General features: G+C 69.8%; 44 protein-coding genes, 4 tRNA genes and 1 pseudogene. 21 read left to right on the top strand and 28 right to left on the bottom strand.

The annotated features are described in order from the left end of the window. Positions 1-229 precede the first annotated feature (229 nt). Positions 230-829 (top strand): vitamin K epoxide reductase family protein, encoded by a 600-nt coding sequence (locus ACK5KK_RS03560; protein WP_416888709.1) that lies wholly within the window; start codon positions 230-232, stop codon positions 827-829. A 4-nt stretch (positions 830-833) separates the two neighbouring features. Here the strand turns inward: ACK5KK_RS03560 and ndk are convergent, their stop codons facing one another. The 6 genes from ndk to ACK5KK_RS03530 all read right to left on the bottom strand — a co-directional run bounded on the left by ndk (position 834) and on the right by ACK5KK_RS03530 (position 8189). Continuing rightward, complete coding sequence (ndk, locus tag ACK5KK_RS03555; protein ID WP_416888713.1) at positions 834-1247, bottom strand: nucleoside-diphosphate kinase; 414 nt, start codon at positions 1245-1247, stop codon at positions 834-836. A gap of 1 nt (position 1248) precedes the next feature. Further along, a complete protein-coding gene (locus ACK5KK_RS03550; RefSeq protein ID WP_416888708.1) occupies positions 1249-1638 on the bottom strand; it encodes a DUF4233 domain-containing protein in 390 nt (129 codons plus the stop codon). Then, complete coding sequence (locus ACK5KK_RS03545) at positions 1635-2987, bottom strand: bifunctional folylpolyglutamate synthase/dihydrofolate synthase (protein WP_416888707.1); 1353 nt, start codon at positions 2985-2987, stop codon at positions 1635-1637. The genes ACK5KK_RS03550 and ACK5KK_RS03545 overlap by 4 nt, the downstream gene beginning before the upstream one ends. Positions 2988-3114: 127 nt before the next feature. Continuing rightward, the gene (gene ileS / locus ACK5KK_RS03540; protein WP_416888706.1) at positions 3115-6468 is read right to left on the bottom strand and encodes an isoleucine--tRNA ligase; all 3354 of its coding nucleotides are present in this window, start codon (positions 6466-6468) and stop codon (positions 3115-3117) included. A 363-nt stretch (positions 6469-6831) separates the two neighbouring features. Beyond that, positions 6832-7284, bottom strand: coding sequence for a SufE family protein (locus tag ACK5KK_RS03535; protein WP_416888712.1), 453 nt, complete (start codon positions 7282-7284; stop codon positions 6832-6834). A gap of 5 nt (positions 7285-7289) precedes the next feature. Further along, positions 7290-8189, bottom strand: coding sequence for a sulfurtransferase (locus ACK5KK_RS03530; RefSeq protein WP_416888705.1), 900 nt, complete (start codon positions 8187-8189; stop codon positions 7290-7292). A gap of 158 nt (positions 8190-8347) precedes the next feature. On the opposite strand from ACK5KK_RS03530, the gene valS reads away from it, so the two are divergent. The 3 genes from valS (at position 8348) to ACK5KK_RS03515 (ending at position 13372) form a co-directional block, all read left to right on the top strand. Then, positions 8348-10924 (top strand): valine--tRNA ligase, encoded by a 2577-nt coding sequence (gene valS / locus ACK5KK_RS03525; protein WP_416888704.1) that lies wholly within the window; start codon positions 8348-8350, stop codon positions 10922-10924. Then, a complete protein-coding gene (locus ACK5KK_RS03520) occupies positions 10924-11148 on the top strand; it encodes a hypothetical protein (protein WP_416888703.1) in 225 nt (74 codons plus the stop codon). The genes valS and ACK5KK_RS03520 overlap by 1 nt, the downstream gene beginning before the upstream one ends. A gap of 169 nt (positions 11149-11317) precedes the next feature. Next, entirely contained in the window at positions 11318-13372 is a 2055-nt protein-coding gene (locus ACK5KK_RS03515; RefSeq protein WP_416888702.1) for a M3 family metallopeptidase, read from the top strand. A gap of 21 nt (positions 13373-13393) precedes the next feature. Here ACK5KK_RS03515 and ACK5KK_RS03510 read toward each other — a convergent pair whose 3' ends face one another. The 6 genes from ACK5KK_RS03510 to ACK5KK_RS03485 all read right to left on the bottom strand — a co-directional run bounded on the left by ACK5KK_RS03510 (position 13394) and on the right by ACK5KK_RS03485 (position 18227). Continuing rightward, positions 13394-13663, bottom strand: coding sequence for a hypothetical protein (locus ACK5KK_RS03510; RefSeq protein ID WP_416888701.1), 270 nt, complete (start codon positions 13661-13663; stop codon positions 13394-13396). 38 nt (positions 13664-13701) lie between these two features. Then, a complete protein-coding gene (gene clpX, locus ACK5KK_RS03505; protein WP_416888700.1) occupies positions 13702-14970 on the bottom strand; it encodes an ATP-dependent Clp protease ATP-binding subunit ClpX in 1269 nt (422 codons plus the stop codon). Between the two features lie 140 nt (positions 14971-15110). Then, positions 15111-15779 (bottom strand): ATP-dependent Clp protease proteolytic subunit, encoded by a 669-nt coding sequence (locus ACK5KK_RS03500; RefSeq protein ID WP_416888699.1) that lies wholly within the window; start codon positions 15777-15779, stop codon positions 15111-15113. Next, complete coding sequence (locus ACK5KK_RS03495; protein ID WP_416888698.1) at positions 15776-16384, bottom strand: ATP-dependent Clp protease proteolytic subunit; 609 nt, start codon at positions 16382-16384, stop codon at positions 15776-15778. The genes ACK5KK_RS03500 and ACK5KK_RS03495 overlap by 4 nt, the downstream gene beginning before the upstream one ends. Before the next feature lie 135 nt (positions 16385-16519). Further along, positions 16520-17902 (bottom strand): trigger factor, encoded by a 1383-nt coding sequence (tig, locus tag ACK5KK_RS03490; RefSeq protein ID WP_416888697.1) that lies wholly within the window; start codon positions 17900-17902, stop codon positions 16520-16522. A 251-nt stretch (positions 17903-18153) separates the two neighbouring features. Next, positions 18154-18227, bottom strand: a tRNA-Pro gene (locus ACK5KK_RS03485). Between the two features lie 97 nt (positions 18228-18324). Between ACK5KK_RS03485 and ACK5KK_RS03480 the strand changes: the two genes are divergently transcribed. Next, a tRNA-Gly gene (locus tag ACK5KK_RS03480) sits at positions 18325-18398 on the top strand. Positions 18399-18443: 45 nt separating this feature from the next. On the opposite strand, the gene ACK5KK_RS03475 is transcribed toward ACK5KK_RS03480, so the two are convergent. Together ACK5KK_RS03475 and ACK5KK_RS03470 are read right to left on the bottom strand one after the other, a co-directional pair. Beyond that, the gene (locus ACK5KK_RS03475; protein ID WP_416888696.1) at positions 18444-19100 is read right to left on the bottom strand and encodes a hypothetical protein; all 657 of its coding nucleotides are present in this window, start codon (positions 19098-19100) and stop codon (positions 18444-18446) included. Between the two features lie 123 nt (positions 19101-19223). Further along, positions 19224-19766: a gamma carbonic anhydrase family protein gene (locus ACK5KK_RS03470; RefSeq protein ID WP_416888695.1), complete on the bottom strand. Its 543-nt coding sequence runs from the start codon at positions 19764-19766 to the stop codon at positions 19224-19226. A gap of 133 nt (positions 19767-19899) precedes the next feature. Here ACK5KK_RS03470 and ACK5KK_RS03465 point away from each other — a divergent pair, with 133 nt between their 5' ends. Then, the gene (locus ACK5KK_RS03465; RefSeq protein WP_416888694.1) at positions 19900-20385 is read left to right on the top strand and encodes a Dps family protein; all 486 of its coding nucleotides are present in this window, start codon (positions 19900-19902) and stop codon (positions 20383-20385) included. A gap of 42 nt (positions 20386-20427) precedes the next feature. Here the strand turns inward: ACK5KK_RS03465 and ACK5KK_RS03460 are convergent, their stop codons facing one another. From ACK5KK_RS03460 to ACK5KK_RS03440, 5 genes are all read right to left on the bottom strand, one after another. Further along, complete coding sequence (locus tag ACK5KK_RS03460; protein WP_416888693.1) at positions 20428-21933, bottom strand: amidohydrolase; 1506 nt, start codon at positions 21931-21933, stop codon at positions 20428-20430. 97 nt (positions 21934-22030) lie between these two features. Next, positions 22031-25732, bottom strand: coding sequence for a hypothetical protein (locus ACK5KK_RS03455; RefSeq protein ID WP_416888692.1), 3702 nt, complete (start codon positions 25730-25732; stop codon positions 22031-22033). 269 nt (positions 25733-26001) lie between these two features. Continuing rightward, the gene (locus ACK5KK_RS03450; RefSeq protein WP_416888691.1) at positions 26002-26997 is read right to left on the bottom strand and encodes an Fpg/Nei family DNA glycosylase; all 996 of its coding nucleotides are present in this window, start codon (positions 26995-26997) and stop codon (positions 26002-26004) included. Next, the gene (locus tag ACK5KK_RS03445; protein ID WP_416888690.1) at positions 26997-27539 is read right to left on the bottom strand and encodes a ribose-5-phosphate isomerase; all 543 of its coding nucleotides are present in this window, start codon (positions 27537-27539) and stop codon (positions 26997-26999) included. Before ACK5KK_RS03445 ends, ACK5KK_RS03450 begins: the two co-directional genes overlap by 1 nt. A gap of 41 nt (positions 27540-27580) precedes the next feature. Next, a complete protein-coding gene (locus ACK5KK_RS03440; protein WP_416888689.1) occupies positions 27581-28792 on the bottom strand; it encodes a ferrochelatase in 1212 nt (403 codons plus the stop codon). A gap of 102 nt (positions 28793-28894) precedes the next feature. On the opposite strand from ACK5KK_RS03440, the pseudogene pepN reads away from it, so the two are divergent. The 9 genes and pseudogenes from pepN to ACK5KK_RS03395 all read left to right on the top strand — a co-directional run bounded on the left by pepN (position 28895) and on the right by ACK5KK_RS03395 (position 39454). Next, positions 28895-31438: pseudogene (gene pepN / locus ACK5KK_RS03435) on the top strand (aminopeptidase N). A 114-nt stretch (positions 31439-31552) separates the two neighbouring features. Then, positions 31553-32464 (top strand): ABC transporter ATP-binding protein, encoded by a 912-nt coding sequence (locus ACK5KK_RS03430; RefSeq protein WP_416888688.1) that lies wholly within the window; start codon positions 31553-31555, stop codon positions 32462-32464. After that, entirely contained in the window at positions 32461-33285 is an 825-nt protein-coding gene (locus ACK5KK_RS03425; RefSeq protein ID WP_416888687.1) for an ABC transporter permease subunit, read from the top strand. Before ACK5KK_RS03430 ends, ACK5KK_RS03425 begins: the two co-directional genes overlap by 4 nt. 10 nt (positions 33286-33295) lie before the next feature. Further along, the gene (locus ACK5KK_RS03420; protein ID WP_416888686.1) at positions 33296-34522 is read left to right on the top strand and encodes a sensor histidine kinase; all 1227 of its coding nucleotides are present in this window, start codon (positions 33296-33298) and stop codon (positions 34520-34522) included. Beyond that, positions 34519-35199, top strand: coding sequence for a response regulator transcription factor (locus ACK5KK_RS03415; protein ID WP_416888685.1), 681 nt, complete (start codon positions 34519-34521; stop codon positions 35197-35199). Before ACK5KK_RS03420 ends, ACK5KK_RS03415 begins: the two co-directional genes overlap by 4 nt. Before the next feature lie 29 nt (positions 35200-35228). Next, positions 35229-36299, top strand: a complete 1071-nt coding sequence (locus ACK5KK_RS03410) for a mechanosensitive ion channel family protein (protein WP_416888684.1) — start codon at positions 35229-35231, stop codon at positions 36297-36299. Beyond that, positions 36296-36760 carry a globin gene (locus tag ACK5KK_RS03405; protein WP_416888683.1) on the top strand — a complete coding sequence of 155 codons (465 nt, stop codon included), beginning with the start codon at positions 36296-36298 and terminating at the stop codon, positions 36758-36760. Before ACK5KK_RS03410 ends, ACK5KK_RS03405 begins: the two co-directional genes overlap by 4 nt. 191 nt (positions 36761-36951) lie before the next feature. After that, entirely contained in the window at positions 36952-38184 is a 1233-nt protein-coding gene (locus ACK5KK_RS03400; protein WP_416888682.1) for a hypothetical protein, read from the top strand. 49 nt (positions 38185-38233) lie between these two features. Then, on the top strand, positions 38234-39454 hold the full coding sequence (locus ACK5KK_RS03395; protein WP_416888681.1) for a hypothetical protein: 1221 nt from the start codon (positions 38234-38236) through the stop codon (positions 39452-39454). Positions 39455-39478: 24 nt separating this feature from the next. Here ACK5KK_RS03395 and ACK5KK_RS03390 read toward each other — a convergent pair whose 3' ends face one another. Beyond that, the gene (locus ACK5KK_RS03390) at positions 39479-40144 is read right to left on the bottom strand and encodes a hypothetical protein (protein ID WP_416888680.1); all 666 of its coding nucleotides are present in this window, start codon (positions 40142-40144) and stop codon (positions 39479-39481) included. Between the two features lie 80 nt (positions 40145-40224). On the opposite strand from ACK5KK_RS03390, the gene ACK5KK_RS03385 reads away from it, so the two are divergent. After that, positions 40225-41067: an acyl-CoA thioesterase gene (locus ACK5KK_RS03385; RefSeq protein WP_416888711.1), complete on the top strand. Its 843-nt coding sequence runs from the start codon at positions 40225-40227 to the stop codon at positions 41065-41067. Positions 41068-41136: 69 nt separating this feature from the next. Beyond that, positions 41137-41673 carry a putative immunity protein gene (locus tag ACK5KK_RS03380; RefSeq protein WP_416888679.1) on the top strand — a complete coding sequence of 179 codons (537 nt, stop codon included), beginning with the start codon at positions 41137-41139 and terminating at the stop codon, positions 41671-41673. An 8-nt stretch (positions 41674-41681) separates the two neighbouring features. On the opposite strand, the gene ACK5KK_RS03375 is transcribed toward ACK5KK_RS03380, so the two are convergent. The 4 genes from ACK5KK_RS03375 to ssb are packed head-to-tail and all read right to left on the bottom strand — an operon-like array spanning position 41682 to position 44967. Then, positions 41682-42167, bottom strand: coding sequence for an acyl-CoA thioesterase (locus ACK5KK_RS03375; protein WP_416888678.1), 486 nt, complete (start codon positions 42165-42167; stop codon positions 41682-41684). Then, a complete protein-coding gene (gene ettA / locus ACK5KK_RS03370; protein ID WP_416888677.1) occupies positions 42160-43839 on the bottom strand; it encodes an energy-dependent translational throttle protein EttA in 1680 nt (559 codons plus the stop codon). Before ettA ends, ACK5KK_RS03375 begins: the two co-directional genes overlap by 8 nt. Before the next feature lie 58 nt (positions 43840-43897). Beyond that, positions 43898-44374, bottom strand: coding sequence for a DUF6993 domain-containing protein (locus ACK5KK_RS03365; protein ID WP_416888676.1), 477 nt, complete (start codon positions 44372-44374; stop codon positions 43898-43900). A gap of 44 nt (positions 44375-44418) precedes the next feature. Next, positions 44419-44967 (bottom strand): single-stranded DNA-binding protein, encoded by a 549-nt coding sequence (gene ssb, locus ACK5KK_RS03360; protein WP_416888675.1) that lies wholly within the window; start codon positions 44965-44967, stop codon positions 44419-44421. A 230-nt stretch (positions 44968-45197) separates the two neighbouring features. Here ssb and ACK5KK_RS03355 point away from each other — a divergent pair, with 230 nt between their 5' ends. Continuing rightward, positions 45198-45482: a hypothetical protein gene (locus ACK5KK_RS03355; protein ID WP_416888674.1), complete on the top strand. Its 285-nt coding sequence runs from the start codon at positions 45198-45200 to the stop codon at positions 45480-45482. A gap of 46 nt (positions 45483-45528) precedes the next feature. After that, positions 45529-46137 carry a YczE/YyaS/YitT family protein gene (locus ACK5KK_RS03350; RefSeq protein WP_416888673.1) on the top strand — a complete coding sequence of 203 codons (609 nt, stop codon included), beginning with the start codon at positions 45529-45531 and terminating at the stop codon, positions 46135-46137. 34 nt (positions 46138-46171) lie between these two features. Here ACK5KK_RS03350 and ACK5KK_RS03345 read toward each other — a convergent pair whose 3' ends face one another. Together ACK5KK_RS03345 and ACK5KK_RS03340 are read right to left on the bottom strand one after the other, a co-directional pair. Then, on the bottom strand, positions 46172-46387 hold the full coding sequence (locus ACK5KK_RS03345; RefSeq protein WP_416888672.1) for a methyltransferase: 216 nt from the start codon (positions 46385-46387) through the stop codon (positions 46172-46174). A 76-nt stretch (positions 46388-46463) separates the two neighbouring features. Beyond that, a tRNA-Arg gene (locus ACK5KK_RS03340) sits at positions 46464-46536 on the bottom strand. A 56-nt stretch (positions 46537-46592) separates the two neighbouring features. Between ACK5KK_RS03340 and orn the strand changes: the two genes are divergently transcribed. Together orn and ACK5KK_RS03330 are read left to right on the top strand one after the other, a co-directional pair. Beyond that, entirely contained in the window at positions 46593-47216 is a 624-nt protein-coding gene (gene orn, locus ACK5KK_RS03335) for an oligoribonuclease (protein WP_416888671.1), read from the top strand. A 35-nt stretch (positions 47217-47251) separates the two neighbouring features. Beyond that, positions 47252-47327 (top strand) — tRNA-His (locus tag ACK5KK_RS03330). On the opposite strand, the gene ACK5KK_RS03325 is transcribed toward ACK5KK_RS03330, so the two are convergent. Together ACK5KK_RS03325 and ACK5KK_RS03320 are read right to left on the bottom strand one after the other, a co-directional pair. Beyond that, entirely contained in the window at positions 47306-47857 is a 552-nt protein-coding gene (locus tag ACK5KK_RS03325) for a recombinase family protein (RefSeq protein WP_416888670.1), read from the bottom strand. The two genes, ACK5KK_RS03330 and ACK5KK_RS03325, sit on opposite strands and share 22 nt — an antisense overlap. Beyond that, the gene (locus ACK5KK_RS03320) at positions 47854-48033 is read right to left on the bottom strand and encodes a recombinase family protein (RefSeq protein ID WP_416888710.1); all 180 of its coding nucleotides are present in this window, start codon (positions 48031-48033) and stop codon (positions 47854-47856) included. Before ACK5KK_RS03320 ends, ACK5KK_RS03325 begins: the two co-directional genes overlap by 4 nt. Positions 48034-48755: the final 722 nt, after the last annotated feature.

The following is a 48755-nucleotide window of genomic DNA, read 5'->3' as shown; positions in this document are numbered from 1 at the left end:
CCCTCGGGAGAAGCCGCGAACTCGATCGGTCTGCAGTCGGCTCTCAGCTCGGACTGCTTGGGCGGTCATCGCCCGAAGTCTTCATCGGCGCCCGACGCGGGTGAGCATCGAGGTCGCCGTTGCCATTATCGCACTTTCGACGGCAAAGCGTGACGCGACCCCCCTTGGCATCGCTCCCACGTGGGCGCGCACCCCCCGCGTTCAGGGAGGCGATGGGATAATTGTCAGTATGGCGACTCCCCTCACCCATACCCGTCCCCGCGTGCTCGCCTTCTGGCTCATCTTCGCCGGCGTCGTCGGCTGGTATGCCGCGTTTCAGCTCACCGTCGAGAAGTTCCACGCCTACGAGAACCCCGGCTCTGCCGCGGGCTGCGACTTCAGCCTGCTGGTGCAGTGCACCGAGAACCTCAACTCGTGGCAGGGCGCCGTGTTCGGCTTCCCGAACCCGATCATCGGACTCACCGCGTGGATGGCACCGATCGTCGTCGGCTTCGCCATCCTCGCCGGCGCGCGCTTCGCCCGCTGGTTCTGGATCCTGTTCTGGGGCGGGATGCTGTTCGCCTTCTGCTTCGTGGCGTGGCTGATCAGTCAGAGCATCTATGACCTGCACACGCTGTGCCCGTGGTGCATGGTGACGTGGTCGGTGACGATCCCGAGCTTCTACGCCGTCACGGTGCATCTGCTGCGCTCGGGCATCGTGCCGGTGGGCAAGAAGACGCGGCGCGTGTTCGAGTCGCTCATGAGCTGGGTGCCGCTGATCGCGATCCTGAGCTACGCACTGGTCGCGCTGCTGGCCCAGCTCAAGCTGGACTGGCTCTCATACCTCTGACCGGTCAGAACCAGATCGCGAGTTCGCGCGCCGCGGACTCGGCGCTGTCGCTGCCGTGCACCAGGTTCTGCTGCACCGCGACGCCCCAGTCGCGCCCGAAGTCGCCGCGCACGGTCCCGGGCGCCGCCGTCGTGGGGTCGGTCGTCCCGGCGAGCGAACGGAACCCCTCGATCACGCGATTGCCCGCGAGGCGGATCGCCACCGACGGGCCGGAGAGCATGAACTCCACGAGCGGTTCGTAGAACGGCTTGCCCACGTGCTCGGCGTAGTGCTGCTCCAGCATCTGACGGTCGGGCTCCACCAGGCGGATGTCGACGAGCGCGTAGCCCTTCGCCTCGATCCGCGCGAGGATCACGCCGGTCAGGCCGCGGGCCACCCCGTCGGGCTTGACGAGGACGAGGGTCTCTTCCAGGGGCATGTCATTCTCCGTTCGCGTCATGGTGACTCCCCGCGGCGTTCCGCCGGTCGAGGGCACCGCCTTTGATCGTGGCATACCCGTACATCGCGCCGAAAATCAGCGCGACGACGCCCAGCGCCGGCACGATCACCGCACCCAGGGCGACGAGGAGTTGCCAGAACCAGCCCAGCCCGATCCCCCACGAGTGGCGCAACACACCGACGGTGGCCGCCATGAGGACCGCCAGCACCGTCCCGACGACGATCCCCCACCACGGGGCGATGCCCTCGGGGAGCGCGTCGAGCCCGTAGATCACGAGCCCGCCGAGAAAGACCACGATCGTCTCGAACCCCAGTACGACCGCCGCGAGCGACTCCGCAGCGCCCCGGCGACGCCGCGCGCGGGCCGTCACCGCGCTCCTCCGGGAAGCCATTCCTCTTCGGCCGCGAGCGCCAACGCCTCCCCCGCGAGCACGACGCTGCCGGCGACAACGACGGCACGGCGCGGTGTGTCCGCGGCCCATCCGCGCGCCGCGCCGACGGCATCGGCCAGCTCGGGATGCACCGTGGCGATACGACCGGCCGCCTCCGCCAGGTCGGCGAGGCGATCGGCGTCGGCAGCACGCTCCGAGTCCGGCGCGGTCACGAACACGCGCGCGGCAAGCGGCGCAAGCGCCGCGACGATGCCCGCGGCATCCTTGTCGCCGAGCACCCCCAGAACCACACCCCATTCGTCGACGTCGAACGAGTCTCGCAGCGCCTGGGCCAAAGCCCGCGCGCCGTGCGGGTTGTGCGCGCTGTCGACCACGACCGTCGGGGCGGCGCCGATCAGCTGCAACCGTCCGGGCACGGTGACACGGTCCAGGCCCTCCGTCACCGCGTCCGCCGCCAGCGGTTTCCCCTCACCGGCGATGAGCGACTCGACGGCCGCGATCGCCAGAGCCGCGTTCTCGGCCTGGTAGGCCCCGAACGCCGGGAGATACGCGTCGGGGTACTCCCCGGCGAGGCCGGCGACGGTGATCTGCTGCCCGCCGACGGCGAGCCGCTGATCGACGACGCCGAAATCGGCCGGAGCGAAAGCGATCGACGCGTGGCGGGCCGCCGCGGCGGCCCGCAGGACCCGCTCGGCATCCGGATGCTGCGCCGCCGACACCGCGATGGCGCCGTCCTTGATGATCCCCGCCTTGACCGACGCGACCTCGGCGATCGTGCCTCCGAGCCGGTCGGCGTGGTCGAGGTCGATGGGGGCGAACACCGCGACGTCCCCGTCGGCGGTGTTGGTCGAGTCCCACGCACCGCCCATCCCCACCTCCACGACGGCGACGTCGACCGGCGCGTCCGCGAACGCGACGAACGCCAGCACGGTGAGCAGTTCGAAGAAGGTCAGCGCCGCATCGCCGGCGGCGGCCAGCTCGAGGTCGACGAGGTCGACGATCGGCGCGATCTCCTCCCAGGCGTCTGCCACGGCGGCATCCGCGATCGGCTCGCCGTCGATCATGATCCGTTCGGTGAACCGCTCCAGGTGAGGACTGGTGAACAGGCCCGTCCGCAGCCCGTGGGCGCGCACCAGGCTCTCGGCCATGCGGCTGGTCGACGTCTTGCCGTTGGTCCCGGTCACGTGGATGACCCGGTAGGTGCGCTGCGGGTTGTCGAGCAGGTCCAACACGCGCTGGGTGCGCTCGACGCGCGGCTGCACCCATTGCTCGCCCTGCCGGGTGAGCAACGCGGCATAGACGGCATCCGCCCGGGCCTCATCCTTCATCGGCTCTCCTCCGTCCGCCGTCCATTATTCAGTCTCTGCATCCGGCGCGCGCCGTGTCGCGCGCTCCCCAGCAGGGGTCGGCGCCGCGGACGGAGGCGGCCGGAGGCAATTCTGACCATCGCGCGTGTCACAGTCGTGCCGCGACGCGCGCGACGGCGACCGTCACGACGCCCTCGTTGGCGTAGTCCCCCGCCGCCACCGTCGCCTCGAATTCGGAAGCGGGGGGCTCATCGCCGGATGCCGCGAACGTCGCGGTACCGGTCGTCACCCGCCACGATGTCGCCAGGGTCTCGCCGGCGACATCGGCCGCGTCGAATCCCGTCACCACGGCGGCGGCGTCGGCCTCGTCATCGAACGACAGGGTCAGGCTGATGCGGTCGCTGACGTCGAACCCGGCGGCGCGGCGGGTGTCCTGCACGGCGCGGATCATGTCGCGCGCGAGCCCCTCGGCCTCCAGCTCGGGCGTCGTGGCGGTGTCGAGCAGCACGAACCCGCCCCCGGCCAGCAGCGCGATCGCGGCGTCCTCCCCCGCCTCGCCGGCCTCCAGTGTCAGGTCGAACTCGCCCGGCTGCAGCGGGATGCCGTCGACGACGACCCCGTCGCCCGCCACGCTCCACGCGCCCGACTTGGCCCCGGCGATCGCGCGCTGCACCTGCTTGCCCAGCCGGGGACCGGCGGCACGGGCGTTGACCGCGAGCCGCTGACGGATGCCGTAGCGCTCGGCGACCGCGTCGTCGAGCTCGACCAGGTCGACCACCTTCACGTTGAGCTCGTCCCGCACGATGGCCTCGAACTGGGCGAGCCCGGCAGCCCCCGCGACGGCGACGGTGAGCCGCGGCAGGGGAAGGCGGACCCGCTTGCCCTCGCGTTTGCGCAGTGCGTTGGCGACCGACGACACCTCGCGGACGGCATCCATCGCGGTGCGGATGTCGGCCGCGGGCGCGAACGCCGCGGCATCCGGCCAGTCCTGTAGGTGAACGCTGCGCCCGCCGGTCAGGCCCTGCCACACGCGTTCCGACACGAGCGGAAGGAGCGGCGCAGCGACCCGGGTGAGTGTTTCCAGCACGGTGTAGAGAGTGTCGAACGCCTCCGTGGATGCGGGGTCGTCGGTCACCCCCACCCAGAACCGGTCTCGGGACCGGCGGATGTACCAGTTGGTGAGTGCCTCGGCGAATTCGCGCAGCTTCGCCGCCGCCAGCGTGGAGTCGAGAGCTTCGAGATCGGCCGACACGTCCCGCACCAGGTCGCCGGTGAGCGCCAGGATGTGGCGGTCGAGCACGTCGGCCGAGTCGGTGCGCCACCGCGCCTCGTACCCGCCGGACGCGTTCGCGTAAGTCGCGAAGAAGTACCACGCGTTCCACAGCGGCAGCAGAAACTCGCGCACGCCCGCGCGGATGCCCTCTTCGGTGACGACGAGGTTGCCCCCGCGCAGCACCGACGAACCCATCAGGAACCAGCGCATCGCATCGGACCCGTCGCGTTCGAACACCTCGGACACGTCGGGGTAGTTGCGCAGCGACTTCGACATCTTCTGTCCGTCGCTGCCGAGCACGATGCCGTGGCACGCGACACCGCTGAAGGCCGGCCGGTCGAACAGCGCCGTCGACAGCACGTGCATGACGTAGAACCAGCCGCGGGTCTGCCCGATGTACTCGACGATGAAGTCGGCCGGGGCGTGCTCGTCGAACCAATCCTGGTTCTCGAACGGGTAGTGCACCTGGGCGAACGGCATCGAGCCCGAGTCGAACCACACGTCGAAGACGTCCTCGATGCGCCGCATGGTGCTGCGCCCGCTGGGGTCGTCGGGATTGGGCCGGGTCAGCTCATCGATGTACGGCCGATGGAGGTCGACGTCGCCCTGCTCATTGCGCGGCAGTCGTCCGAAATCGCGTTGCAGCTCGGCGAGCGACCCGTACACGTCGACACGCGGGTGCTCGGGATCGTCGCTTCGCCACACCGGGATCGGCGACCCCCAGAACCGGTTGCGGCTGATCGACCAGTCGCGGGCGCCTTCGAGCCACTTGCCGAACTGGCCGTGCTTGACGTACTCGGGCGCCCAGGTGATCCGCTCGTTGTGCGACAGCATCCGCTCTTTGATCGAGGTCACCCGCACGAACCAGCTCGACACGGCGCGGTAGATGAGGGGGTTCCGGCACCGCCAGCAGTGCGGGTACGAGTGCTCGTAGCTCGCTTCGCGCAGCAGCCGGCCCCGGGCGCGCAACAGGCGGATCAGCGGGCGGTTGGCGTCCAGCCACAGTTCCCCGGCGATGTCGGTGACGTGCGGGAGGAAGCGTCCGCCGTCATCCAGGCTCAGGATGAGGGGGATGCCGGCGGCTTCGGTCACGCGCTGGTCGTCCTCACCGTAGGCGGGAGCCTGGTGCACGATGCCGGTGCCGTCGACGGTCGTGACGTAGTCGTCGACGAGCACTCGCCACGCCCCCTCGGTGCCCCACGTGTCGGTGTCGGAGTAGTAGTCGAACAGCGGGTCGTAGTGCACGTCGGCCAGATCGGACCCGATGATCGTGCGCTCCACGGCCTCGGCGGCCTCGTGCGCGTGCTCGTAACCCAGGTCGGTCGCGTACCCGGCCAGCAGGTCCGATGCCAGGAGGTAGCGGTGAGCCGTGGCGCCCTCCCGGTCGTCACCCGCCGGCACATCAGCCGACCCCGCCGGGCCCCCCGGCACGACGACGTATTCGATGTCGGGTCCGACGGCGAGCGCGAGGTTCGTCGGCAGGGTCCACGGAGTGGTCGTCCACGCGAGCGCGCGCACGCCGGTGAGGTCCAACGCCTCGGCCTTGACCCCGACCAGCGGGAAGGTCACCGTGACCGACGGGTCCTGGCGCATCTTGTAGACATCGTCATCCATGCGCAGCTCGTGGTTGCTGAGGGGGGTCTCGTCCCGCCAGCAGTACGGCAGCACGCGGTACCCCTCGTAGGCGAGGTCGCTGTCGTGGAGTTGCTTGAACGCCCACAGGACGGACTCCATGAAGCCGGTGTCGAGGGTCTTGTAGCCGCGCTCGAAGTCGACCCAGCGGGCTTGGCGCGTGACGTAGTCCTCCCACTCGCGGGTGTATTCCAGGACGGATTCGCGGGCCTTGGCGTTGAACGCACCGATGCCCATCTGTTCGATCTCGCTCTTCTCGGTGATGCCGAGCTGTTTCATCGCCTCCAGTTCGGCGGGGAGTCCGTGCGTGTCCCAGCCGAACACCCGGTCGACCTTGTGTCCGCGCATCGTCTGGAATCGGGGGAACACGTCCTTCGCGTACCCGGTGAGCAGGTGCCCGTAATGGGGCAGGCCGTTGGCGAACGGGGGGCCGTCGTAGAAGACCCACTCCGGGGCATCTTCCCGCTGAGCGATGGTGGCGCGGAACGTGTCGTCACGCTGCCAGAAGTCGAGCATCTGCTGTTCGATCTCGGGGAAGCGCGGGCTCGGCACGACGTCTGCGGCCGGGCCGAAGGCGGACGGACGGGGGTAGGTCATGGGTCTCTCGCAGGGGTTCGTTCGGTCCTGCGAGGACGATCATCCGACCGCGGTACCACCTCGCTTGCCGCTGTGGCGCGGCCGCTCATCCATCGGCTGTGACGGGCCTGCCCCGCGCGGTTCTACTGGGCGGCGGGCCGCTGTTCTTCCGCGAGCTCCCCGGTGATGGCCGGATCGATGCTGGTGCCCCCATCATACGCGGGCGCCGTGCCCGCTCGCGCACGCGGCGCCGTCATCGCGACCTCACCACAGTGCCGCACGGGAGGAGATCCGCACCCGGGAGAACGGATACCGCGCAACGGCCCTCCCCCACGCGAAACACCTCCCGGGAGCGCGGCCGGCGGCACCGGCGGCAGCGCAGCCTCAGCCCGCGGGGCGGGCCTGTTCGCTCACCTGACGCTTGATGCGCCGCAGCATGCCCGCCAGACCGCGCAGCCGCAGCGGGCTGACCGCGCGCGCCAATCCGAGACGCTGCGACACGTCATCGGGAACATCGAGCACCTGCTGGGCGGTGAGCCCGGCAAGCCCCGCCACCAGGATGCTCGCGAAGCCGCGCGTGGTCGGGGCCTCGGGCGGCGCGCTGACGAACAGTGCCACCGGTGCATCGGGGCCCGCGGGCGCGCCCTCGTCGCCGACCTCGACCGCCAGGAACACCGGGGCCTGACACTCCTCGACGGCCTCCAGCTTCTCGGGCGCGTCCGCGAAGCGGGCGGGGAGGTCGGGGAGCGTCCCGGCGAAGTCGAGAAGCAGTTCCAGTCGCTCGGATTCGTCGAGATCCTGGAAATCGTCGATGATCGCGGCGAAGGCGGAGGGCAGGTCGCTCACGCGACCGGAACCCGGCCGGGCTCGTCGCCGGTCACGATCGGGACCCGCACCGCGTTGCCCCACTCCGTCCACGAACCGTCATAGTTGCGCACGTCGTCGAAGCCCAGCAGGTGGTTCAGCACGAACCAGGTGTGGGCGGACCGTTCCCCAATGCGGCAGTAGGCGATCACCGGCTCGGCGGGATCCAGCCCCTTCTCGCGCTGATAGATCTCCTCCAGCTCGGCACGATCGCGGAAGGTGCCGTCGTCGCCAGCCGCGCGCGCCCACGGCACCGATTGCGCACCGGGAATATGGCCGCCGCGCAGGGCGCCTTCGTCGGGGTAGTCGGGCATGTGCGTGCGTTCGCCGGTGTACTCCTGCGGCGAACGCACGTCGACGAGCTGCCCACCCAGAAAGCCGAGCACGTCGTCCTTGAACGCACGGATCTCGGCGTCGTCGCGTTCGACGACCGGGTAGTCGGTCGGGGTGGGCGTGGGCTTGTCGGTCGTCATCTCACGACCCTCGGCAGCCCACAGCGCCCGTCCGCCGTCGAGCAGCCGCACGTCCCGGTGACCGAACAGCGTGAACACCCACAGCGCGTACGCGGCCCACCAGTTGTTCTTGTCGCCGTAGACGACAACGGTGTCGTCGCGCGAGATGCCGCGGGCGCTCATCAGCTGCGCGAACGCCGCGCCGTCGACGTAGTCCCTCGTCACGGCATCGTTGAGGTCGAGGTGCCAGTCCAGGTGCCGGGCGCCACGGATATGCCCCGTGGCGTACAGCAGCACGTCCTCGTTCGATTCGACCACGACCAAGCCGGGATCATCGAGATGATCGGCCAGCCACGCGGTGGACACAAGGCGTTCGGGGTGGGCGTAGGCGGCGAATCGGGCGGCGGGATCGGTGGGGACGGACATGCGCCCAGTCTGCCATCGTGGCCGGACTTCGGCCACGCGGACGCCGGACGGGGGCACGCGGATCGTCCCGGCGCGCCGCGCGCGCGGATAGAATGGGGGCACATCCCGCACACTCAGGCACGCTCACACAGTGCCGCACATATCGCTCTGGAGACCCGATGACCGACGCGCAGATTCCCGACAAGCCGGCGTTGGAGGGCCTGGAGCAGAAGTGGGATGCCGCCTGGCAAGAGCAGGGCACGTATCTGTTCGACCGCACGGCCGCTGCCGCCGTCGGACGCACCGGCGTGTACTCCGTCGACACGCCTCCGCCGACGGCATCCGGTTCGCTGCACATCGGGCACGTGTTCAGCTACACCCACACCGATGTGAAGGTGCGATTCGAGCGGATGCGCGGCAAGACCGTGTTCTACCCGATGGGGTGGGATGACAACGGCCTGCCCACCGAGCGGCGCGTGCAGAACTACTACGGCGTGCGGTGCGACCCCTCGCTGCCCTACGACGCGGCATTCACTCCCCCGTTCGCCGGCAACGCCAAGAGCCTGAAACCGGCCGACCAGACCCCGATCAGCCGCCGCAACTTCATCGAGCTGTGCGAGGCGCTCACCGAAGAGGACGAGAAGACCTTCGAGGACTTGTTCCGTCAGCTGGGGCTGTCGGTGGACTGGACCCAGACCTACCGGACCATCTCCGACGACACCATCCGCGTCAGCCAGCTCGCGTTCCTGCGCAACGTCGAGCGCGGCGAGGCCTACCAGGCGCTGGCGCCCACGCTGTGGGACATCGACTTCCGGTCGGCGATCGCGCAGGCCGAGCTCGAAGACCGCGATCAGCCGGCCGCCTATCACCGGCTCGCGTTCCACAGAACCGACGGATCCGGCGACGTGCACATCGAGACGACCCGCCCTGAACTGCTCGCGGCGTGCGTCGCCCTCGTCGCCAACCCCGAGGACGAGCGCTACCGGCCGCTGTTCGGCACGACCGTGCGCACGCCCCTGTTCGACGTCGAGGTACCGATCCTCGCCCATCCGCTCGCGCAGCAGGACAAAGGCTCGGGCATCGCGATGATCTGCACCTTCGGCGACGTGACCGACATCATCTGGTGGCGCGAGCTCGACCTGCCCAACCGCACCATCCTGGGCAAGGATGGCCGCGTGATCGCCGAGGCGCCCGACGCGATCGCATCGGATGCCGGCAGGGCCGCTTACGCGGAGCTGGCCGGCAAGACGGTGTTCACCGCCCGCAAGACCATCGTCGAGCAGCTGCAGGCCACCGGCGAGCTGCTCGAAGTTTCAAAGCCGTTCACGCACCCGGTGAAGTTCTTCGAGAAGGGCGACCGTCCGCTGGAGATCGTCTCGACACGGCAGTGGTATGTGCGAAACGGCGCCCGCGGCGAGGGACTGCGCGATCGGCTGATCGCGCTGGGGCAGCAGATGGACTGGCATCCCGATTTCATGCGGGTCCGCTACGAGAACTGGACAAACGGCCTCACCGGCGACTGGCTCGTCTCGCGGCAGCGGTTCTTCGGCGTGCCGATCCCCGTGTGGTACGCCCTGGACGAGCACGGTGAGCGCGACTACAACCGCGTTCTCGTGCCCGACGCAACGAGTCTGCCGATCGACCCGACGATCGACGTTCCCCCGGGATACACCGCCTCGCAGCGCGGGGTGCCGGGCGGCTTCGACGCCGAGAAGGACATCTTCGACACGTGGGCGACCTCATCACTGACCCCCCAGCTGGCGGGGGGTTGGCAGCGTGACGACGAGCTCTGGAAGCTCGTCGCGCCGTTCGATCTGCGCCCGCAGGGGCAGGACATCATCCGCACCTGGCTGTTCTCGACCATGCTGCGCTCGGCCCTCGAGGACGACCGCGCGCCGTGGACGGATGCCGCCATCAGCGGCTTCATCGTCGACCCCGACCGCAAGAAGATGTCGAAATCGAAGGGCAACGTCGTCACCCCGGCCGACATCCTCGACGCGCACGGCACCGACGCGGTGCGGTACTGGGCAGCGTCCAGCCGGCTCGGCGCCGACGCCGCCTTCGACCCGCAGAACCCGACGCAGGTCAAGATCGGGCGGCGGCTGGCGATCAAGGTGCTCAACGCCGCGAAGTTCGTGCTGTCGTTCCCGGTGCCGGAGGATGCCCGCATCACTCACGCCCTGGACGCCTCGATGCTCGCGACCCTCGATCGGGTGGTGCGCGAAGCGACCGCGGCGTTCGAGGCGTATGACCACGCCCGCGCACTGGAGGTCACCGAGGCGTTCTTCTGGACGTTCTGCGACGACTACCTGGAATTGGTGAAGGAACGCGCCTATAACCAGACCGATGTGGGGCAGGCGTCCGCGGCCCTCGCGCTGCGGCTGGCGCTGTCGGCCCTGCTGCGGCTGCTGGCCCCCGTGCTGGCGTTCGCGGCCGAAGAGGCCTGGTCATGGTTCGAAGCCGGCTCCGTGCACGCCGCCGCGTGGCCGACCCCGCTTCAGATCGAGGGCGACCCGGCGGTGCTCAGCGCCGTCGGCTCCGCGCTCATCGGCATCCGCCGCGCCAAGACCGAGGCGACGGCGTCGCAGAAGACCCCGGTGGCGTCGCTGCGGATCGCGGGACCCGATGCCGCGCTGAACGCCATCCGGTCGGCGGAAGGCGACCTGAAGGCGGTGGGGCGCATCGCCGAGATCGCGTACGGTGACGCGGAGACGATCACCGTGAGCGCCGTCGAGCTGGCCCCGCAGGAGGCGTGATGCAACTGGGAACCCGGTGGACCAGCGGCGCGGAGATCCCCGCCGCGGTGCCGCCCGCGCTGCACGAGCAGATCCGCGCCATCGACGAGGTCGTCGCCGCCGACCCGCGTCCGCGCTGGACGCTGACGTTCCTGGAGGGCCGTCCGATCGCCGAGCTCGACAACGGCGTGATCGTCGAGCAGACGCCGTCCGGCGAGGTCACCGTTTCCGACGACGCCGCCTGATCCGTCCGACCCCGGCTCCGCCGTCCCGTTCGCCGGGTGCAGGCAGCCGGCAACCGCCACGCGTCCCCAGCACAACGCCCCTCCCGCAGTCCCACTCTGCGGGCCAGTGCGCCGGGACCGTACGGTGGTGACTGCGGAGCAGCGGGGTGCGGGCGTCTAGGCTGGCCGAATGCCGGATGCCGAAAACCCGCTCCTGTGTGCGAGCACGCTGCCCTACCACCTGCCCGACTACCGGGCGATCCGGCCCGAGCATTACCTGCCCGCGTTCGACGCCGCCTTCGCGGAGCACCGCCAAGAAGTCGATGCGATCACCGCGAACCCCGCCGCGCCCACGTTCGACAACACCGTCGCGGCCCTCGAACGCGCCGGCGGCCTGCTGGACCGGGTCGCGCGCACCTTCTACACCGTCGCCTCCGCGGATGCCACGGCTGAGGTCCAGGCGATCGAGCAGGACCTCGCACCGAAAATGGCCCGCCACCACGACGCGATCCAACTCGACCGGGCGCTGCTGGAGCGCGTCCGCACGGTGCACGAGACCCGCGACGACGCCCGGCTGACCGGTGAGGACCGCTACCTCGTCGAGCGGTGGTTCACCGAGATGACACACGCCGGGGCGGGCCTCGACGACGACGCCACGCGGCGCCTCAGCGAACTGAACCAGCGCCTGTCGGTGCTGACGACGACCTTCGAGAAGAACCTGCTGGCCGACACCAACGACCTCGCCGTGATCTTCGACAACGCCGCCGACCTCGACGGACTCACCGACGGCGAGCTATCGGCGGCCGCACAGGCCGCCGCCGACCGCGGGCTCGAGGGGCGCTACGTCGTCACGCTGACCCTGTTCACGGGGCATCCCTACCTGTCCAGCCTGACCTCGCGTGAGAGCCGCCGACGCATCATGGCCGCCTCCAGGGCCCGCGCCTCGCGCGGGAACGACAACGACAATCGCGCCGTGCTGCGCGACATCGTGCGGCTGCGCGCTGAGCGGGCGGCGCTGCTGGGGTATCCGAACCACGCCGCCCACGTCACCAGCGACGAGACGGCGGGCTCGCCCGCGGCCGTGGAGGATCTGCTGCGCCGGCTGGCCGGACCCGCGGCGGCCAACGCCCGGCGGGAACAGGCTGCGCTGCAGGCGATGGTCGATGCCGAAGACGAGCCGTTCGCGTTGCAGGCGCACGACTGGGCGTTCTACACCGAACGTGTACGCGAAGCGGAATACGACCTGGATCGGGCGGCCCTGAGGCCCTGGTTCGAGGCCGAGCGGGTGCTGCGGGACGGGGTGTTCCGCGCCGCGACCCTGCTCTACGGCATCACCTTCACCGAACGCGCCGACCTCCCCGCCTATCACCCCGGCGCGAGGGTGTTCGAGGTGCACGACCCCGACGGCACCGCCCTGGGGCTCTACATCCTCGACCTGTACACCCGCGACAGCAAACGCGGCGGCGCCTGGATGAACGCGATCGTGTCGCAGTCGGCGCTGCGCGGCACCGCGCCGGTGGTGGTGACCAACCTCAACGTCCCCAAGCCCGCCGCGGGGCAGCCGACGTTGCTGACCTTCGACGAAGTGACGACCCTGTTCCACGAGTTCGGTCACGCTCTGCACGGGCTGTTCGCCCGCGTGAGGTACCCGCACTTCGCCGGTACGAACGTGTTCCGCGACTTCGTCGAGTTCCCCAGCCAGGTCAACGAGATGTGGATCTTCTGGCCCGAGATCCTCACCGGCTACGCGCGCCACATCGACACCGATGCGCCGCTGCCGGCGGAGGTCGTGGAGAAGCTGCGTGCGTCGGAGACGTTCAACCAGGGGTTCGCCACCAGCGAGTACCTGGCCGCTGCCTGGCTCGACCAAGCGTGGCACGCGCTGTCGCCTGCGGAAGCGGCGGCGATCGACGACGTTGCGGCGTTCGAAGCGACCGCCCTCGCCGACATCGGCCTCGCCAACCCGGTCGTGCCCACGCGCTACACGTCCACCTCCTTCGCACACGTCTTCAGCGGCGGGTACAGCGCCGGGTACTACTCCTACATCTGGAGTGAAGTGCTCGACGCCGACACCGTCGAGTGGTTCGGCAGCAACGGCGGACTCACCCGGGCCAACGGCGACCGGTTCCGCGAGCGTCTGCTCGGTGTGGGGGGATCGAAGGATCCGCTCGAGGCCTACCGCGACTTCCGGGGGCGCGACGCCGAGATCGGGCCCCTGCTGGCCCGCCGCGGCCTGGATTCCTGACGAGGACGGACGTGAACACACTCACCGAGACCCCCTCTGGTCCCGCAGACGATCCCGACCTGGCTCCGCTGCCGGCGGCGGAGCGACCGCGTAGACGACGCGGGCGAACTGCCCGACCGCGTTCGCCGAGACCAGTCGCAGGCGATCGGATTCGACACGGCGCGGCAGGAGCGGCGCGCCCCCGGTGAGCAGCACGGGGGCGATCGAGATGGCGATCTCATCGAGCGCGCCGGCATCGAGGATTTGTCGGCATGACCTCGTCGTTGCGGGGTTGAAGATGATGCGTCCCATGCCGGCCACGCCGCGTGTGGACGCCGACACGGATCGGGTCAGGCGCTCTTGCGCTTCTGGCGCAGCACGAGCGTGGGCGGTGCACCCTCGGTCACGGATGCCGGCGTCACGATCACCCGGTCGACGTCTTCGGTGGAGGGGATCTCGAACATGATCGGCCCGAGCACATCCTCCAGGATCGCGCGCAGCCCGCGCGCTCCGGTCTTGCGAGAGATCGCGAGGTCGGCGATGGCCCGCAGTGCGTCGTCTTCGAACTCGAGCTGCACACCGTCGAGTTCGAACATGCGCTGGTACTGCTTGACGAACGCGTTCTTGGGCCCGGTGAGGATCTCGATCAGCGCCTCCTGGTCCAGCGGCGACACCGCCGTGACGACCGGGAGGCGCCCGATGAACTCCGGGATGAGGCCGAACTTATGCAGATCTTCCGGCTGCACGTCGACGAACAGGTCGAGGTCCTGGCCCTTGTCGTGCAGCGGGGCCCCGAAGCCGACACCGTGCTTGCCGACGCGGGAGGAGATGATCTCCTCCAGCCCCGCGAACGCGCCGGCAACGATGAACAGGACGTTCGTCGTGTCGATCTGGATGAACTCCTGGTGCGGGTGCTTGCGCCCGCCCTGCGGGGGAACGGATGCCGTCGTGCCCTCCAGGATCTTCAGCAGCGCCTGCTGGACACCCTCGCCGGAGACATCGCGGGTGATCGACGGGTTCTCGGCCTTACGCGCGATCTTGTCCACCTCGTCGATGTAGATGATGCCGGTCTCGGCGCGCTTCACGTCGAAGTCGGCGGCCTGCAGGAGCTTCAACAGGATGTTCTCGACGTCTTCGCCGACGTACCCCGCCTCCGTGAGCGCTGTCGCGTCGGCCACCGCGAACGGCACGTTGAGCCGTTTGGCGAGAGTCTGCGCGAGGTAGGTCTTGCCGCATCCGGTGGGCCCGAGCAGCAGGATGTTGCTCTTGGCGATCTCGACCTCGTCGGCGCGCTGCTCGGCGGGCTGCAACGCCGCGTGTGCCCGCACCCGCTTGTAGTGGTTGTACACGGCGACCGCCAGCGACTTCTTGGCGCTGTTCTGACCGACCACGTATTCCTCGAGGAACGCAAAGATCTCGCGCGGCTTCGGCAGGTCGAAGTCGGAGACCTGCCCGTCGCTGGACTCGGCCATGCGCTCTTCGATGATCTCGTTGCATAGATCGACGCACTCGTCGCAGATGTAGACGCCGGGGCCCGCGATCAACTGTTGGACCTGCTTCTGGCTCTTGCCACAGAACGAGCACTTGAAGAGGTCGGCGCTCTCACCGATGCGAGCCATGCGGTCCTCCTGGGGACGGGGGTACTCCTGAGTCCGAGCCTAACCGTAGCCGGGGGCAGTTCGGCGGATTGCCGTCGGTATCTGTGGAGGAATCGTTGCGACACGGCGAAGCCCCCGCGCGGGCGCTTCGCCGTGTCGGATCAGGACGACAGTGCCGCCTGCTGGCGCTTGCGCGAGGTGAGCACCTGATCGACGATGCCGTAGTCCAAGGCCTCCTGTGCGGAGAGGATCTTGTCGCGGTCGATGTCCTTGTTGACTTCTTCCTGGGTCTTCTTCGTGTGACGGGCCATGGTCTCTTCGAGCCAGGTGCGCATCCGCAGGATCTCGGCGGCCTGGATCTCGCTGTCGGAGGCCTGACCGTGACCGGCCTCCCCCACGGCGGGCTGGTGCATGAGTATGCGCGCGTTCGGCAGCGCGAGACGCTTGCCGGGGGCGCCGGCTGCCAGCAGCACCGACGCGGCCGATGCGGCCTGGCCGAGCACGACCGTCTGGATCTGCGGCGACACGTACTGCATGGTGTCGTAGATCGCCGTCATCGCGGTGAACGAGCCGCCGGGCGAGTTGATGTACATGACGATGTCGCGGTCGGGGTCCTGGCTCTCCAGTACCAGCAGCTGCGCCATCACGTCGTCGGCGGACGCGTCGTCGACCTGGACGCCCAGGAAGATGACCCGGTCCTCGAACAGCTTGTTGTACGGGTCCTGACGCTTGTACCCGTACGCGGTGCGCTCCTCGAACTGGGGCAGGATGTAACGGCTCGACGGCAACTGCGGGCCCTGCGGCGTGCCGAAGGAAGAAGGAGTGTTCATCGGTCGGTGCCTCCGGTCGTGCCGTTCTCGGTCCCGCCGCCGCCGGCGACGTCGGCTGCGTGTTCGCGGATGTGGTCGACGAAGCCGTACTCGAGCGCCTCGTCGGCGGTGAACCACCGGTCGCGGTCGCCGTCGGCGTTGATCTGCTCGACGGTCTTGCCGGTCTGGGCGGCGGTGATCTCGGCGAGCCGCTTCTTCATGTCGAGAATGAGCTGCGCCTGGGTCTGGATGTCGCTCGCGGTACCGCCGAAGCCGCCGTGGGGCTGGTGCAACAGCACCCGCGCGTTCGGGGTGATGTAGCGCTTGCCCTTGGTGCCGCTGGTCAGCAGCAGCTGGCCCATCGACGCGGCCATGCCGATGCCCACGGTGACGATGTCGTTGGGAACGAACTGCATCGTGTCGTAGATGGCCATTCCCGCCGTGATCGAGCCGCCGGGCGAGTTGATGTAGAGGTAGATGTCCTTCTGCGAGTCCTCTGCCGCCAGCAGCAGGATCTTGGCGCAGATCTCGTTGGCGTTCTCGTCGCGCACCTCCGACCCGAGCCAGATGATGCGGTCTTTGAGCAGTCTGTCGAAGACGCTCTGCGCCATGAGGGGTTCAGCCATGGGTGCTCCAGTTCCGGGATGTCGTTCGCCATCGAATCTACCGACGGCGCGCGCGGCCGCCGGCCGTGTTCGCCGTCGGCATAGCGCGGCGACGGCGAAGGGGTGGATGCCGCGGCATCCACCCCTTCGCTCGGTTCACTCCGTGTCGGACTTCTCCGGCGTCTCGTCGTCGGCATCCGCCGCGGAATCGGCGAGATCCTGCGCCTCGGCGACAACCTCGTCCTCGGCGACCGCTTCCTCCTCCTCGGCGATGAACCCGGTGAGGTCGACGGGGTTGCCGGCGGTGTCGACGACGGTCACCTTGCCCAGCGCAACGGCGAGAGCCTTGTTGCGCGCCACCTCACCGATCATCATCGGCAGCTGACCGCCTTGCTGCAGCGCCTCGACGAACTCCTGCGGCGCCATGCCGTACTGCTGCGAGGACTGGATGAGGTACTGCGTGAGCTCGTCCTGCGACACCTGCACGTCGTGGGTCTCGGCGATCTTGTCGAGGATCATCTGCGTGCGGAACTGCTTCTGGCTCGCCTCGATGACCTCGGCGCGGTGCTCGTCGTCGTCGAGGCGGTCCTCGCCTTCGAGGTGCTGGTGCACCTCGTCCTCGACGAGCTGCTCCGGGACCAGGATGTCGCTGCGCTCGATGAGCGTCTCGATCAGCTTGTCGCGAGCGGCGCTGCCCTGCGCGAACACGCCCTGCTGGGAGACGCGCTCCACCAGGCTCTCGCGCAGCTCGGCGAGCGTGTCGAACTCGCTGGCCATCTGCGCGAAGTCGTCATCCGCCTCCGGGAGTTCGCGTTCCTTCACCGCCGTGACGGTGACCGAGACCTCGGCCTGCTCCCCGGCGTGGTCACCGCCGATGAGAGTAGAGCGGAAGGTCGTGTCCTCGCCCGCCGTGAGCGAATCGATCGCCTCGTCGATGCCCTCCAGGAGCTCGCCCGAACCGACCTCGTAGGAGACTCCCTCGGCGCGGTCGATCTCAGTGTCGTCGATCGTGGCGACCAGGTCGAGCTCGACGAAGTCGCCGGTGGTCGCGGGCCGATCCACGGTCACGAGCGTGCCGAAGCGCGCCCGCAGCCGATCGAGCTCCTCGTCGACGGCGGCCTCGTCGGTCTCGACCGCGTCCACCGTGAGGGTGATCTCGTCGTACGGGGGGAGGTCGAACTCGGGTCGCACGTCGACCTCGACCTCGACCTTCAGGTCGCCCGAGAAGTCCTTCTCGTTCGGCCACTCGACGACCTCGGCCGACGGCCGGCCGACGATGCGGACCTCGTTGGCCTGCACGGCCTCGCGGTAGAACCCGTCAAGGCCCTCGCTGACGGCGTGTTCGATGACGGCGCCGCGGCCGATGCGCTGATCGATGATCGGCGCGGGGACCTTCCCCTTGCGGAAACCGGGAATCTGTACGTCCTTGGCGATGTGCTCGTACGCGTGCGTGATGCTGGGCTTGAGCTCGTCGGGGGTGACCGAGATGTGCAGCTTCACCCGGGTCGGGCTGAGCGTCTCGACGCTGCTGGTGACCATGTCTGTGTGTTCTCCTCGTGGATACGTCCCGCACTCGCGTGTGGTTTCGGTGGATTGTGAGATCCGTATCGGGCGACAGAAGGCGATCCTGCGGCTGTTCGCGACGAACGCGGATGCCGGGTCTTTCCGATTCGTCGCCGAATCCCCGCGCGCGGGCAGGGCAAGGCCAAACGGTCCGGCGTCGAGTCTATCCGATCATCGCCGATCCCTGCCGTGGCCGTCGTCACGCCCGCGGGCTGTCGGTCGTGCCGTCGGGGCGACAGGATTTGAACCTGCGGCCTCCCGCTCCCAAAGCGGGCGCTCTACCAAGCTGAGCTACGCCCCGGTCGCGCTCGCGGGGCGGGCGCCGCCAAAAACGGCCGAGGTACAGTCTAACGGAGAACGACCTGTAGACTCGTGTGGTTGCCGCGGCCTGCCGCTGCGGGGGCGTAGCTCAATGGTAGAGTCCCAGTCTTCCAAACTGGTTGTGCGGGTTCGATTCCCGTCGCCCCCTCCACCCCTTCCCCACGATGAACGCGCGGCCGGCGCGTGGCGCGCATCGTCAGATCGCGATGCCGCGGCTGATGGCGGTGAGCTTGTGACGGGCCAGGGCCAGGTTGGCCTTCGCCTTGTCCATCACCAGGTACACGAAGATCCCCGACAGGGACTCGTCCTTCAGCACGTTGATGAGGTGGTACTGGCTGTCCAGCGTGATGAGCATGTCGTCGATCTGGCCGGCCAAGCCGATCTCGTTCATCGTCTGCAGTTTGGCGCGCACGACGTTCGAGTTGCCCGCCGCCGCGATGCTGAGGTCGAATCCGGGCTCGCCGCCGGCGGCCAGCGCCATGCCGGAGTTGACATCCACGACAGCCGCGCCCAGGGCGCCGTCGATGGAGAGAAGGTCGTGAATTGCCTGGTCGAGTGAGGACACGTCGGCTCCTGTCTGTCGTGTGAGTGAGGCAGCAAGTGGCGGGGGCACGGTGGGCGCGTCGTCGTCTGCGAAGCGCATCATCGTGTCGTCGGTGCCGGTTGCGAAAGCGACGTGGCCCGCCACGCGCTTGGCCTGCTGGTCGGTGTCGTCTTCGTGCATGATCGGGCCGAACACCTCCCTCAGGCGCGACAGCTCGTCCCCTTCTTCGGCGACGGGTGCGGCGGATCGCTCAGTCGCCGCGCTCGGAGCCGCGTCGGGCTCCTCGCGTCTGCGCCAGAACGCCGCCATACGTCTCCCCAGAACAGGAACGATCTACGTCGTTCCGGATGAGCCCCCCGGCTCCCCGCCCCGATCCTGTCATTATTCCTAGCGTCTTGGCAAACCCGTCCCGCGCGGCCTGGGCCTGGCGCCTCAGCGCTCCACAGGGGTCGCGCCGGCGTGGTTCGCGCAGTGGCCGCGATACACCTGCGCGTTGCGCAGCAGCCCGGCCTTCTCCTCATCGTCGAGCTCACGCCGCACCTTCGCGGGCACGCCGGCCACGAGTGATCCATCCGGTACCACCGTGCCGCCGAGCACGACCGCTCCCCCGGCGATCAGGCATCCGTTGCCGATGCGGGCGCCGGAGAGCACCACCGCTCCCATCCCGACCAGCGTGCCGTCCCCGATCGTGCACCCGTGGACGACGGCGTTGTGGCCGACGGAGACGTCGCGCCCGATGACGACGGGGTGACCCGAATCGACGTGCACCGAGACGTTGTCCTGCAGGTTGCTTCCCGCTCCGAGGGTGACCGGTGCGCTGTCGGCGCGCACGACCGCGTTGTACCAGACGCTCGCCCCTTCGGCGAGGGTAACCTCGCCGACGATGCGGGCACCGGAGGCGACGAACGACGTCGGATGCAGCGACGGCACTTTCGCGTCCAGGGCGAGGATGCGGGCATCGGCGGCGATCGTCATGCCCCGAACCCTATCGCCTGCCCGATGCCCGCCCGAGGTTAGCCGAGCCTTGACTTCCTTGCGGCGCGGCGGAGCGTCGTTATCGTGGATGCCACGCCGGGATGCAGACCCGCACGCCGAGGAGAGGACCCCCATGCCCACGCACAACACGATCGCGATGACCGCCGCCGACCCCGAGGTCGCCGCCGGCACGGCGCAGTTCCTGACCCCCATCGTGCTGGGCCTGCAGGCGCTCGCCGTCAACGGCAAGCAGGCGCACTGGAACGTGCGGGGGGCGAACTTCCTGCCCGTCCACGAGCTGCTCGACACCGTCGTCGCGAACGCGCAGGGCTTCGCGGACGAAGCGGCAGAGCGGATCGTCGCGCTCGGCCTGCCGATCGACGCCCGGCTGAGCACCGTCGCCGGCAAGGCGGCCCCCAGTACCGTCCCCGCCGGTTTCGCCCAGTGGCAGGACGAGATCGCCGCCGTCGTCGGAGACCTCGACGCCGTGCTGCGCCATGTGCAGGCCGCGATCGACGGGCTCGATGAGATCGACCTGACCAGTCAGGACATCGTCATCGGAATCAAGGCGGGGCTGGAGAAGGACCGCTGGTTCCTGTCGGCCCACCTCGCCTCCTGACCGTCCGCCGCCGCCGCTCGGGGCCAGTGCCTCACGAGCGGGTCAGGCGCGGTGCGTGAGGCGTCCGGCGATCATCGTCGCCGTGGCCCGCGCGGCACGCAGGGCCGCCTCGTGCGCGGTGAGCGGATCGCGATCGACCACGACGAGGTCGGCGATCTCCCCCACATCGATCGCCGACCCGGCCGACGATCCTTCAGCCGTGGATGCCGCAAGAGCGGTCGCGGCGTCCACCGCCTGGTCGGCGCGCCAGACGGCACCGTCGTCGCGGCGGCGGAAGACCGCCGAGGCCATCGCCGCCCAGGGGTCGAGTGGCGCCACCGGCGCATCCGACCCGAACAGCACCGTGGCACCGGCATCCACCAGGGCACGCAGCGGGTAGGGCAGGGCCGTCTGGGCGGCCCACAGCGCATCGACCAGCTCCCGGTCGTCGAGCGCGTGCTCCGGCTGGACGCTGGCCCCGACACCGAGTCGGGCGAACCGGGCGATATCGGCATGGGCCACCAATTGCGCGTGCTCGATGGTGCCGCGCGCGCCCGTCACGGTGAACGCGTCCAGCGCGGACGTGTTGGCGAGGTCGCCGATGGCGTGCACCGCGCACTCGAGCCCGGCCGCCGTCGCGCGCGTCAACAGGTCGACGAGTTCCCCGGTCGGAACCGTCAGGACGCCGCGGTCCGCGGGATCGCCGGGATAGGGATGGGAGCACGCGGCGGTGCGCGTGCCGAGCGAGCCATCAGTGATGATCTTCAGCGGCCCGACCCGCACGAGCCCCGCGGGGTCGAGCGCATCGCCGCTGACCAGACCCTCCTGCACCGTGCGATCGAGGAAGGCCGGATAGGTCCCGAAACGCACCCGGGTGAGGTCGAACCCGGCGGACAGGCGACGAGACCAGACCTCGGCGTTCCAGGCCATGTCGAGGTCGACGATGCCGACGATGCCGGCCTCAGCCGCGCGCTGCAACGCCTCGGAGACGAGTCGGTCGGCGGTCGCCGGGGTGATGTCGTTGAGCCGGCGGGAGATCTCGAACGCCGACGCCTCACGCAGGACACCGGAGTCTTCCAGCGGGAACCCTTCCCGCCGCAGCGCCGCCGAGTTGAGCCAGACGCTGTGCACGTCGGCGTTGATCAGGTAGGCGGGGGTGTCGCCGGTGGCGCGATCGAGGAGGTCGCGCGAGGGCTCGTCCGGCCACAGCGCATCACGGAAACCCGTGCCCACTCGCCGGCCGTCCTCCAGCACGGGTGCGTCACGCATCGCACGCGCCGCGTCGGCCGCCGACCGGCACGACCCGAGCGGGTGACGTCGAGCGACGAGCGCCCACTGCGCCGTGTGCACATGATGGTCCCACAGGCCCGGCACGAGCCAGCCGCCGCCCGCGTCGAGCACCGCACCGGTGCGCGGCAGGGCACCGGCCGGAGCGATGTCGGCGATCACCCCGTCACGCAGGTGCACATCGACAGCTCCGTCGCCGAACGGGTCGAGACGGTCTGCTCCGGTGAGCCGCACGTCCGCGATCACGTCGACGCTCGAGCCGCGGTCGAGTGCCGCGCTCATCCGCGGCCCCGCGCCGTCACGACGCCAGCGGCCGTGTGGTCTGTCATCGCCTCACCTCGGATCTCATCCTAGGTTCGGCTCGGCGACGGCGTGTCCGTCAGGACACGCGGCGGCGCCGGCGGTCGAGGGCCATCCCGAGGACACCCGCCAGGATGAGCAGGATGCCCGTGATCGGCACGACCGTGTTCACGATGCCGCCGGTCGGCGGGAGCGGCGCCGCCGCCTCGGGGACGCGCGCCTCGCCCCGAGCGGTGAGCACCAGCCCGCCGCCCTCGCCGGTGACGGTCACCGGCAGCACCGCCCGCCCGGCGGCGACGTCGGCCCGAGTAGCCGTCGTCGAAGCCGTGCAGGTGAACGACTCGCCCGGGGCGAGCGCTGCGACCGGGAGCGACACGGCACACCGGAGGACGGCACCGGCGGGCAGCCCGAGGGCGACGCCGGTGGCCTCGACCTCACCGGAGTTGGTGACCACGATGCGCCAGTTCAGCGGGTCGCCCACCGCGGCGAAGCCCGACGAAAGGGCGAATACCGCCACGGTCAGCGCCGCGGGGCCCGACGGAGTGGACGGAGCGGTGACCGTGGTGGGGTCGTCGGTGGGGTCGTCAGGATCGTTCGGGGTCGTTCCCGGGTTGGCGGTCTCGGTTTGATCGGGCGTGGGGATCACCACGCCGTCGGGCGTCGTACCCGCGTCGGAGACGTCCGTGACCGGTGGGTACGGGTCGCCCGTGACCGGGTCGAGCAACGCGTCACCGTCCGCGGTCGCCGGCTGCCCGGCCCCCGTCGCGGTGTTCTCGATGTATCCCGCCGACACATCCGCAGCCGTCAGCACGTACTGACCGGTAGTCGCGCAGTCCGCGGACGCGCCCACGGCCAGCACCGCCACGCAGGCCGCGTCCACCCAGCCCAGCGCCGGATCGGAGATCACCACATCGACCAACGGGACGGTGCCCGTGTTCGTCACCCGGAACGAATACTCCACCGTGTCACCGGCGCCGATCGCGCCCGACCCGTCCGTGTCCGACGCGGTCGCCGACTTGACCAGATCCAACGACGCAACGCCGAACTCCATCGACACCGTCGCCGGCGCCGAGCGCACTCCCGCCGCGTCCACCGCAACGTAGTCGAACGCGACCGTCGCCGCTGCGTCGGCCGGATCCACCATCAACAACGCCGGATCGAAGTCCGTGATCGGCTCCCCCGCGACGACCGCGACACCGTCGTAGAACAACACGCCCTCCTCGGGTGACGGCAACGTCGTGATCACGATCGTTGACGGCGTCCCGTCCTCCGCGTCCGCGACCACCGGGTCCGGCACCGCCACCTGCGTCGAGCCGCCCGGGTTCATCCGCAGCCCCGCCGTGACATCCGACGCGACCGGCGGCTCCTCGATCCCCAGACCCACCCCCGTGACTTCCCGCGCGGCCACCGTCACCGCCACCGTACCGTCGGCGACACCGTCCGAACCGGAACCGTCACAACAGTCCTCCCCCACGGGCGCCCATCCCCCGGGAACCGACGCCGCGCCGACCGGATCCCCCACCGTGGGCACCGTCGCCGACACCTGCACCGAATAGTCCCCCGGCGCCACATCCGCGAACGAGAATGTCCCGTCCGCGCTCGGCTGCGTCACCGCCGCCACGGTCCCCGCCGCATCCACCAACACCACGAACACCGGGTCTCCGAACACAGAGCCCACCCCCGCGCCGTCGACCGCACCGTCGGCCACACCGTCCCCGTCACGAAACACCGAGCCCGACACGGAGGGCCATTCATCCACGCCGAAGTCGTTGCCGGCGACGCTCGTGTCGCCCACATCGAGAGTGAGGCCCCCGTCGGCGGTGCCGTCGTTGCCGCTCGCCCCGGCGGGGCTCTCGCCGGTCGCGACCCAGCCGGCCGGCGGTGTCGGGTCGACCGCGGTCGCCCCGGGCACCTGAGCGACCGTGTCCATCACGATCCTGACCTGCTGGAACGGCGTGACGTTCGGGAACGTGTAGGTGCCGTCGGCGGCAACCGGCACGGTCTGCAGCACGGTGCCACCGACATCGACCAGCACCGCGAACAGTTGCTCCCCGGCGGGGGCGGAGATCGGCGTTCCGTCCACCTCGGCATCCGCTGTGGTGTCCTGGTACACCGTGCCGGACACACTCACCACCCGAGCGAGCGAGAAGTCGACGTGCGTCAGATCGGTCTGCACGAACGGAACGGCCGCGGCGCTGTCGGCCGTCCCGTCGGTGCCGGTCGCATCGCAGCAGTCATCGCCGACGGAGACCCAGCCAGGAGGCAGCGCCGCCGCCGTCGGTCTCGTGCCGTTGACCAGATGCGACGTCGTGAGGAGGACGGTGTAGTCGGTCGCGGCGTCGACGTCGCCGAAGAGGTAGGTGCCGTCGGCGGCGACCGGGACCGACATCCAGACAGTGCCGTCCGGATGCAGCAGGTTCGCCCACAGGGCGGGTTCGGCGGCCCCGGCGGCGTACGGAGCGCCGTTCACGACGCCGTCGGCGATCGTGGTGTCGTTCTCGATCGTGACCGACCCGCGGATCGTGTACGTGCAGGCGTCGAAGGCGATGAAGGGGTCGTCGAAATTGTACGTCCCGCTCGGCGCGTTGTAGAAGGCGTACCGGAACGTGTAGAGCGTGTCGTGGGCGATCCCGTAGGGGAGGATGCGGGTGTTCAGCCGGCCGGCGGGGTACGGCAGCGCCGGGGTGTTGTTCACGTGCCACGTCGCCAGCTCCGTCCACGAGCCGCCCGCGTTGCTCGACACCTGATACGTGACCCAGGCGTCCAGCGACGGGTTCGCCCCCTGGTTGCGGTTGAGGAGACCGACCCAGTCGATGTGGGCGCGTGCGAAGTCGTTGTCGGTCTGCACGGTGAAGGTCACGTAGTCACCGGCGGCGATCGCCGCGTCGAGCGTCGCTTCATCGATGCCGGCCACATCGAACGACGCCGAGCCGGCGTTCACGGCGATGCTCAGACCGCTGCCGACGCTGAACGGTGACACCGCGTTCGCCCCGGCGATTCGCAGCAACCCGTTGTTGTTGTCGGCCGTCAGCGCCGTCTGACCGGAGTGCATCAGGTTGGTGCGCCGCAACGTCGGGTTGCCCCAGTTGACGCCGTCGGCCGTCCCCGGCGCCGCCGGTTCGTCCGCGGGGCTCGATCCGAGCTGACCGTCCGGGTCGAAGTAGGTGTTGAAGCAGTACTCCTGATCGTCGGGGACGCTGTTGCCGTTCCAGTCGGAGTCGGAGGTGTCGGGAATGCCGTCGCCGTCGGAGTCGACCTCGGTGATGGCGAAGTCCACCCCGTCGATGCCGTCGGCGGCGACGAGTTCGACGGTGACGGTGCCGTCCGCGGTGCCGTCCGGCACCGCGACTCCCTCGGCGACAAATTCCCAGTTCGGCGGAACATTCGCGACGATGCTGGGAAGGTCTCCGATGTTGCCGAGCACTGCCTCGTCCACCGTGCTCACCGCGAGGCGATACGTGCCGTCCGGCACCGCCGTGAACTGGTACGTGCCGTCGACCGCGACGGCGGTGTTCGCCACGACCGACCCGGACGAGTCGATCAGGTTGACGTAGAGCTGCTGCGGGCCGGTCACCCCGATGCCGGTGCCGTCCATGACGCCACCGTTGAGGTCATGAAAGACCGTGCCGTTGATCTCCCCCGCGTTCGCGGCGGCCGCCGGCTGCGCCAGGAACGCCGTGAACATCGCCGCGACCACCAGTGCGGCCGTCAGCGGTGAGCGATGACGGCCGCGGGGACGCGGCGGTGTCGCGAGGAACGGGTGACGAGCAGTACGGTCCATGGGTGTCTCGCTTCCGCGCATGCCGAGCAGAACGCGAGCGGAGAACACGCGTTCTGGGTGAAGCGCCCGTCCGGCCGCGGCTGCGGGGGCGGAGGGTGCGACATAGGCGCTTCCGGTCGTCCAGGGGGGGTCGTACCTTGGCGACGATGATAGCCGCTCGCCGCGCCGGGGAACAGGGGGAAGGTGTCGGGTGATCTTCCGGCCGCAGCGGTGACGCGTTGTCGACCGGCCCGGTCATCGGACCGAGGCGCTGCGCCGTTCCGGCGGCCTCAGCACTGGCAGGCGGGGCACCAGTAGAGCTTGCGCGCCCCCATCTCCTCCAAGACGATCGCCGTGCCGCACACCCGGCACGGCAGTCCAGCCCGGTGATACACCCAGTGCCGGTCGTCTCGGCTCGCCATGGCGCGACGGTAGGCCTCCGGGTCGAGGTCATCCATCGTCATCATCTGCCCGGTCTCGACGCCGACCGCCAGCAGCCCCGTCCAGTCGCGCCAGAGCCCGCGCACGATCTCCTCGGGCACGTCACGCCCCGGCGTGTGCGGGTCGAGCCGCGCGCGGAACAGAATCTCCGCACGGTAGACGTTGCCGATGCCACTGACGACCGCCTGGTCCATCAGGAGCAGCCCGATCGGAGTGGGCTTGCGGCGGACGACCGCCGTGAACCGCTCCTCCCCCGTGGCGGGGTCGTCGACGAGCGGGTCGGGGCCGAGTGCGGCGATCGTGGCGGCGACCTCGTCCGCTGTCCGCAGCTCGCACGCCGTGGGGCCGCGCAGATCGGCGCACGTGACGTCGGTGAGAAGCCGCAACCGCACCTGGCCGACCACCGGCGGGGGCCACTGCTCCCCCTCGTCGGCCAGCCCCGTCGTCTGCTCGCTCATGCGTACGTGCACCCGCGCGCGGCGCGGAGCGCCGATCGAGGTCAGCGAGTTCTCCCCGGCGTCGTCGAAGACGGCGGGCAGGTTCGTGCCGCGCTGGTTGGTCTGCCCCATCCGCCCGTTGGCGGACGCGATCGTCGGATCGACGAGGATCTCCCCGGCGAAGTCCCACGCGCCGTACATGCCCAGGTGCACGCGCAGCCAGAGCTCGGACTCGAACTCGAGGAACATCTGCTTGCCGACCGCGCGCACCGCCACCGCCTCTCGCCCGTCGATGAGCTCCGCGCCCTCCTGGAATCGCCCCTGTGGGCTGCTGGCGGCAACGGATCGTCCGACGATGTTGCGGTCGAACTGCCGAGCGATGCGGTGAACGGAATGACCTTCGGGCATCAGCCCGCTTCCGGGTCGAACGACGACGCCGGGTCGGCCAGCACCGGCGAGCCGGCCCCGTCACGAGAGTCCGGGAGCAGCGACCCGTCGGTCTCGTACGCGGCGAGCTGACCGATCCGGCGCGCGTGCCGCTCGTCGCCCGGGAAGGGGGTCCGCAGGAAGCGGTCGATGAAGGAGACGGCTTCCTCGAACGAGTGCTGCCGCGCACCGATCGCGATGACGTTCGCGTCGTTGTGCTCGCGGGCCAGCTCCGCCGTCGCAAGGCTCCACACCAGCGCCGCGCGGATTCCGCGGACCTTGTTGGCGGCGATCTGCTCACCGTTGCCCGAGCCGCCGAAGACCACACCGAGCGTGTCGATCCCGGCGGACTGGTCGCGCACGACGGCCTGCGCCGCGCGGATGCAGAAGGCCGGGTAGTCGTCGAGGGGGTCGTACGCGACCGGTCCGTGATCGACGACCTCATGCCCGCCGTCGATCAGGTGATGTTGCAGCCGGGTGGAGAACTCGAGACCGGCATGGTCGGTGGCGAGGTGGATGCGCATGCCCTCAATTCTATGGAGCACGGTCGCGCCCGGAGCGACGATCAGGGGGCAAGGCCCGCGGCGGCCGGCCGGAACCCGGCACGCACGTTCTCACAGCATCCGGGACGGCACACGTCGAACCATGGCCCCAGCGGGGTCCGATGGGGGCGGTCTGCGGCGGGCGTGCCCTCGATCCGTTCGACGATCAGATCGACGAGACCGGAGACGTACGCCGGGTCAACACCCGCGGTGGGGGTGCGAACGGCGCGCAGGCCCGCCTCGGCCGCGGCCGCTATGGCCTCGGTGTCGAGGTCCCACATCACTTCCATGTGATCGCTCACGAACCCGACGGGGACGATCACCACCGCCTCGATCCCGGCGTCCGGCAGCCTCTCGATGACGTCGCACACGTCCGGCTCCAGCCAGGGCTGCTCGGCGGGGCCGGATCGCGATTGATAGACGAGGTCCCAGCCCGTCTGGGTCGCGGCCGGGTGCGCGGCGATCAGATCCGACATGATCACCCCGGCGACGGCGCGATGCTGCGCGGCGTAGGCACCGCCCTCCCCCCAGTCCGTGTCGCGGGGACCGGACCGCTGTGCATCCGCCAACGGGATGCTGTGCGTGGAGAACAGGACGCGGATGCGTGCGGCCGGCACCCCGCCGGCGAGCATCGCGCCGACCGCGTCGATCACGCCGGCAGCCAGCGGGGCCACGAACCCGGGGTGGTCGAAGAACGGACGCACCTTGTCGATCGTCACGGCATCGGACAGTCCCGCCGTTTCCACGACGCGCGCGAAATCCTCGCGGTACTGCCGACAGCTCGAGAACGAGCTGTACGCACTGGTCGCGACCGCCAGCAGACGCCTGTTCCCGTCCGCGGCCGCAGCCGTTACGGCCTCCTCCAGATAGGGCGCCCAGTTGCGGTTGCCCCAGTACACCGGCAGATGGATGCCGCGCCGGGCCAGTTCGTCGCCGAGCGCTGCCCGCAGCGCGCGGTTCTGGGCGTTGATGGGGCTCACCCCGCCGAAGTGGCGGTAGTGGTGGGCAACGTCCTCGAGCCGTTCGTCGGGGATGCCGCGGCCGCGTGTCACGTTTCGTAGGAAGGGGATGACATCGTCCTGGCCCTCGGGCCCGCCGAACCCCGCGAGGAGGATGCCGTCATACACCGCCGGCTCCGTCACGTGGGCCGGGCCCGCCGCAGCAGCCGGGGAGGCCAGCGGAACCGGGCGGACAGGGGAGGCGGACGGGGATTCATCGGACCGGAAACTGCTCACCCTTCGATCCTCTCATCGCGACACCGCCTAGGCTGGGCTGCGTGCCCGGCGCCGCCCGCCGGACCCCGGACCGAAACCACCGCAGACTTTGGGAGCGCCGTTGTGCCTGGACAGAACCTGACCCGGATCGAGGCGCAGGAGCGCCGCGCGATCGTCGACACCTCGTCGTACGAGATCGCCCTGGATCTCACGCGCGGGGCAGAGGTGTTCGGGTCCCGCACGGTCGTGCGTTTCACCGCGACACCGGCGGCGTCGACCTTCATCGACCTCATCGCGCGCGAGGTGCACGAGATCACCCTGAACGGCCGCGCCATCGACCCGGCCACCGCCTACGCGGATTCCCGCATCGCGCTGGATGACCTCGCCGCCGAGAACGAACTGGTCGTCGTCGCCGACGGCGAGTACACGAACACCGGCGAGGGACTGCACCGGTTCGTCGACCCGGTCGACGGCGAGGTGTATCTGTACTCGCAGTTCGAAGTACCCGATTCGCGACGGGTGTACGCCGTGTTCGAGCAGCCCGACCTGAAGGCGCGGTTCCAGTTCACGGTCACCGCTCCGGCGACGTGGAAGGTCGTCTCCAACTCCCCCACCCCACAGCCCCGCATCGACGGTGACAGCGCCGTGTGGGTGTTCGTCCCGACGCCGCCGATCTCGTACTACATCACCGCGTTGATCGCCGGCCCGTACTAGGCCACCTTCTCCGAGTTGACGAGTGCCTCGGGGCGCACCGTCCCGCTCGGCGTCTACGCGCGCAAGAGCCTGTGGCAGCACCTCGACGCGGAGTACGTGTTCGAGAAGACCCGCCAGGGCTTCGCCTACTACGAGTCGAAGTTCGCGGTACCCTACCCGTTCGAGAAGTACGACCAGCTGTTCGTTCCCGAGTTCAACGCCGGCGCGATGGAGAACGCGGGGGCGGTCACCTTCACCGAGACCTACGTGTTCCGCAGCAAGGTCACTGACGCGGTCAAGGAACGCCGGGTCGTCACGATCCTGCACGAACTGGCGCACATGTGGTTCGGCGACCTCGTCACGATGAAGTGGTGGAACGGCCTGTGGCTGAACGAGTCGTTCGCCGAGTGGGCCTCGACGATCGCCACCGCGGAGGCGACCGAATGGACCGAGGCGTGGACGACGTTCAACGCCATGGAGAAGACCTGGGCCTACCGGCAGGACCAGCTCCCCTCGACGCATCCCATCGTCGCCGAGATCAACGACCTCGAAGACGTCCAGGTCAACTTCGACGGCATCACCTACGCCAAGGGCGGCTCCGTCCTCAAGCAGCTCGCGGCCTGGGTGGGGATCGACGAGTTCTTCGCTGGTGTCTCCGCGTACTTCCGCACCCACGCGTGGGGCAACACCGAACTATCCGACCTGCTGACCGAGCTCGAGGCCACGAGCGGCCGGGAGCTGGACGAGTGGTCCAAGAAGTGGCTGGAGACCGCCGGGGTGAACACCCTCACGCCCGAGATCGCGACCGGCGACGACGGCACCATCACCCGCTTCGCGATCGTGCAGACCGCCCCGGCGGACTACCCGACCATCCGGCCCCACCGCCTGGGCGTGGGGTTCTACCGGCTCGACCGGGGCCAGTTGGTGCGCATCCACCACGTCGAGATCGACGTGGACGGCGACCTCACCGAGGTTCCGCAGCTCAAGGGCCGGGCGCGCCCGGATCTGGTCCTGCTCAACGATGGTGACCTCGCCTACGCGAAGATCCGCCTCGACGCCCCCTCGTGGAAGACCGCGGTGGCCCATCTGTCCGCTATCGGCGACCCGCTCGCGCGGTCCCTCGTCTGGGGTGCGGCGTGGGACCAGACACGCGACGCGGAGGCCCCCGCGTCCGACTACGTCGACCTGGTGCTGAGCAACATCGGCAGCGAGACGGAGTCGACGACGGTGCGCACGACGCTCGGCCAGTTGCAGCTGGCGTCGGGTTCGTACGTGGCACCGCCGCGGCGTGACCAGGCCCGTGAGAAGGTCGCCCAGGGCCTTTGGCAGCTGGCGCAGGATGCCGAGCCCGGCAGCGACCGGCAGCTTCAGTTCGTGACGGCCTTCGCCTCGGCGTCCGCGACCGCCGCGCAGTGGGAGACGGTGCGCGCGCTCCGCGACGGCGAGCTGACGCTCACCGGTCTGGAGATCGACGCCAACCTGTCGTGGGCGCTGCTGGTCTCGCTCGCGGCCGGTGGCCTGGTCGACGCCGCCGCGATCGAGACCGCGCGCGCCGCCGACAACACGGCCAAGGGGGGCGAGTTCGCCGCTCAGGCGCACGCCGCGCTCCCGACCGCGGAGGCCAAGCGGGCCGCGTGGTCGTCGATGATCGACAACGACGAGTTACCCAACACCGTCGTGCGCGCCGCAGCGCTCGGATTCACCCACCCCGCCGGACGCGATCTGCTCGCCGGGTTCGTCGATGACTACTTCGCCATGCTGCTGCCGATCTGGTCGAATCGCACGTACCAGATCGCGAACTACCTGATCACGGGCCTGTACCCGGCACCGCTGGCCAACACTGCGCTGCGCGACGCCACCCGCGGCTGGCTCGCGGCCAACCGCGAGGCCCCGGCGGCGCTGCGACGCCTCGTGGCAGAGAACCTGGCCGGGGTCGAGCGCGCCCTCGCCGCCCAGGCCGCCGACGCGGACTGATCCCACCGTACGACGCCTTCCCCCGCGCGGATCATCCCGTGGGAGGAGGGCGTCACCGCGTTCCGGTACCGCCGCCCGATGCCGCCGGACGCGGCGATCCGTAGCGTCGAACGCATGATCGTCGCAGAACATCTGACCAAGAGATTCGGACCCAACACAGCCGTCTCCGATGTCTCCTTCACCGTCCAGCCCGGCGTCGTCACCGGCTTTCTCGGGCCCAACGGCGCCGGGAAATCGACCACGATGCGCATGATCGTGGGCCTGGACCGGCCGACCTCGGGCAACGCCACCATCGATGGCCGCGAGTACCGATCGATGCGTTCCCCGTTGACAGAGGTCGGTATCCTCCTCGATGCGAAAGCCGTCCACTCCGGCCGCAGTGCACGCAACCACCTGCGCGCCATGGCGGCCACCCACGGTCTGCCGCGCCGTCGCGTCGACGAGGTCATCGAGCTCACCGGTCTCACCGGCGTGGCCGACCGGCGTACCGGCGGGTTCTCCCTCGGGATGGGGCAGCGTCTCGGCATCGCCTCCGCCCTGCTGGGCGACCCCGGCACGCTCGTCCTCGACGAACCCGTCAACGGTCTCGACCCCGAGGGCGTGCGCTGGGTGCGCCACTTCGTGCGCGCCATGGCCGCCGAAGGACGCACCGTGCTGCTGTCGAGCCACCTGATGAGTGAGATGGCGCAGACGGCCGATCGTGTCATCGTCCTCGGCCGGGGACAGGTCCTCGCCGACAGCCCGCTCGACGACCTCGTGCGCGCGTGGAGCACGACCTCGGTGCGCGTGCGCACCCCGCGTGCCACCGATCTGGCCTCCGCGCTGGCCGCACCCGACATCACCGTGACCGCCGAGCAGGATGGCCTGCTGCAGGTGACGGGGCTCAACGCCGAACGCATCGGCGACATCGCCCACGACGCCGGAATCCCCCTCCATGAGCTCACCCCGCTGTCCGGGTCGCTCGAGGAGGCCTACCTGGCGCTGACCGAACAATCCATCGAGTACAAGAGCAAGGACATGTCATGACCGCCACCACGAGTGCGCCGCACACCGCGCGCCCGCGCACCCAGCCGGCCTCCCGCCTCGGTTTCGGCAGGGTGCTGCGCAGCGAGTTCATCAAACTGACCACCGTGAGGTCGACCTGGTGGTCGCTGGCCATCACCCTCGTCCTCGGTGTCGGGATCTCCATCCTCTACGCCGTCGCCGTCGTGGAGTCCGATTCGGCGGACCTCATGCCCGCCATCCTCGTGGTCATCGCGCCGATCCAGCTCACGATGCTGGTGGCCGGTGTGCTGGGCGCGCTGGCGGTCACCGGCGAGTACTCCACCGGGATGATCCGCTCCACGCTCACCGCCGAACCGGTCCGCGGCATCGTCCTGGTCACGAAGGCACTGGCGGTGGCGCTTCTTCTGATGGCGACCCAGCTGGTCACCGTGGTGACCGCCCTCGCCGCGACCGCGCCGATCCTGTCGACCGGTATCGACTGGGCCGACCCGGGCGAGTCCTGGTACCCGGTGCTGTGGAGCATCGTGTCGATGGCGGTGTACGCGTTGATCGGCGTCGGCAGCGGCTTCTTGATCCGCAACGGCGGCGGCGCGATCTCCGCCACCGTCGTCCTGCTGTTCGTGCTGCCGATCATCCTCGCGATCTTCAGCGTCGGCGGGGAGGCGTGGCAATGGGTTGCCGACCTCTCGCAGTATCTGCCCGCCTCCGCCGGCCAGGAGCTCATGACGCCGACCTCGATGTTGTCCGACAACTCGCTCGCGCGGAACACGATCACGCTGCTGGCGTGGCCCGCGGCGCTGCTCACCGGGGGCTGGCTCGTTCTGCGTACGCGCGACGCGTAGTGTCGGAGTTGTGACCGTGGCAGCCGGTGGGTCGTCCCCCGACGAGGACGACCTGCCGCTGCCCGGCGCTCCCGGCACGTTCCGCCGGTTCTGGTCCCGCCATCCCACGCTGCTCGACTCCCTCATCGCCGGGTTCTGTCTCGTCTCGACCCTCACCCCGCTGCTGCTCGCGGGGGTGGCCGGCGACGAACCCCCGCTCGTGCCTGCGCTCGCCCTCCTCGTCAGCTGCGCGGCCCTGTGTTGGCGACGACGCTGGCCCCTCGCGGTGTTCGTCCTCGCCGCGGTCGCCGCGACGATCAGCATCCTCGCCGAGAGCGGGACGACCGTGTTCCTGCTCCCGTTCAGCGTGTACGCGGTCGTGCTGTACCGGTCCACCCGCGCCGGTGTCATCGCCCTGGCCGCCGTGACGGTGGCGCTCGTCCTGGCAGGGGTGGTCGTCGCCACCACGACGACCGAGACGTTCGGGGCCTCGGTGAGCACCGTCTCGGTCGCCACCGAGGTGCTCACCACCACGATCGGGGCGCTGATCGGCATCAACGTCCGCAATCGCAAGCGCTACGTCGAGGCCCTCATCGACCGCTCGCGCCGGCTGCTCGTCGAACGCGACCAGGAGGGCCGCCTAGCGACCTCGGCGGAGCGCTCCCGCATCGCGCGCGAGATGCACGACATCGTCTCCCACTCCCTCACCGTGATGGTCGCGCTCGCCGAAGGCGCCGCGGCCACTCGGGACCCCGAGCGCGCCCGCGCCGCGATCGAACAGGTCGCCGGCGCCGGCCGCAGCGCCATGCGTGACATGCGCGGGATGCTGGGGGTGCTGCGCGACGAGGGGTCGGCGCCCCTGGCTCCCGTCGACCACGACGCCATCGGCGACGCCGTCCAGCGCGCACGCCGCGCCGGGTTCCCGGTGACCCTCACCTGGCTCGGCGCGGAGAACCTGCCCCGCGCCGTGCACCTGGCGATCGTGCGGATCGTGCAGGAGGGTGTCACCAACGCGATGCGTCACGCACCGCACACGACGGGCATCGAGGTGCGGATCGGCCGCAGCTCGCGCGCCGTGGACGTCACCGTCGTCAACGACGGGGTGCACGGCCCGGTCGGCCGCGACGGATACGGGGTCCGGGGGGTGCGCGAACGCGTCGAACACGTCGGGGGCACCATCGAGGTGGGGCCGATGCCGCCGTCGGGGTGGCGGGTCCACGCGGTGCTGCCGCTTTCCGACTCTGAGGAGGATACATGAGCGTCCGCCTTCTTCTCGTGGACGACCAGGAGCTGATCCGCGTCGGGTTCCGCCTCGTCCTCGAGGCCGAGGACGACCTCGAGGTCGTCGGTGAAGCATCCGACGGCCTCCAGGCGGTGGAACAGGCGCGCCGGCACCGTCCCGACGTCGTCCTGATGGACGTGCGGATGCCGCGTTCGGACGGCATCCGCGCCACCGCGGAGATCCTCGCGGAGGTGCCGCAGACGCGGGTGCTGATCCTCACGACGTTCGACCTCGACGAGTACGCCTTCGCGGCGCTCGAAGCCGGCGCCAGCGGCTTCCTCCTCAAAGACGCGCAGCGCTCCGAACTGGTCGGCGCGGTCCGTGCGATCGCCCGCGGCGACGCGGCGCTGGCGCCGCGGGTCACCAAACAGCTCATCGCCCGGATGAGCCCGGTCATCCCGAGCGACGAGAACGACCGCGCCGAGACGCTGACCGACCGTGAGCGGGACGTGTTCCTGGCGATGGGCCGCGGGCTCACCAACGCGGAGATCGCCGCCGCGCTCTTCCTCGGGGAATCGACCGTGAAGACCCACGTGGGACGGGTGCTGTCCAAGCTCGGCGCGCGTGACCGCGTCCATGCGGTCATCCTCGCGCACCGCTACGGCCACGTCTCCGTCGCCGACGGCCCCGAGGACGCCACGCCGCCCGCCTGAGCGCGGTCGGGCTGGCTAGGATCGTGGCGATGAGCACGACGTCCCCCGTTGAGGAACCCGCCCCCGGCGACCTGTGGCAGGTCGTGACGGCTTGGCTGACCGAAGCCGGCTCCGACCTGCTCGCCGTCATCGGCATCGTGCTGGGTGGCATCCTGATCGCCTGGCTGTTGCGGATCATGATCCGGCGCATCGTCGCAAGAATCGTGTCCAGCGCGAAGACGAAGGCGAACGTCGTGGACACGCGGGCGCTCGAGCACTCCCCGCTCGCCGAGATGCGCCTCGTGCAGCGCACCCACACGCTCGGGTCCATCCTCCAGAACATCGTCAACGTCGCGGTCGTGGCGGTGGGCGCACTGCTCATCGTCAACGTCCTGGCGCCCGGCGCGTTGGGCTCGTTCGCGCTGCTGTCGGCGGCGGTGGGGGCCGGACTCGGCTTCGGCGCACAGAACATCGTCAAGGACGTGCTCAACGGCATCTTCCTCGTCGCCGAGGACCAGATCGGCATCGGCGACGTCGTCGATCTGGGCCTGGCGACGGGCATTGTGGAGTACGTGAGCGTCCGGGTGACTCACGTGCGTGATGTCAACGGCACGCTCTGGTATGTGCGCAACGGCGAGATCACCCGCATCGGCAACATGTCGCAGGGCTGGTCCCGGGTGGTCGTCGACGTCTCGGTCCCCGCCTCCGTCGACGTGGCCGCGGTGGAACGGGCGATGCTCGATGCCGCTGCCGCACTCGCCACGACCCCCAAGTGGCGCACGCGGATCGTGGACGAACCCGAGGTCTGGGGCCTGGAGTCGATCGCGGGCGACGTCCTCGTGATCCGGCTGGTGATGAAGACGCGCGCGAACGCGCGCGACGACGTGGCCCACGAGCTGCGCGTGCGGCTCAAGAACGCCCTCGGCGAGGAGGGCATCCCGCTGCCGCGGCTGGAGACGGTCACGCTGACCGGATCGGATGCCGTCCAACGGGTGCGCGGCGCCAACCCGCCCACGACGAAACCGACGCCCGCACCGGCCGCCCGCGGTTTCTGGAAGTCGCGGCGGGCCGCCCACCTCGACGCGACATCCGACGACACCGACGAGGACACTCCCGCATGACGACGACGCGCAGCTTTTACGACGAGGTCGGCGGGCACGCCACGTTCGCCCGCCTGGTCGAGACCTTCTACCGCGGCGTCGCCGACGACGAGGCGCTGCGGCCGATGTATCCCGAGGAGGACCTGGGGCCGGCGGCCGAGCGGTTGCGGATGTTCCTGGAGCAGTATTGGGGCGGACCGGCGACCTACAGCGAGCGGCGTGGCCATCCGCGCCTGCGTATGCGGCACGCACCGTTCCACGTCGATCCGGCCGCACGCGACCGCTGGCTCGCGCACATGCGCGTCGCCGTCGACGACCTCGGGCTCTCCCCGCTTCACGAAGCGACACTCTGGGACTATCTGGAGCGCGCCGCGCATGCCATGGTGAACACGTTCGAGCCGGCCGGCGGCGACCCCGGACGCGCAACCCTGCCGTTGCGGACCGAGCCCGCTCGACCTGCGGACGGCGAGCCGTCCGACTGACCAACCCGCGCCGCGACTTCCCCGCGTATCGGGGGGGTGGGAGGAACGGTCGGGAGCGGCCTCGGCGAGGTGACGGATGCCTGCTCGTCGTGCGTGGCGAGGCCGTTCGTCGGCCACGCCACCGCGTGTCCGCCGGCACGCCCATCGCTCCCGCCACCTCAATTGAGAATAATTCTCATTACACTGGAGGAGTGCTCCCGTCCCCCCTCCCCGCCGTCCGCGCGCACCTGGCCTTTGCGGCGAGCGCGTGCGGGGTGATCCTGCTGAACGGGTGTGCGGCGACCCCCGCGGCGACACCGCAACCGCGCGAGGAGTCGGCGACCGCCGTCGCCGGCCCCGAGGAGGTCGCGCGGGCGCAGCGCAGTCTGGCCGTCGTCGACTCCGCCGGTGCGCTGACCCTGACGAACCTCGTGGAGACGACACCGCCCGCCGCGATCGCCGGCGGCGCGCACACGGAGGTCACCGCCCTGCGCAGCGACGGACGTTTTCTGTTCCGCGTGTCCGGTGACGGCGCGCACACACGCATCGATGTCGTCGACTCGGGTGTGTGGACGGCGCCGCACGGCGAGCACACTCATTCGTATCGCGCGCCCAGCCGCGAGATCTCCGGTGCGATCACCGGGACCGGTCCGGCGCACGTGCGGTCGACCGTCTATGACACGACCGTCGCCTTCCCCGCCGAGGGGACCGTGTACGTCCTCGATGCCGAGACCCTCGCCGACGGTGAGATCGGCGAGCCGCAGGTCATCGCGACGGCCGCGCACGAGGGCCTGCGCGCGACGCCGTACGCGGGTGTGACGCTCGTGACGGTGCGCGAGGGCGAGGACACCGTGATCGCGGCTTTCGACGCGGACGGCGAGCGGATGGCCCCCACGGCGCCGTGCCCCGAACCCCGGGACGTCGAGGTGACCGACGCCGCGGCGGTCTTCCTGTGTGCGGACGCCGCGGTCGTGACGACTCGGACGCGCGGCGAGCTCGCGTTCGACACCGTTCCGCTGCCCGCGGCGGCCGGACCGGCGTTGCTCCGTGGGCACGGTGACGCACTCGTGGGAATCGGCGCGGCAGGGGATCTGTGGCGCCTCGATGTCCGAAACCACGTGTGGACGTCCGCCGAGACGGTCGCACCGCTCCGGGCCGCGATCGGCGTCGACGATGACGAAGTGGCGGCGGTCGCCGTGGACGCCGAGGGACGCGCGGTCACCGTCGACCACGATGGCGCGGTACGCGCGACCTCCGCGCCGATCGTGCCCCGTTCGGCGCGGGCGGAACCGTCCCCTTCGATCCGGATGGTCACCGATGACGACGGCGTCTACGTGCTCGGCGCCGACGACGACGTCGTCGCGATCGTCGACTACCGCGACACCGAACTCACCGCCGTCACCGTCGCCGCGTCGTCCCCCGAAGACCTCGCGCTCGTCGGCTGATGTCCCGGGGCCCGAGGGCCCCTCCCCCAAGAAGGAAAGAAGAAAACACATGACCCGCACCGTTCACCACCGGCTGCTGTGGGGCGCCGTCGCGACCGTCGCCGCGGTGGCGCTGGCCGGATGCAGCAGCGCCACTCCCGCATCCACCGACACCACCGCGGACGAGACCGCGCAGGCCGAACCGGCCGGCGGCCCCCGTATCGCGCTCACGTACGAGGGCGGGCTTCTGGTCGTCGACGGCGACACACTCGAGACGATCGCCGACATCCCCGTCGACGAGTACGTGCGCATCAACACCGCCGGCGACACCAACGGCCACGTGTTCGTCACGACCGCCGCAGGTTTCCAGGTGCTCGACACCGGCCTGGTCTCCGGCACCGCCGAGCTGACCGACGTCGTCTTCCCGGCGCAGTCGGGCTCGCACGCCGTGGCCCATGACGGCCGGACGGCCCTGTTCGCCGACGGCACCGGTGATGTGACGCTGTTCGACACGAACGCCGTCACCGACGATGCGCTCCCGCCCGTCGAGACAGTGGCCTCCGAGCACGCCCACCACGGTGTCGCGGTACCGCTGTCGGACGGCAGCCTCGTGACAACCCTCGGCACCGCGGAGGACGGGGCTTGGGGCGTGCACGTGCTCGACGCCGCGGGCGAGGAGATCACCCGGTTCGAGGACTGCCCCGGACTGCACGGCGAGGGCACCGTGACCGGCGAGACCGTCGTGATCGGCTGCCACACCGGGCCGTTCATCTACCACGACGGGGAGTTCGTGAAGCTGACGTCCCCGGACGAGTTCGGCCGCGTCGGCAACATGTACACCGACGCCACCAGCGAGATCGCGGTCGGCGACTACAAGAACGACCCCGATCAGGAGGGGTACCTGCTCACCGCGATCACGCTGATCGACACCGCCGACGAAACCCTGAAGGTCGTCGATCTTCCCGACGGGGCGAGCTACACCTGGCGCGGTGTCGGCCGTGACGCGGACAGCAACGCCGTCGTGCTGAGCTCGGACGGCAAACTCTACGTCATCGACGAGGTGACCGGTGACGTCCTCGACTCCTGGGACGTCATCGCCCCCTGGGAGGGACCCGAGGAGTGGCAGCTGCCGCATCCCGCTCTGGCGACCGCCGACGGCACCGCGTATGTGACCGAGCCGGCCACCCAGTCCATCCACAAGGTCGATGTGAGCACCGGCCAGATCGAAACGACCGGCGCCCTCCCTCACGCACCCGCGGAGATCGTGATCGTCGACGGTCACGGCCACTGACGAGTCCGGGCGGCCGGCGGCGCGTCAGCGTCCCCCGGTCGCCCGGACCTGCGTCAACCCGGACGTCGTCCGGCGGCGGCTGAGGACGTGTCCGCGCCGCAGACTGACCCGAGACCAGGGTCCGGCACGGAACCGACCCGCCGGTTCGCCCTCACCGAGGAACCCGAGCGCACGCGCCGCGAACGCGACACCGCGCGGCAGACCGCCCAGGTCATCGTCGGCCTCCCCCCATACCGACGCGCGAACCGTGCGCACGACGTCTTCGCCCGGGTGGGACGGCAGCGCGCGGGCGACGGCAGCGGATCCCCACGCGGCCCGCGCCTCGATCACGGCGGAGTCGATCATCCCCACGCGCTCCCAGCCGGCGCGCGGCGGGGCGATGCCCGCCCACGGAACCGACACCGCCACCTCCGGCAGCACGACCGAAGCCGCACCCGTCGGGGTCAGCGCGCTCGCCTCGACCACCAGGTCGCACACCAGTTCCGGGTCGACCGGAAGGGCGCGCATGCCGATCACCGTCGGGGTGTCGTCGAGGAGCGTCACCGGCGCCAGCGGCGCGCACGTCATGGCCAGCACCCCATCCACGGCACGGAGCCGGACGGTGCCGTCGCCGACGGCAGCGGCGCGGCCGGAGAAGGTGAGCGCGTCCGCGGCGGTCTCCGCATCGAGGAAGATCAGGCGCTCGCTCACCGCCCTAAACTAGCAAGCAGTCTCCAGACCCGAGAAGCTGAGGAGCCGAGGTGGCCGAACCCCGCGACACCGTCGCCGGCATGCTGTCGGTGCTGGATCTGGTCGACAGCGGCGCACGCACCACGGAGGACATCTTCACCGGTGCGTCGCAGCCGATGCCAGGAGGTCGTGTCTTCGGGGGTCAGGTGCTCGCCCAGGCCGTGATCGCGGCGCAACGCACGGCGCCGCCCGATCGCGTGCCCCACTCGATGCACGGCTACTTCCTCCGGCCGGGCGATGCCAACGCCGGCATCACCTTCAGCGTCGACCGCATCCACGACGGCCGATCGTTCGCGACGCGTCGTACCCAGGCGTTCCAGGCGGGGGTGCCGATCTTCTCGATGATCGCGTCCTTCGAGCACGAGGACGAGGGGCTCGACCACCAGGCGGCGATGCCCGCCGGCGTGCCGGACCCGGAGGGACTGCCGGGGATGGAGCAGCTCGAGGGTCACCCGTTCAGCCGGCGAGGGTGGGCTGAGCGTCCCATCGACGCGCGACGAGTGGAGGCCCCCGTCCGCGACGAGGACGACCCCGCGCACCTTCCCCGGCAGGCGGTGTGGATGCGCACACGCGCCCCGATCGGCGACGACCCCGGGCTGCATCGTGCGGTGCTCGCGTACCTGAGCGACATGACGATTCAGGACGCGGTCCTCCGCGCGCACGACGTGCCGTGGGCGATGCCCGGTCTGCGCGTCGCGAGCCTGGACCACGCGATGTGGTGGCACCGGCCGGGCCGCGTCGACGAGTGGCTGCTCTACGTCCAGGAGTCGCCGAGCGCGCGCGCCGGCCGCGGCATGGCGACCGGGCGCATCTTCACCCGCGACGGAGTCCTCGTCGCCTCCGTCGCGCAAGAGATCATGGTGCGCGTCCCGGCTCGTTCCTGACGTTGTCCGCACGTCGATTCCGGGCCGTAACACAGCCACGGCGCGCGAAAAGCGTGAAACAGTGGAGGCATGGCCTCACCGCAGGCGTTGAGCGAATCTGACAGACGCACCGTCGCCGCGTGGGCGGCGGAGTGCGCCGAGCACGTCTTCCCTCTGTTCGACGCGGCAGAACCACACGATCCGCGGGTGCGCGACGCGATCGACCGCGCGCGCGCGTACAGCCGCGGAGAGCTGCGCACCGCCGACGAGATCCGGCATCGGGGGCTGGCCAGCGGCGCGGCCAGGTCGGCCCACACCGCCGTCGCCCGTGCGGCCGCGCGTGCCGCAGGGCAGGCATCGGCCGTGGCGCACATGGGCGCCCACGCCCTGGGTGCCGCCGCGTACGCGGCGAAGGCGATCGCCCTCGCCGCTCCCGATCGTCCCGAGGCCGCCCACGACGAGGTGCAGTGGCAGCTGGCGCAGACCGACGGTGACGTGCGGGTGGCGCTGCGCCTGCTCCCGCCGGTCGGCCAGGACCGCAGCGGACCACTGAGCCCCGGGCTCCTATCGACCGGACTCCTCGGTGACGTCGTGCGCGAGATCCAGGCGGCGCTGGTCGCTCGCTGACTCGCCTGTCAGGGGCGACCGCGGTAGCGCAGCGGCACGCCGACGTAGGGCGCCCACGCCGCCCGCATCTCGGCGGTGAGCCGGGTGGGTGAGCCCGAAGCGGCGTCGACGACGACGACGACGGTGGTCGCGCGCACGTGCAGCGTCGGTTCGCCTCCGGGAGGCGACGAGAACACTTCGTAGCAGACGTCGGCGCTGGAGCCGCCGAGCGCACCGAACCACATCTGCACATCCAGCGGTGGGCGCCGGTACGGCACCGGGGCGAGGTAGTCGATCTCCTGCCGCGCCACGAACATCTGCACACCCGAGTCCGCCCCCGAGTCGATCACCGCCGTCGGCGGGGCATCCTCACCCGGCAGCGGCGCCCAGAACGCGCGAATACGGGCCTCTTCGAGCAGGCGCAACATGGTCGCGTTGTTGACGTGGGCGAACGCGTCCAGGTCACCCCACCGCAGCGCGATCGGGATGTGCAGGCGTACGCCGCCGTCAGTCACGCGTGAGCTTGCGGTACGTCGACTTCGCGGGGTTGGCGGCGTCGGGCCCGAGCCGCTCGATTTTGTTCGCCTCGTAGGCCTCGAAGTTGCCCTCGAACCAGTGCCACGTGTCCGGGTCGTCCTCGGTGCCCTCGTACGCGAGGATGTGCGTGGCGATCCGATCGAGGAACCACCGGTCGTGGGTGATGACCACGGCGCAGCCGGGAAACTCCAGCAGCGCGTTCTCCAACGACTGCAGGGTCTCGACGTCGAGGTCGTTGGTGGGCTCGTCCAGCAGCAGCAGGTTGCCGCCCTCCTTGAGAGTGAGGGCCAGGTTCAGCCGGTTGCGCTCACCACCGGAGAGCACGCCCGCCTTCTTCTGCTGATCGGGGCCCTTGAAGCCGAACTTGGAGACGTAGGCGCGGGAGGGGATCTCCGTCTTGCCGACGGTGATGATGTCGAGGCCGTCGCTGACGACCTCCCACAAGGTCTTCTGCGGATCGATGTTCGCGCGGGACTGGTCGACGTAGCTGATCTTGACGGTCTCGCCGATCTTCAGGTCACCGCCGTCGAGCGGTTCCAGCCCGACGATGGTCTTGAACAGCGTCGTCTTGCCCACGCCGTTGGGACCGATCACCCCCACAATGCCGTTGGGAGGCAGGCTAAAGCTCAGTCCGTCAATCAACGACCGGCCGTCGAAGCCCTTCTGCAGCTTCTTGGCTTCGATCACCACGTTCCCCAGGCGCGGCCCGGGCGGGATCTGGATCTCCTCGAAGTCGAGCTTGCGCGTGCGCTCGGCCTCAGCGGCCATCTCCTCATAGCGCGCCAGGCGCGCCTTCGACTTGGCTTGCCGGCCCTTGGCGTTGGAGCGCACCCAGTCAAGCTCTTCGGCCAGCCGCTTGGCGAGCTTGGCATCCTTCTTGCCCTGGATGTCGAGGCGCTCACGCTTCTTCTCCAGGTAGGTCGAGTAGTTGCCTTCGTACCCGATGAGCCGGCCCCGGTCGACCTCGGCGATCCACTCGGCGACGTTGTCGAGGAAGTACCGGTCGTGGGTGATGGCGATGACGGCGCCTGGGTACTTCTGCAGGTGCTGCTCCAGCCACAGCACGCTCTCGGCGTCCAGGTGGTTGGTGGGCTCGTCCAGCAGCAGCAGGTCGGGCTTTTGCAGCAGGAGCTTGGTGAGCGCGACGCGACGCTTCTCGCCACCGGACAGGTGAGATACAGCGGCGTCGCCGGGTGGTGTTCGCAGCGCGTGCATCGCCTGCTCGAGCTGAGAGTCGAGGTCCCACGCGTCGGCGGCGTCGATCTCCTCCTGCAGCGTGCCCATCTCCGCCAGCAACGTGTCGAAGTCGGCGTCGGGGTCGCTCATCAGCGCGGAGATCTCGTTGAAGCGGTCGAGCTTCCCCTTGATCGCGACGCCCTCCTCGATGTTCTCCCGCACGGTCTTGGACTCGTCGAGCTCGGGCTCCTGCATGAGGATGCCGACGGTGAACCCGGGGCTCAGCGTCGCGTCTCCGTTCGAGGGCTGGTCCAGACCCGCCATGATCTTCAGGATCGTCGACTTTCCGGCGCCGTTGGGGCCCACCATGCCGATCTTCGCCCCCGGCAGGAACGCCATCGTGACGTCGTCGAGGATCAGCTTGTCGCCCACCTTTTTGCGGGCGCGGACCATCTGATAGATGTACTCAGCCATAACGGGCCAAGTCTACGCGGGCGGCGCGGGCACCCGCGTCACGCCTCGGGACCTGCGGTCACCAGTCGATCGGGCGCGTCTGGCCCACCAGGCATCCACCCTCGGGCAGTTCGGGCAGCACGATCGCGGTCGGCTCGGGCGTCGACGGCCCCACCTGCCCGACGAGGCATTCCCCGTCCCACAGCACCGAGAACTGGATGGCATCCACCGCGTGGCCCACGGAAGTCTGATCGGGCGTGAGTTGCATCGCGTCCTTGTCGAAGCCAGCCTCGACGAGCGCATCGATGTAGGCGCGCCCGGCCACGGTGTCGCTGGATTCAGCGACCTGCTTCACGAGGTGGCGGAATAGCGGCAGGTTGTCGGTCGCCGATCCGTTCGGGAAGAACTCGACCGGATCGGCCGTCGCCGTCGCCGAGGGCGACGGCATCGTCGTCGCGGTTGGGCTCGGCTCCGCGGTCGGCGTGCACGCGACCAGCGCGGCCAGCGCGGTCACCTGGCAGACGGCGACGACCGGGAGCCAACGACGGGGGTGCACCCTGCTACTTTAGGCCGCGTCCCGCGCCGCACGGCGCGACTCGCTCAGAACGGGACCGTCTCGGCGGGTGCCCACTCCGACTCTGCCGGACCCGTCGGAGCCGCGGCATCCGGCGGCCCGTCCACACCACCTGGCTCACCCGGACCAGCCGTCTGCCACTCCTCGACGGCGTGGTCGGCGCCCGGGGCAGCCCAGCCCTCGTGGGGGCGGGTCGGGGCGGCGGCCTCGCTGCGGGCTCCCGCGGTTCTGCGGTAGGTCGTCACGCCCCACAGCAAGTCGTGGCCGATCGCGTCGGCGTCGAGCTCCGCGTCAACGCCCCGGCGTCCGTTCGCCTCCCATTCCTTCAGCCGCAACCGGCCCGTGACGATGACGCGCTCGCCCTTGCTGACCGATTCCAGAACGTTCTCGGCCAGCGACCGGTAGGCGGACACGGAATACCAGCTCGTGCCGTCGTCAACCCACGTGCTCGTCGTGCGATCCCACCGCGTGCGGTTGCAGGCGATGCGGAAGCCCGCGATCGCGAGCCCCGAGTGGGTGCTGCGCCGTTCGGGAACGGTGCCGACCGTTCCGACCAGGGTGATGTGCTCGGCCATGATGATCTCCTTCCCCGCGGGACGGTCCCGCGGCCTGCTCCGGCGCCCGGTGCCCGTCGGGCGCCGGAGCTGCACCCAGTGAACGCCGACACGACGACCCACGGGCCTGCCCGCGCCGCGATTGTGCGCAACGCGCCGAAATCGCAGCCGGTGGAGGACGAGACGGCGCCGCGGCCCGGACGACGCGATGTCGGAACCCACGCCTAGCCTGTGCGAAGGAGGTGGGGACGATGAGGACCAGCAGCACGGTCAGCAGCACGGGGACCAGCAGCACAGGAACAAGGGCGGATGCGGCCCTCGTTGTGGCCGGGCGCGAGGTGCGACTGCTCTCGGTGGGTGAACGCGCGTGGCGCGTTCTCGATGCGCGGGGGCGAGTGTGGGGAAACCTGGACGCGCGCGACGTCAACGGATCACGACGGTACCGTGCGAAACGATTCCGCGCCGGTTCGGGCGGGTTCGTCGCCGTGGGCGAGTTCTGGTCGCCCGTCGACGCGGTCGCCGCACTCCGCGGCTGACCGTGCGGCGGCGCCGCTCGGCTTGGCATGCGGTTGGATGGCTTCCATGGCGTTGCGACTGGTCCGGCTGGTGGTCGGGCTCGTGCTGTTCGGCGTGGGCACGGCGATCACCGTCCGCGCGGGCATCGGGCTGGACCCGTGGACGGTGCTGGCGCAAGGACTGTCGCAGCAGACCGGGATCGGCATCGGGTGGATCACGAACATCGTCGGGTTCCTCGTCATGCTGCTGTGGATTCCGTTGCGACAGCGCCCCGGCATCGGCACGATCGGGAACATCCTGCTGGTGGGCACCAGCATCCAGCTCACGCTCCCGCTGCTGCCGGCCGTCGAGGGTTTCCTGGTGCAGGTGGCCGTGTTCGTCGCCGGAGTGGTCGTCGTGGCCGCGGCCTCCGGCCTGTACATCGGGGCACACCTCGGACCGGGTCCGCGCGACGGGCTGATGACCGGATTGCACGACCGATTCGGATGGCCGCTGTGGGCCTGCCGGTTCGGGGTCGAAGCCACCGTGTTACTGGCGGGGTGGCTGCTGGGCGGCACCGTCGGACTGGGGACGGTTCTGTTCGCGGTGCTGATCGGACCACTGGTGCACCTGGCACTGCGGTGGATGGAGCGCCCGGCACGGCCGCCCGCGACCGCACCCGAACCCTCGTCGTGAGCGCCGCGCGAGCTGGTGAATGCGACGGGGCCGATCAGTGTTCGCGGAATTGCGGGCGGGGCGAACCGGCCCGCATGTGCGCGTGGAGCGCGTTCTTCGCGATGTCCATGGTCGGGTAGCTTCCCAGCGCCTCCGAGGCGCCGGCCATCGTGACGGTATAGGTGTCGTCCGCTTTGCGGATCGTACCGACGACATTGCCTTCGGCGCCGTACGCGACCCAGATGGTGGAGGTGGTCGAAGTGGTGCTCATGGTGGAACTCCTTCCGATGATTCAGACCGTACGCCCCGGCGGCCACCGGCGCCAGAGGCACGGGGGAAGGATGCCGTGCCCCCGACAGGATTCGAACCTGTGACCCGCGGATTAGAAGGCCGCCGCTCTATCCACTGAGCTACGGGGGCGTGCCACCAGGGTAGCGTCCGCGGGTCGTGTCGCACGCCGTCAGTAGACTGAGCGGATGGCAGGTGTGTACGAGAGCGACCGACTGGTGTGGATCGATTGCGAGATGACCGGTCTGGATCTCGCCGTCGATGAACTGGTGGAGATCGCGATCGTGGTCACCGATTTCGACCTGCAGATGCTCGACCCGGGTTTTCAGGCCGTCATCCGACCCGACGCATCGGCCCTGGCGAACATGGGTCCGTTCGTCACCAAGATGCACGAAGACTCGGGCCTCCTCGACGAGATTCCGCAGGGCATCTCGCTGGCCGACGCCGAGTTCCGGGCGTTGGAGTACATCCAGCAGTTCGTCCCGGAGGGCAAGGCACCGCTGGCGGGCAACACGATCGGCACCGACCGGATGTTCCTGGCGAAGTACATGCCCCGAGTCGACCGCTGGCTGCACTACCGCAACGTCGATGTCTCCAGCATCAAGGAACTCTCACGCCGGTGGTACCCGCGCGCGTTCTTCAACGCGCCCGAGAAGAACGGCGGGCACCGCGCCCTCGCCGACATCCGCGAATCGATCCGCGAGCTCGCCTACTATCGTCAGGCCGTCTTCGTCCCCGATCCGGGGCCGTCCAGCGAGTCCGCCCGCGAGGCATCAGCCGCGACGGTGGCATCGTTCGACGCCGGGCTGTAATACACTTGTGTGGTTGCCCGCACGTCGGGCACATGGTGGGTATAGCTCAGTCGGTAGAGCACCTGGTTGTGGTCCAGGGGGTCGCGGGTTCAAGTCCCGTTACTCACCCCAAACGGGTCAGGTGTGAACTTGCGACCAAGGGTCCGCCCTTGGTCGCGGTTCGCGCCTGGCCCATCTTCTTTGCCTCGGCGGCCCAGCTCAGGGCGTCGGCATGGCCCACAGAACACGGCGCCCTTCAAGTAGTGCTCATGGACGTGCGTTGCGTCGGCTGCTGAGCGGTGCGTGCCGAGCGCGGTCTGCACCTGGTCCCACACCTCGTTGGGGACGATCGCCTCGTGCACTCCCGCGTACGTGACTCCCTGGTAGCGGACGCCGCCCTCGTAGTGCGGGTTGGTCAGCATCCGATGCACCGACGACTTACCGATGGGCCGGGATGGTCGCCGCGGCGTCGCTGCCGTCGTGAGGCCCCGCGCCACCACCTCTTGGCGGAGCTGGCTGGGCGTCCAGTCGCCGGAGGCGAACACCCGGAACGCCCACCGAACCAGTCGGGCTCGTTCCTCGTCGACCTCGACGGCGCGTACTTCCCGCCCGAAGTCGTCGCGCGCGCCGACGTTGAGGTAGCCGATGGGCGCCTTCGTCACGGTGCCGCCCTGCGCAGCCTTCTGCGACAGACCCTTAACGACCTCGGTGGCGAGGTTGCGACCTTGTGGACGATGCAGTACTTCGTCTTGTGCTTGGCCACGTACTGAATCATCCGCATGAGCTCAGGCCGGTCGGCCTTGCGCGCGGATTCACCCGCGTCGACGAACTCCTCGATGATTGTCGCTCCCAGCTGGTCGGCCTTGCGCTGGTTCGCCTCGCGCTATGCCGGGATCGAGAAGCCCTCCGCCTGGCCACCCTTCTCCGCCTGCTCCTTCGTGGAGACCCGCAGGTAGGAGACGGCGAATGATCCGGGGAACGGGGCACGATCCCGCTTGCTGGAGTGCCAGGCGAATCAGCAGCTCGCCCGAGCTTGTCCAGGTCGGGCGGCTCGTGGAACTCGGCGCGGATCGTCAGTTCGCGCTCGCTCTGCTGACGCTGCCCGGTCTTCCGTTCATAGCGGCACGCCACGATTCACACCTCGCCCGTCTCCGGGTCCATGCCCGCGAATGATCAGCGGGGACGAGCGCCCGAGGGGGGTATGGAGTGGATGTGGGCGGCGGGTACGGATGAAGCGCGCTGGAAGGTAGCGTGATGGGCGTGCTTTGCCTGTAATCAAGGTTGATTATGATGTGGTTATGGCCGATATGAGTGCGCGAGAGGTCGCGGCGAGGCTGGGTGTGAAACTGGATACCGTGTACGCCTACGTCAGCCGCGGGATGCTCACAACGCGGGGGGAGGCGGGATCGCGTCGGAGCTTGTTCGACTCGGATGAGGTCGAGGTTCTTGCACGTCGCGGGCGGCCAAGGCGAAGCACCCGACCCGCAGCGCTTGATCTGATCGTGGAGACGGAGTTGACAGAGGTCGTCGATCAGCGGGTTCGCTATCGTGGCCTCGACG

The organism is Microbacterium sp. (assembly GCF_047972865.1).
Classification (GTDB): domain Bacteria; phylum Actinomycetota; class Actinomycetes; order Actinomycetales; family Microbacteriaceae; genus Microbacterium.
The sequence above is the reverse complement of the archived record's forward strand: the minus strand, read 5'-3'. Positions and strand labels throughout refer to the sequence as shown.

Coding starts and splice junctions, on each gene's coding strand:
- ACK5KK_RS03520 (WP_416888703.1), top strand. CDS start 10,924: ATGCAACTGGGAACCCGGTGGACCAGCGGCGCGGAGATCCCCGCCGCG.
- ACK5KK_RS03560 (WP_416888709.1), top strand. CDS start 230: ATGGCGACTCCCCTCACCCATACCCGTCCCCGCGTGCTCGCCTTCTGG.
- ACK5KK_RS03475 (WP_416888696.1), bottom strand. CDS start 19,100: ATGGCGGCGTTCTGGCGCAGACGCGAGGAGCCCGACGCGGCTCCGAGC.
- ettA (WP_416888677.1), bottom strand. CDS start 43,839: ATGGCTGAGTACATCTATCAGATGGTCCGCGCCCGCAAAAAGGTGGGC.
- ACK5KK_RS03460 (WP_416888693.1), bottom strand. CDS start 21,933: ATGAGCGCGGCACTCGACCGCGGCTCGAGCGTCGACGTGATCGCGGAC.
- ACK5KK_RS03410 (WP_416888684.1), top strand. CDS start 35,229: ATGAGCACGACGTCCCCCGTTGAGGAACCCGCCCCCGGCGACCTGTGG.
- ACK5KK_RS03395 (WP_416888681.1), top strand. CDS start 38,234: ATGACCCGCACCGTTCACCACCGGCTGCTGTGGGGCGCCGTCGCGACC.
- ACK5KK_RS03355 (WP_416888674.1), top strand. CDS start 45,198: ATGAGGACCAGCAGCACGGTCAGCAGCACGGGGACCAGCAGCACAGGA.
- ACK5KK_RS03470 (WP_416888695.1), bottom strand. CDS start 19,766: ATGACGATCGCCGCCGATGCCCGCATCCTCGCCCTGGACGCGAAAGTG.
- ACK5KK_RS03405 (WP_416888683.1), top strand. CDS start 36,296: ATGACGACGACGCGCAGCTTTTACGACGAGGTCGGCGGGCACGCCACG.
- ACK5KK_RS03530 (WP_416888705.1), bottom strand. CDS start 8,189: ATGTCCGTCCCCACCGATCCCGCCGCCCGATTCGCCGCCTACGCCCAC.
- ACK5KK_RS03385 (WP_416888711.1), top strand. CDS start 40,225: ATGCTGTCGGTGCTGGATCTGGTCGACAGCGGCGCACGCACCACGGAG.
- valS (WP_416888704.1), top strand. CDS start 8,348: ATGACCGACGCGCAGATTCCCGACAAGCCGGCGTTGGAGGGCCTGGAG.
- ACK5KK_RS03425 (WP_416888687.1), top strand. CDS start 32,461: ATGACCGCCACCACGAGTGCGCCGCACACCGCGCGCCCGCGCACCCAG.
- ssb (WP_416888675.1), bottom strand. CDS start 44,967: ATGGCCGAGCACATCACCCTGGTCGGAACGGTCGGCACCGTTCCCGAA.
- ACK5KK_RS03380 (WP_416888679.1), top strand. CDS start 41,137: ATGGCCTCACCGCAGGCGTTGAGCGAATCTGACAGACGCACCGTCGCC.
- ACK5KK_RS03415 (WP_416888685.1), top strand. CDS start 34,519: ATGAGCGTCCGCCTTCTTCTCGTGGACGACCAGGAGCTGATCCGCGTC.
- ACK5KK_RS03430 (WP_416888688.1), top strand. CDS start 31,553: ATGATCGTCGCAGAACATCTGACCAAGAGATTCGGACCCAACACAGCC.
- ACK5KK_RS03515 (WP_416888702.1), top strand. CDS start 11,318: ATGCCGGATGCCGAAAACCCGCTCCTGTGTGCGAGCACGCTGCCCTAC.
- ACK5KK_RS03465 (WP_416888694.1), top strand. CDS start 19,900: ATGCCCACGCACAACACGATCGCGATGACCGCCGCCGACCCCGAGGTC.
- ACK5KK_RS03350 (WP_416888673.1), top strand. CDS start 45,529: ATGGCGTTGCGACTGGTCCGGCTGGTGGTCGGGCTCGTGCTGTTCGGC.
- ACK5KK_RS03345 (WP_416888672.1), bottom strand. CDS start 46,387: ATGAGCACCACTTCGACCACCTCCACCATCTGGGTCGCGTACGGCGCC.
- ACK5KK_RS03500 (WP_416888699.1), bottom strand. CDS start 15,779: ATGAACACTCCTTCTTCCTTCGGCACGCCGCAGGGCCCGCAGTTGCCG.
- ACK5KK_RS03450 (WP_416888691.1), bottom strand. CDS start 26,997: ATGCCCGAAGGTCATTCCGTTCACCGCATCGCTCGGCAGTTCGACCGC.
- ndk (WP_416888713.1), bottom strand. CDS start 1,247: ATGCCCCTGGAAGAGACCCTCGTCCTCGTCAAGCCCGACGGGGTGGCC.
- ACK5KK_RS03455 (WP_416888692.1), bottom strand. CDS start 25,732: ATGGACCGTACTGCTCGTCACCCGTTCCTCGCGACACCGCCGCGTCCC.
- ACK5KK_RS03445 (WP_416888690.1), bottom strand. CDS start 27,539: ATGCGCATCCACCTCGCCACCGACCATGCCGGTCTCGAGTTCTCCACC.
- ileS (WP_416888706.1), bottom strand. CDS start 6,468: ATGACCTACCCCCGTCCGTCCGCCTTCGGCCCGGCCGCAGACGTCGTG.
- ACK5KK_RS03510 (WP_416888701.1), bottom strand. CDS start 13,663: ATGGGACGCATCATCTTCAACCCCGCAACGACGAGGTCATGCCGACAA.
- ACK5KK_RS03495 (WP_416888698.1), bottom strand. CDS start 16,384: ATGGCTGAACCCCTCATGGCGCAGAGCGTCTTCGACAGACTGCTCAAA.
- tig (WP_416888697.1), bottom strand. CDS start 17,902: ATGGTCACCAGCAGCGTCGAGACGCTCAGCCCGACCCGGGTGAAGCTG.
- orn (WP_416888671.1), top strand. CDS start 46,593: ATGGCAGGTGTGTACGAGAGCGACCGACTGGTGTGGATCGATTGCGAG.
- clpX (WP_416888700.1), bottom strand. CDS start 14,970: ATGGCTCGCATCGGTGAGAGCGCCGACCTCTTCAAGTGCTCGTTCTGT.
- ACK5KK_RS03545 (WP_416888707.1), bottom strand. CDS start 2,987: ATGAAGGATGAGGCCCGGGCGGATGCCGTCTATGCCGCGTTGCTCACC.